Annotated in this window: 51 protein-coding genes (2 of these 51 only partly in view); 19 read left to right on the top strand and 32 right to left on the bottom strand. The window is 65.1% G+C overall.

The genetic code is table 11. The features are described from left to right. On the bottom strand, positions 1-76 hold the 5' end (the start) of the coding sequence (locus H7A76_RS03180) for an alpha/beta hydrolase (RefSeq protein ID WP_185697162.1). It extends 800 nt beyond the left edge of the window; only the first 76 of its 876 coding nucleotides appear in the window; it begins with the start codon at positions 74-76; its stop codon lies off the left edge, out of view. Positions 77-309: 233 nt separating this feature from the next. Between H7A76_RS03180 and H7A76_RS03175 the strand changes: the two genes are divergently transcribed. Next, positions 310-1,197: an acyltransferase gene (locus tag H7A76_RS03175; protein WP_185697161.1), complete on the top strand. Its 888-nt coding sequence runs from the start codon at positions 310-312 to the stop codon at positions 1,195-1,197. A 31-nt stretch (positions 1,198-1,228) separates the two neighbouring features. On the opposite strand, the gene H7A76_RS03170 is transcribed toward H7A76_RS03175, so the two are convergent. The 9 genes from H7A76_RS03170 to H7A76_RS03130 form a co-directional block, all read right to left on the bottom strand. Next, positions 1,229-1,735 carry an AmiS/UreI family transporter gene (locus H7A76_RS03170; RefSeq protein ID WP_185697160.1) on the bottom strand — a complete coding sequence of 169 codons (507 nt, stop codon included), beginning with the start codon at positions 1,733-1,735 and terminating at the stop codon, positions 1,229-1,231. 32 nt (positions 1,736-1,767) lie between these two features. Continuing rightward, positions 1,768-2,358, bottom strand: a complete 591-nt coding sequence (locus H7A76_RS03165) for an ANTAR domain-containing response regulator (protein WP_185697159.1) — start codon at positions 2,356-2,358, stop codon at positions 1,768-1,770. Further along, on the bottom strand, positions 2,355-3,512 hold the full coding sequence (gene amiC, locus H7A76_RS03160; RefSeq protein ID WP_185697158.1) for an aliphatic amidase expression-regulating protein AmiC: 1,158 nt from the start codon (positions 3,510-3,512) through the stop codon (positions 2,355-2,357). The genes H7A76_RS03165 and amiC overlap by 4 nt, the downstream gene beginning before the upstream one ends. A gap of 27 nt (positions 3,513-3,539) precedes the next feature. Beyond that, positions 3,540-4,658: an AAA family ATPase gene (locus H7A76_RS03155; RefSeq protein ID WP_185697157.1), complete on the bottom strand. Its 1,119-nt coding sequence runs from the start codon at positions 4,656-4,658 to the stop codon at positions 3,540-3,542. 82 nt (positions 4,659-4,740) lie between these two features. Then, complete coding sequence (locus H7A76_RS03150) at positions 4,741-5,781, bottom strand: aliphatic amidase (RefSeq protein ID WP_185697156.1); 1,041 nt, start codon at positions 5,779-5,781, stop codon at positions 4,741-4,743. Positions 5,782-6,095: 314 nt separating this feature from the next. Then, positions 6,096-7,253 (bottom strand): glutathionylspermidine synthase family protein, encoded by a 1,158-nt coding sequence (locus tag H7A76_RS03145; protein WP_185697155.1) that lies wholly within the window; start codon positions 7,251-7,253, stop codon positions 6,096-6,098. Beyond that, complete coding sequence (locus tag H7A76_RS03140; RefSeq protein WP_185697154.1) at positions 7,250-8,002, bottom strand: DUF1190 domain-containing protein; 753 nt, start codon at positions 8,000-8,002, stop codon at positions 7,250-7,252. The genes H7A76_RS03145 and H7A76_RS03140 overlap by 4 nt, the downstream gene beginning before the upstream one ends. A gap of 10 nt (positions 8,003-8,012) precedes the next feature. Further along, a complete protein-coding gene (locus tag H7A76_RS03135; protein WP_185697153.1) occupies positions 8,013-8,441 on the bottom strand; it encodes a DUF350 domain-containing protein in 429 nt (142 codons plus the stop codon). 105 nt (positions 8,442-8,546) lie between these two features. Beyond that, positions 8,547-9,113 (bottom strand): DUF2780 domain-containing protein, encoded by a 567-nt coding sequence (locus H7A76_RS03130; protein ID WP_185697152.1) that lies wholly within the window; start codon positions 9,111-9,113, stop codon positions 8,547-8,549. A gap of 212 nt (positions 9,114-9,325) precedes the next feature. Between H7A76_RS03130 and H7A76_RS03125 the strand changes: the two genes are divergently transcribed. The 4 genes from H7A76_RS03125 (at position 9,326) to H7A76_RS03110 (ending at position 12,000) form a co-directional block, all read left to right on the top strand. Next, on the top strand, positions 9,326-9,919 hold the full coding sequence (locus H7A76_RS03125; protein ID WP_185697151.1) for a fasciclin domain-containing protein: 594 nt from the start codon (positions 9,326-9,328) through the stop codon (positions 9,917-9,919). A gap of 55 nt (positions 9,920-9,974) precedes the next feature. Further along, positions 9,975-10,619, top strand: coding sequence for a sigma-70 family RNA polymerase sigma factor (locus H7A76_RS03120; protein WP_409302451.1), 645 nt, complete (start codon positions 9,975-9,977; stop codon positions 10,617-10,619). Next, on the top strand, positions 10,616-11,290 hold the full coding sequence (locus tag H7A76_RS03115; protein ID WP_185697149.1) for an anti-sigma factor domain-containing protein: 675 nt from the start codon (positions 10,616-10,618) through the stop codon (positions 11,288-11,290). The genes H7A76_RS03120 and H7A76_RS03115 overlap by 4 nt, the downstream gene beginning before the upstream one ends. A 140-nt stretch (positions 11,291-11,430) precedes the next feature. Then, entirely contained in the window at positions 11,431-12,000 is a 570-nt protein-coding gene (locus tag H7A76_RS03110; RefSeq protein WP_185697148.1) for a hypothetical protein, read from the top strand. Between the two features lie 248 nt (positions 12,001-12,248). Here the strand turns inward: H7A76_RS03110 and fdhA are convergent, their stop codons facing one another. The 8 genes from fdhA to H7A76_RS03070 form a co-directional block, all read right to left on the bottom strand. Next, positions 12,249-13,448, bottom strand: a complete 1,200-nt coding sequence (gene fdhA / locus H7A76_RS03105) for a formaldehyde dehydrogenase, glutathione-independent (protein WP_185697147.1) — start codon at positions 13,446-13,448, stop codon at positions 12,249-12,251. 119 nt (positions 13,449-13,567) lie between these two features. After that, positions 13,568-14,425 carry a formyltetrahydrofolate deformylase gene (gene purU / locus H7A76_RS03100; protein WP_185697146.1) on the bottom strand — a complete coding sequence of 286 codons (858 nt, stop codon included), beginning with the start codon at positions 14,423-14,425 and terminating at the stop codon, positions 13,568-13,570. 107 nt (positions 14,426-14,532) lie between these two features. Continuing rightward, complete coding sequence (locus H7A76_RS03095) at positions 14,533-15,165, bottom strand: sarcosine oxidase subunit gamma (RefSeq protein ID WP_185697145.1); 633 nt, start codon at positions 15,163-15,165, stop codon at positions 14,533-14,535. Positions 15,166-15,295: 130 nt separating this feature from the next. Further along, positions 15,296-18,313 carry a sarcosine oxidase subunit alpha gene (locus tag H7A76_RS03090; RefSeq protein ID WP_185697144.1) on the bottom strand — a complete coding sequence of 1,006 codons (3,018 nt, stop codon included), beginning with the start codon at positions 18,311-18,313 and terminating at the stop codon, positions 15,296-15,298. Further along, positions 18,310-18,612 (bottom strand): sarcosine oxidase subunit delta, encoded by a 303-nt coding sequence (locus H7A76_RS03085; protein WP_022641500.1) that lies wholly within the window; start codon positions 18,610-18,612, stop codon positions 18,310-18,312. Before H7A76_RS03085 ends, H7A76_RS03090 begins: the two co-directional genes overlap by 4 nt. A 24-nt stretch (positions 18,613-18,636) precedes the next feature. Beyond that, positions 18,637-19,887: a sarcosine oxidase subunit beta gene (locus tag H7A76_RS03080; RefSeq protein WP_185697143.1), complete on the bottom strand. Its 1,251-nt coding sequence runs from the start codon at positions 19,885-19,887 to the stop codon at positions 18,637-18,639. Between the two features lie 23 nt (positions 19,888-19,910). Next, positions 19,911-21,164, bottom strand: coding sequence for a serine hydroxymethyltransferase (locus H7A76_RS03075; protein ID WP_185697142.1), 1,254 nt, complete (start codon positions 21,162-21,164; stop codon positions 19,911-19,913). 733 nt (positions 21,165-21,897) lie between these two features. Then, positions 21,898-22,638 carry a TraX family protein gene (locus H7A76_RS03070; protein ID WP_185697141.1) on the bottom strand — a complete coding sequence of 247 codons (741 nt, stop codon included), beginning with the start codon at positions 22,636-22,638 and terminating at the stop codon, positions 21,898-21,900. A 115-nt stretch (positions 22,639-22,753) separates the two neighbouring features. Between H7A76_RS03070 and H7A76_RS03065 the strand changes: the two genes are divergently transcribed. Further along, positions 22,754-23,794: a low specificity L-threonine aldolase gene (locus H7A76_RS03065; protein WP_185697140.1), complete on the top strand. Its 1,041-nt coding sequence runs from the start codon at positions 22,754-22,756 to the stop codon at positions 23,792-23,794. A 63-nt stretch (positions 23,795-23,857) separates the two neighbouring features. On the opposite strand, the gene gbcB is transcribed toward H7A76_RS03065, so the two are convergent. After that, complete coding sequence (gbcB, locus tag H7A76_RS03060; RefSeq protein ID WP_185697139.1) at positions 23,858-24,958, bottom strand: glycine-betaine demethylase subunit GbcB; 1,101 nt, start codon at positions 24,956-24,958, stop codon at positions 23,858-23,860. A 290-nt stretch (positions 24,959-25,248) separates the two neighbouring features. Here gbcB and gbcA point away from each other — a divergent pair, with 290 nt between their 5' ends. Next, the gene (gene gbcA, locus H7A76_RS03055; RefSeq protein WP_185697138.1) at positions 25,249-26,541 is read left to right on the top strand and encodes a glycine-betaine demethylase subunit GbcA; all 1,293 of its coding nucleotides are present in this window, start codon (positions 25,249-25,251) and stop codon (positions 26,539-26,541) included. Between the two features lie 85 nt (positions 26,542-26,626). Here the strand turns inward: gbcA and H7A76_RS03050 are convergent, their stop codons facing one another. The 8 genes from H7A76_RS03050 to H7A76_RS03015 all read right to left on the bottom strand — a co-directional run bounded on the left by H7A76_RS03050 (position 26,627) and on the right by H7A76_RS03015 (position 40,453). Next, positions 26,627-27,904, bottom strand: coding sequence for a metallophosphoesterase (locus tag H7A76_RS03050; RefSeq protein ID WP_185697137.1), 1,278 nt, complete (start codon positions 27,902-27,904; stop codon positions 26,627-26,629). Between the two features lie 113 nt (positions 27,905-28,017). Continuing rightward, positions 28,018-31,470, bottom strand: a complete 3,453-nt coding sequence (locus H7A76_RS03045) for an alpha/beta fold hydrolase (RefSeq protein ID WP_185697136.1) — start codon at positions 31,468-31,470, stop codon at positions 28,018-28,020. 1,076 nt (positions 31,471-32,546) lie between these two features. Continuing rightward, complete coding sequence (locus H7A76_RS03040; protein ID WP_185697135.1) at positions 32,547-33,317, bottom strand: electron transfer flavoprotein subunit beta; 771 nt, start codon at positions 33,315-33,317, stop codon at positions 32,547-32,549. 10 nt (positions 33,318-33,327) lie between these two features. Then, entirely contained in the window at positions 33,328-34,551 is a 1,224-nt protein-coding gene (locus tag H7A76_RS03035) for an electron transfer flavoprotein subunit alpha/FixB family protein (protein ID WP_185697134.1), read from the bottom strand. Then, the gene (gene dgcB, locus H7A76_RS03030) at positions 34,551-36,497 is read right to left on the bottom strand and encodes a dimethylglycine demethylation protein DgcB (protein WP_185697133.1); all 1,947 of its coding nucleotides are present in this window, start codon (positions 36,495-36,497) and stop codon (positions 34,551-34,553) included. Before dgcB ends, H7A76_RS03035 begins: the two co-directional genes overlap by 1 nt. Before the next feature lie 161 nt (positions 36,498-36,658). After that, positions 36,659-38,719: a dimethylglycine demethylation protein DgcA gene (gene dgcA / locus H7A76_RS03025; protein ID WP_185697132.1), complete on the bottom strand. Its 2,061-nt coding sequence runs from the start codon at positions 38,717-38,719 to the stop codon at positions 36,659-36,661. 15 nt (positions 38,720-38,734) lie between these two features. Continuing rightward, a complete protein-coding gene (locus H7A76_RS03020; RefSeq protein WP_022641515.1) occupies positions 38,735-39,265 on the bottom strand; it encodes a DUF5943 domain-containing protein in 531 nt (176 codons plus the stop codon). Positions 39,266-39,475: 210 nt separating this feature from the next. Next, a complete protein-coding gene (locus tag H7A76_RS03015) occupies positions 39,476-40,453 on the bottom strand; it encodes a dipeptidase (RefSeq protein ID WP_185697131.1) in 978 nt (325 codons plus the stop codon). Positions 40,454-40,796: 343 nt separating this feature from the next. On the opposite strand from H7A76_RS03015, the gene H7A76_RS03010 reads away from it, so the two are divergent. From H7A76_RS03010 to H7A76_RS03000, 3 genes are all read left to right on the top strand, one after another. Beyond that, the gene (locus H7A76_RS03010) at positions 40,797-41,201 is read left to right on the top strand and encodes a lysozyme inhibitor LprI family protein (RefSeq protein ID WP_022641517.1); all 405 of its coding nucleotides are present in this window, start codon (positions 40,797-40,799) and stop codon (positions 41,199-41,201) included. A 140-nt stretch (positions 41,202-41,341) separates the two neighbouring features. Next, on the top strand, positions 41,342-42,259 hold the full coding sequence (locus tag H7A76_RS03005) for a LysR family transcriptional regulator (RefSeq protein WP_185697130.1): 918 nt from the start codon (positions 41,342-41,344) through the stop codon (positions 42,257-42,259). Positions 42,260-42,403: 144 nt separating this feature from the next. Beyond that, positions 42,404-42,820 carry a DUF3010 family protein gene (locus H7A76_RS03000; RefSeq protein WP_022641519.1) on the top strand — a complete coding sequence of 139 codons (417 nt, stop codon included), beginning with the start codon at positions 42,404-42,406 and terminating at the stop codon, positions 42,818-42,820. Positions 42,821-43,078: 258 nt separating this feature from the next. Here H7A76_RS03000 and H7A76_RS02995 read toward each other — a convergent pair whose 3' ends face one another. Further along, positions 43,079-44,026 carry a GlxA family transcriptional regulator gene (locus H7A76_RS02995; protein ID WP_185697129.1) on the bottom strand — a complete coding sequence of 316 codons (948 nt, stop codon included), beginning with the start codon at positions 44,024-44,026 and terminating at the stop codon, positions 43,079-43,081. A 193-nt stretch (positions 44,027-44,219) separates the two neighbouring features. Between H7A76_RS02995 and H7A76_RS02990 the strand changes: the two genes are divergently transcribed. The 4 genes from H7A76_RS02990 to H7A76_RS02975 all read left to right on the top strand — a co-directional run bounded on the left by H7A76_RS02990 (position 44,220) and on the right by H7A76_RS02975 (position 47,809). Next, a complete protein-coding gene (locus H7A76_RS02990; RefSeq protein ID WP_185697128.1) occupies positions 44,220-45,164 on the top strand; it encodes a choline ABC transporter substrate-binding protein in 945 nt (314 codons plus the stop codon). Between the two features lie 88 nt (positions 45,165-45,252). Then, positions 45,253-46,140, top strand: coding sequence for a 3-keto-5-aminohexanoate cleavage protein (locus H7A76_RS02985; RefSeq protein ID WP_185697127.1), 888 nt, complete (start codon positions 45,253-45,255; stop codon positions 46,138-46,140). Positions 46,141-46,280: 140 nt separating this feature from the next. Next, the gene (locus H7A76_RS02980; RefSeq protein WP_185697126.1) at positions 46,281-47,246 is read left to right on the top strand and encodes an L-carnitine dehydrogenase; all 966 of its coding nucleotides are present in this window, start codon (positions 46,281-46,283) and stop codon (positions 47,244-47,246) included. 86 nt (positions 47,247-47,332) lie between these two features. Next, positions 47,333-47,809, top strand: a complete 477-nt coding sequence (locus H7A76_RS02975; protein ID WP_185697125.1) for a thioesterase family protein — start codon at positions 47,333-47,335, stop codon at positions 47,807-47,809. Between the two features lie 86 nt (positions 47,810-47,895). Here H7A76_RS02975 and H7A76_RS02970 read toward each other — a convergent pair whose 3' ends face one another. Both H7A76_RS02970 and H7A76_RS02965 read right to left on the bottom strand, forming a co-directional pair. Then, on the bottom strand, positions 47,896-48,846 hold the full coding sequence (locus H7A76_RS02970; RefSeq protein WP_185697124.1) for a TIGR03899 family protein: 951 nt from the start codon (positions 48,844-48,846) through the stop codon (positions 47,896-47,898). A gap of 229 nt (positions 48,847-49,075) precedes the next feature. Next, complete coding sequence (locus tag H7A76_RS02965) at positions 49,076-49,504, bottom strand: DUF4952 domain-containing protein (RefSeq protein WP_185697123.1); 429 nt, start codon at positions 49,502-49,504, stop codon at positions 49,076-49,078. Between the two features lie 253 nt (positions 49,505-49,757). Here H7A76_RS02965 and H7A76_RS02960 point away from each other — a divergent pair, with 253 nt between their 5' ends. After that, a complete protein-coding gene (locus tag H7A76_RS02960; RefSeq protein WP_015637320.1) occupies positions 49,758-50,021 on the top strand; it encodes a hypothetical protein in 264 nt (87 codons plus the stop codon). Positions 50,022-50,087: 66 nt separating this feature from the next. Then, positions 50,088-50,534: an aminoglycoside 6'-N-acetyltransferase gene (gene aac(6') / locus H7A76_RS02955; RefSeq protein ID WP_185697122.1), complete on the top strand. Its 447-nt coding sequence runs from the start codon at positions 50,088-50,090 to the stop codon at positions 50,532-50,534. Positions 50,535-50,556: 22 nt separating this feature from the next. Here aac(6') and H7A76_RS02950 read toward each other — a convergent pair whose 3' ends face one another. Further along, positions 50,557-51,660, bottom strand: coding sequence for a GlxA family transcriptional regulator (locus H7A76_RS02950; protein ID WP_022641528.1), 1,104 nt, complete (start codon positions 51,658-51,660; stop codon positions 50,557-50,559). A 427-nt stretch (positions 51,661-52,087) separates the two neighbouring features. Further along, positions 52,088-53,464, bottom strand: a complete 1,377-nt coding sequence (locus tag H7A76_RS02945; protein WP_185697121.1) for an L-serine ammonia-lyase — start codon at positions 53,462-53,464, stop codon at positions 52,088-52,090. Between the two features lie 430 nt (positions 53,465-53,894). Between H7A76_RS02945 and H7A76_RS02940 the strand changes: the two genes are divergently transcribed. The 3 genes from H7A76_RS02940 to choV all read left to right on the top strand — a co-directional run. After that, positions 53,895-54,842, top strand: a complete 948-nt coding sequence (locus H7A76_RS02940) for a choline ABC transporter substrate-binding protein (protein WP_185697120.1) — start codon at positions 53,895-53,897, stop codon at positions 54,840-54,842. 66 nt (positions 54,843-54,908) lie between these two features. Beyond that, positions 54,909-55,754: a choline ABC transporter permease subunit gene (choW, locus tag H7A76_RS02935; protein ID WP_185697119.1), complete on the top strand. Its 846-nt coding sequence runs from the start codon at positions 54,909-54,911 to the stop codon at positions 55,752-55,754. After that, on the top strand, positions 55,751-56,772 hold the 5' portion of the coding sequence (gene choV / locus H7A76_RS02930; RefSeq protein WP_185697118.1) for a choline ABC transporter ATP-binding protein. It continues 157 nt past the right edge of the window; only the first 1,022 of its 1,179 coding nucleotides appear in the window; its start codon is at positions 55,751-55,753; its stop codon lies beyond the right edge, outside the window. The genes choW and choV overlap by 4 nt, the downstream gene beginning before the upstream one ends.

The raw sequence follows: 56,772 nt of genomic DNA, 5'->3' as shown, positions 1-56,772 counted from the left end.
CGGCGACGCTGGCGCGGGCGTTGTATTGGCTATCGAAATAGGCGGCCAGGGCGGCTGGGTCCAGGGGGCGGCTCATGGGGCAGGCTCCGATTGAGGGCATCGGCCGATTAGGCGCCTGTGGCAAACCAGGGAAAATCCGCAAAGTCGGCAAAGGTTATCCGCATCCTCGGACAGGACCGGCAGGGCTCCGAGCGGCGTTGTAAAAAGCTTGTCACCGCGCAGATGAAACATTCACCAGCACACTAGAATTTGGCCTGCTCGCCGAAGCTGCTTATCATTGCGCGCCCCGAAAAATCTAAAGAGTGCCCTATGCGCCGACTGCTCACCGGCTGTCTCGTCACCCTGCTGCTTCTGCTCAACACCCTGGTGCTGTTCGGGCCCCTGATGGTGTTCGCCCTGCTCAAGCTGGTCCTGCCCGGCCGCTTGCGGGACTACGCCTCCGGCGCGGTGATGTGGATCGCCGAGACCTGGGCCGAGATCGACAAGCTGATCTTCGCCTCCTGTATCCCCACCCGCTGGGACATCCGCGGTGGCGAAGGCCTGCGGGTCGACACGTCCTACCTGGTGGTCAGCAACCACCAGTCCTGGGTCGACATCCCGGCCCTGATCCAGACCCTCAACCGGCGCACGCCGTTCTTCAAGTTCTTCCTCAAGAAGGAACTGATCTGGGTGCCGTTCCTGGGCCTGGCCTGGTGGGCGCTGGACTACCCCTTCATGAAGCGCTACAGCAAGGCCTTCCTGGCCAAGCACCCGGAACTGCAAGGCAAGGACCTGGAGATCACCAAGGCCGCCTGCGAACTGTTCAAGCGCCAGCCGGTGACCGTGGTCAACTACCTGGAAGGCACCCGCTTCACCGCGGCCAAGCGCGAGCAGCAAGCCTCGCCCTTGCGCCACCTGCTCAAGCCCAAGGCCGGCGGCGTGGCTTTCGTCCTGGCCGCCATGGGCGATCAGCTGGACGCCATGCTGGATGTCACCGTGGTCTACCCCCAGGAGCGCATTCCCGGTTTCTGGGACCTGATCAGCGGCAACGTGCCCAAGGTGATCATCGACATCCGCACCCGCGAGCTGGACCCGGCCCTGTGGCACGGCGACTACGAGAACGACCCGGCGTTCCGCCAGCAGGTCCAGGACTGGGTCAACCAGCTGTGGACCGACAAGGACCAGCGCATCGACGCGCTGCTGGCCGGGTCCGACTGACCCCCATCCCGCTACCCTGGGGGCGCCGCCCCTAGGGCTTGAGCACCTGCCCGAGGATCAACAGCCCGGGAATCCAGCCGGTACCGATCGCGCACACCAGGGTCAACAACGCCACCTGGCGCTGGATCTTGCGCGACAGCCCCAGCAGCAGGAAAAAGGTGAACCACAGCAGGGTCCAGGCCAGCCAGTTGAGCGCGTTCCACACCCCGAAAGCCCCGCCCACATCGCCCAGCGCCTGGATCGCCACCGTGGCCGCGGTGAGGCTGACGAACAGGCAGAACCAGCCCAGCCCCCGACCGTCGTTGCCCAGCCACTGGTTGGCCGCCACCCACAGGTAGGTGAACGCGAACAGCAGGGTCAGCGCCCCGCCCCGTACCTCGCCGGCAAGAAAGATCATGTACAGGGCCACCAGCAGGCTCAGGCTGCCGACCAGGGCATTGATCACCGCGACTTCCCTGCCGCTGATGCGCTCCATCAGCCAGATACCGTTGACGAACAGCACGGCGCCCACGTACAGCAGAATCAATCCAAGCAGCATGACGATACCCTCGCGTTATTGTTGTTCTTGGCTCATTTGTCCGGGTGCTGGCGCAGCAGCTCCTGGGCGACCTTGAGAATCGGCTCCCGGGTCTTCATCGCCTCCTGGCAGAGGAACCCATGGGCCTGGCCCTCCTCCCAGCCGTGCAGTTGCATCAACAGCACCTTGGCCCGGTTGATATCCACCTGGCTGGCCAGGCGCTCCTGCAACTGCGCGTGCTTTTGCTTGAGCTTGAACAGCTCTTCGCTGACCCGGCGCGCGGCGACCAGCGCCGGCAGGATCTTGTGCGCGTCCAGCAGTTGAAGGATCACCCCGTGGCACTCCAGCTCGATGATCTGCGACAGCACCGCCGGGCTCTCGTACTCCACCAGGGCCACCACGGTGGTGCGCGGCGAGCCGCTGCCGACCAGCGCACTGATCTGCTCGTGGTGATGGTTCTGGAAGATGCCGGTGAAGATCACGTCCACCGGCACATCGAAGTGCTTGGGCGGCGGCCAGATCTGGCGCACCGAACAACCGATGCGGATCAGCTGCAACACCAGGGCATCGCTCAAGGCCCCGGGCGGATTCAGCACCATCACCTGCAGCTCGCGCAGGGAACCGAGGATCGAGTTGGCGCTCATCGGTGCGAGCCCTCGCCCATGCTGGCGGACCAGTCGTCCAGGTTGTGCACCACCACGTAGGGGTCTGGCCGGATGGGCTCGGGGGATTGCCAGCGCACCTGGAACGTCCCGCGCGAATCGATCTCGGCGATGCGCGAGGTCAGGTGGCTGTGGTTGTTCTGCTGTTCCACCCAGATCAGTCCCTGGGGTGCGTCCAGGCGCTGGCGGTAAAGCTCGGGCTGCACCTGCTCCACCCGCCAGCCCTGGGCCGCCTGCATGGCGCGGCCGAGCATCAGGGTCTGGCAGTAGGCCGCCTCGGTCCATGCGGTGATGCTGACGTCCTCGGGAAAGAAGGCATTGCAGGCGCGGACGAACTCGCGGCTGGCCGGGGTATCGATGCTGGAGAAATACGGTGCGACCACCACATGCCCCTCGGCCACCTCGCTGCCCATCTTGGCGATCTCCGCCTCGCTGGTGGTCAAGCTGGCGATGGGGGGCCGGGGCGCGTCGCCATAGCGCCGGGCAATGGCCCGGTACAGCTCGGCGGTGCCGGTGCCCACCACGGTGGAGAACACCACGTCGGCCTGGGCCTTGACGATCAGGTCCACGGCTCGCGCCAGGTCTTCGTCCGAGGGATACAGCGGGATGTAGATCTCCTCCAGCACCGTGCCACCGTGCTGGCGGTACAGGTGGCGCATCACATGGTTGCTCTCCCGGGGATAGATGTAGTCCGAGCCGATGAACACCACCCGTTCCCCGTAGTGGCGGATCAGGTAGGCCGCCAGCGGCGCGCTGTTCTGGTTCGGGGCCGGGCCGCCGTAGATGATGTTCGGCGAATACTCGAAGCCCTCGTAGGGCGTCGGGTAGCAGAGCAGCGCGTCGGTGCGCTCCACCACCGGCATCACCGCCTTGCGCGTGTGGGACATGTAGCAGCCCACCAGCAGGCGTATCCCGTGGTTGCGGATGAACTCATCGGCGTACAGCCGATAGCGATCCGGGTCGCCGCCGGGGTCCCGCGCCAGTGCCTGGATCGGCTGGCCGGCCACCCCGCCCTGGCGGTTCAGTTGCTCGATGGCCAGCAAGGCGCCGTAGCGCTGCGAACGCTCGATGTCGGCGGTGACGCCGGTCTCGGAAAACAGCAGCCCGATCTGGGGCTGGTCCGGATGAGAAACCATGAATGACTGCTCCTTGTTCGACGCGGCCTACTGGCGGCTGAACCCGATCCTGCCCTGCGCCACGTGCGCCGCATAGACCACCGGTGGCTCGCCCATGACCGGAGCGTGGTACTCCAGGAGGAATTCGGCCAGGGGCACTTCCAGATGCTGGCGCACGCTGCGGCGCAACGCACGGGCGCCGAACTGCCGGTCGTAACCGGCACGGGCCACATGGGCCAGCACCTGGGGCGTGGCCACCAGGCTGCAACGGTGTTTCTCCAGGCGCCGGTTGAGCCGCTGCACCTCAAGCGCCACCAACTGCTCCACCAGGCCGCGCTCGATCCAGTTGAAGGTAATGATGTTGTCGATACGGTTGACGAACTCCGGGGCGAAGGCCTTGAGCAAGCGAGCCCTGACCAGCTTCTCCACCGCCCGATGCCGTGAAGCCGCGGTGGAGGGCAACAACCAGCCCAGCCAGCCCTTGCGCCGCTGGTCGTAGCCCTGGATCTCCCGGGCCGCGAGGTTGCTGGTCATGAAGATCAGGCTGTTGCGAAAACTGTAGCTGCGCTCGCCCGAGGCCACCGTGAGCAGGCCGTTGTCCAGCACGTTGAGCAGCGCCTGGACCACCTGCGGGCTGGCCTTTTCCAGCTCGTCGAAGAGCACGATGCCGGGGCGCCCGAGGCTGCCGTCGAGCTTGTCCTGGTCGAACAGGGTATTGCCCTCCTTCGCCCCCACGTAGCCGGGCGGCGCCCCGGTGAGCGCGGCGGCATAGTGCTCCTGGGACAGGGTGTTCATGTCGATGCGGCAGAAGGCATCGGCATCGCCATGCAGGGCCCTGGCCAGGGCCCGCACGATCTCGGTCTTGCCCACCCCGGTGGGCCCCAGGAACAACGCGGTGTAGAGCGGGCGGCGTGGATCGGTGAGGTCCGCGCGCACCACCCGGAGCATGTCCTGGACACTGTGCAAGGCCTGGTCCTGGCCGAGGATCTCGGCGCGCAGGCTGGCCATGATGGCCTCGATATCGAAACGGTAACGGCTGTGCAACGCCGCCTGGCTGGCCAGGTGGGCCTGGACCAGCGGCGCATCGGCGCGATTCTCGCTGGCCAGGGCCTGGTCCTGGGCCTGGCGACGCTGCGACTGCTCCAGCATGTCGGTCAGGAAGGGCATGGGAATGACTCCATGTTGCGCTGGGAAGAAAAGGACGCGGGCCGCCTGGCAGCGCAGCCCGCCGCTCAACCTGCCGCGCAGGTCAGGCCTCTTTCTCCAGCCCCTCGTAGGGCAGCCGCCCCACCGGGCACTGCGCAACGCCCGAGGTCGAGCGGGTGATCCTCTCGACGTTTTCCCGGGCCTTCTCGGCGTCGGTCACCCAGGTCTTGTAGAACTCGAAGGGGCACTCGGCCAGGCCACGATCGCCCTCGCCGGAGTTGTTCAAGCCGGTGTAGCCGCGATGGAGGATCTTGTACAGGTGGTTCTGCGACTGGTCGTTGGCCCGGGCATCGCGGATCTGCGAGATCGACAGCTGGGCGTACTGGATGCCCATTTCCTCCTCGCCGCATTCGCCGAGGGTACGACCATCGAAGCCGATGATCGCCGAGTGGCCGAAGTAGGAATAGACGCCATCGAAGCCTGCGGCATTGGCCACCGCCACGTAGGTGTTGTTGGCCCAGGCCATGGCCTTGGCCATCAGCACCTGCTGCTCCTTGGCCGGGTACATGTAGCCCTGGCAACGCACGATCAGCTCGGCGCCCTTCATCGCGCAATCACGCCAGATTTCCGGATAGTTGCCGTCGTCGCAGATGATCATGCTGATCTGCATGCCCTTGGGCCCTGTGCTGACGAAGGTCTGGCCGCCGGGGTACCAGCCCTCGATCGGGCACCAGGGGATGATCTTGCGGTACTTCTGGACCACCTCGCCCTTGTTGTCGATCAGCACCAGGGTGTTGTACGGCGCCTTGTTCGGGTGCTCTTCGTGGCGCTCGCCGGTCAGCGAGAACACGCCCCAGACGTTGGCCTTGCGGCAAGCGCGGGCCAGCAGCTCGGTCTCGTCGCCGGGGATGGCGACCGCTGTCTCCATCATTTCCGCCGGGTCGTACATGATTCCCTGGAGGCTGTACTCGGGGAAAATCACCAGGTCCATGCCCGGCAGCCCCTGCTTCATGCCGACCACCATGTCGGCGATCTTCTGCGCGTTGGCCAGGACCTCGGCGCGGGTATGCAAGCGTGGCATCTTGTAGTTCACCACTGCGACGCCAACGGTATCGTTGCTACTGGAAATATCGCCATGACGCATATCTGATACCTCTGTTTTTATTTTTTGCGGACGAAAAAAAGCCCTCCCGGGGATAACCCCGGGAGAGCTCATTTGCTCTTTGGCATGTACGACCTGGTTGGATCGGCGGCATCGACGCTGATGCGCTTTTCCTGATGGGGTTTATCTAAACGCCGAGCCAGAAACCTTGTCAAGCACCGCGCAACCCCCGGCGCCCCAGCAGGATCGGCCCATGCCCAAAAGAACCCTCTAGCCCGGCACTTGCAGCGCCAGGCTTAACGGGGATTTTTTTGTAAGCGACGACACGTCCCCTGCGAAGCGGTATCGGACAAGATTCAGTCGAGGATCACATGGGGCAGGAAACGGCTGCTGTCCTTGGTGATCGGCGAATGGTCCTCGCGAATGCCGATCCCCGCCGGTCGGTCGCCGATCACCCAGCTACCGATCACGGTGTGGTTGCCGGCGAAGTTCGGCAACGGCTGGAACTGCTGGCGAATGCTCGGGCCCGCGCCGTAGGGCCCGGCCTCGCTCAACCGTTCGCCAGCGTTTGTGCGGATCTGCACATTGGCGCCCTCGCGGGAAAAGAACGGCTTGCGCACCCAGCCCGGTTGCAGGTCGTCGGCCGGCTGCTCGTCGATGAACGCCGGCAGCAGGTTCGGATGCCCCGGATGACGCTCCCAGAGCAGGGCCATGGCGCCCTTGTTGGAGAGGATCGCCTTCCACGGCGGCTCGACGAAGCTGGTGCGGCTAGCGGCGATGGCCCGGCCATAGTCTTCGTTGAACATCTGCTCCCACGGATACAGCTTGAACAGGTTGTCGATGGGCGTGCCCTGCAGGTCGACGAAACGCCCGCCAGCATCGAGGCCGATGTCCTCGATATCGATCATCCGCGTGCGCAGGCCGGCCTGGCGGGCGATATCGCGCAGGTATTCGACGGTGCCCCGGTCTTCCACCGAGCCACGGACCGAGGAGAAGTACAACGGCGAGCCGAAACCGCCCTGCACGAAGGCTTGCAGCAGCTTGTCCTCGATGCTGTTGAACTGGTCGCATCCCGCCGGCAGTTGGCCACGCTGCATCTGCTGTTCGAGCCAGACGTACTGGAAGAAGCTGGCCTCGTACAACGAGGTCGGGGTGTCGTAGTTGGTCTCCAGCAGCTTGGCCGGACCGTGGCCGTCGTAGCACAGGTCCATGCGTCCATAGAGGTGCGGATCGCGGCGCTTCCACGAGCTGCGGACCAGCTCATGGAACGCCTCGGGAATGGCCAGGCGCCGCAGCAGCTCCTCACTTTCCACCACCTCGGCCACCAGCTCCATGCACAACTCATGCAGCGCCTGGGTCGGGTCCTCCAGGTGCTCTTCGATCTGCCGCAGGCTGAACTGGTAGTAGGCCGACTCGTCCCAATAGGGCTCGCCATCGAAGGTGTGGAAGGCGAACCCCAGTCGCTGCGCCGTGGCCTGCCAGTCCGGGCGCGGCGTGCTGTGGACCCGCTTCAAGAACCGAACCCCCAGCTGCTGTGGCCGGAGCTGGAGCCGAAGCCACCGCGACTGACCACCTCATGGGCACCGGAGAAGGAACTGCCCGTGCTGGTGAAGTGCTCGGGGCTGGAGATAGCGAAACGGCCGCTGCTGGCGCCGGGGAAGCGCTTGCCGCCCTCGACCTGCTGGGCGAGGGTACTCAGGCGTTCACCGCCCTGGGCGTCACGCTCCTTGTACAGGCCCTCGGTGAAGTAGCGTGGCTCAGGCGTCGAGTCCAGGCCGATCCAGCGCCAGAAACTCGAACTCGAAGAACTCGAACTGTGGCCACCGCCACCGCTGAACGAGCTACTGCCGCTACTGGAGCCCGTGCTGCTGGAACTGCCGCTGCTGGAACTATCGGCCGCCGCCTGCTGCTCTTCCTCTGGAGGAACCGGCACCGTGCGTTCGGTGGTCAGGGCGAACCCATGGAACATCGGCACATAGGCCCGGCCATCGCTGGAGAGGGTGCAAGCGCCGGGCAGGAAATCCGCCTCGCAACGCTTCAGGTCCCAATAACGCGGGCCGTCCTCCTGGCCATATGCCCAGGCATCGTGACGGGCGTCCAGGCAGATATCCATGGGAACCTGCGCCTGGGCGCACTCCTCGGGGGTGCTGAAATGCTGGACCTGGCGCACGACCCGGGTCGCCTGGGGCTGGCCATCACAGGCCGCCAGGGCGAACGGCACGCTGCCCAGCAGTACCAGGCGCACGCTTCTACTGCGTTTCATCGCTGCGCCCTCAGGTCGATGGGGTCATGCAGGCCGCATTCAGCAGGCCGACACCGACGGAAACCGCAGCCACCAGGATCGCCGCGGCGTTCTCCTGGTCGACGATGCGTTGGGACAAATCCTTGAGCGTCAGGCTCACGGCGAGCAGCGCCAGCAGCTGCACCACCGCGGCAATCGCCGCCCAGAGCAGGAAATCGATGATCGAGATGGAATGGGAAATGGCACTGGCCACCGGGATCGCGAAGCCCAGCAAGGCGCCGGCCAGGGCGATGGCCGCCGCACTGTTGCCCTGGCGGATCAGGGCGAACTCGTTATGGGGCGTGAGGCGGGTGTAGATGAAGGCGTAGAGGGCGAAAACCAGGGCCGCGCCCAGCATGTAGAGGGTAAAACCAAGCACCGCATTGGCGGGCAGAGACATCTTCAGTGCATCCATGAACATCGCGTTCGGGCTTCCTTGGAAAACGGGGCGCGAGATATATCACAGGCCCGATTCGCCGAACACTGGAGGATTGGCCCCGGAACCATGGCACCGAGGCCCATCGCCTTACTTGGCCACGCCCCAGATGCTGCTCAGGCTTTGCAGCAGCGAGCCACCCACCCCTTGCTGGCCCAGGTACTGCAGGATCAGCGGGGCGAATTGCCCGATCATGCCGCTGTCCATGCCCAGGGCGCCGAACGCATTGTTCAGGTCGTTGCTGTCCTTGACGTTGCCCAGGGCGTTGTCCAGCCCGGCGTTCTGGCTCGACGACTGGCCGAGCAAGCCGCTCAGCGCACCCAGGCTACCCAGGGCGTTGCTGCCGGAGAGCAGGTCCAGGCCCGGCACGCTCTTGCTCAGTTGCGAATAGTCAGAGCTGCTCAGTTGGTTCTTCGCCAGGCCAAGCATGGCGCCGGTGCCGCCAATGGCTTGTTGGGGGGTGACATTGAGTTGCGAACCCAGGGCGCCCAGCAGGCCGGCGGTCTGCGAGGTCGGTGCCGCAGCGGCAGCCTTGTCGCCGCCTTGCATGCCGGCAATGGCGTTGGCCGCATCGTTCAGGCTGAAACCGCCAGCCAGGGCCGAACCGGCTACCAGGGTCATCAGGGCAGCCAGGGCGAAACCGCGTGGAATATTCATCGAAACAACCTCATGGGGCGAGAAACCACCCGGAATCGGGTGGCGGGAAAACAGCCGGTTGGACTCATGGCGCAGACGAATGTTCCGAGGGACCGCGAGATCCCCGGTTGCTTGAAATCTAGTCGAAAAAAAATGCATCCAGGTGCCGGTGGTCTGCGTATACCCCATACGGACAGAAATTGTCTGGCCGTACTCTCACAAGGATCACCATCATGAAGCGCCATTCGATCAAAGCCCCATTGATTGCCAGCCTGTTGAGCCTGACCTTGGGCACCGCCATGGGCCTGGCCAGCGTCCAGGCCGCCGAAATGAACCACGACACCGTCATGGTTGGCGGCCAGGCCATGCTGCCGACCAAGGACATCATCGACAATGCGGTCAATTCCGCCGATCACACCACCCTGGTAGCAGCGGTGAAAGCCGCCGGGCTGGTCCAGACCTTGAAGGGCAAAGGTCCGTTCACCGTGTTCGCCCCAGTCAATTCAGCCTTCACCGTACTTCCTGCCGGCACTGTCGACACCCTGCTCAAGCCAGAGAACAAGGCAGCCCTGACCCACGTGCTCACCTACCACGTGGTCGCCGGCAAGCTGGACATGATGGAGCTGTCCAAGCGGATCCAGGCGGGCGGCGGCAAGGCCGAACTGACCACTGTGTCCGGCGGCAAGCTGTGGCTAATGATGAATGGTCCGCACAACATCCAGATCAAGGATGAAAAAGGGGGTGTCGCCGACATCACCACCTATGATGTGAACCAGTCCAACGGCGTGATCCAGGTGATCGACAGGGTGCTCTTGCCCAAAGGTTGAGTCCCGAGTACCGGCCCCGCCCGTCGGGACCGGTACAACCATGAGGTGGACGAAGGTGAATGGAACAACGACCGACCCTGGACTAACCTCAGGCTGCATGCCCTGTCGTCGATCGTCATTTGCCCTCTTCCCGCTTGTCTGGAGAACCGCTATTTCCAGCCTCGATCCTGATTCTCTCAGACACTTGCTGGCCCAGTGTTCACTGGGAGACCGCCACGCTTTCGAGACGCTGTACCACAGCGTTGCTCCACGCCTGCATGGCATTGCGCTGCACTTCATGGGGCGGCGGGACCTGGCCGAGGAGGTTCTTCAGGAAAGCTTCGTACGCATCTGGAACAACGCCACCCACTATCAGCCGCACCTGTCGGCCCCCATGACCTGGATGATCAACATCACTCGCAACCAGGCCATCGACCAGCTGCGTAAACAACGTGAACGCCCCTTGCAGGATCACGAAGAACAACAGTTGCTGGACGAGACGGCCTCGGCCCTCGACCAACTGGACAGTGCCCGACAAGCCAAGGCGCTGAACCGCTGCCTGGAAAGCCTAGAGGGGATGCAGCGCCAGTCCATTACCGTGGCCTATTTCCGGGGCCTGTCCAGCTCGGAGCTGGCCGAGTACCTGGCTGCGCCCCTGGGCTCGGTGAAGTCCTGGATTCGCCGTGGCATGGAACGCCTGCGCCGGTGCCTGGAATCATGAACTACCAAACCCCTGAGCGACGTCGTGCCCTGGCTGGCGACTACGCCATCGGCCTGATGCGGGGCGCTGCCCGGCGGCGTTTCGAGACGCTGTTGCTGGACGATCCGGCACTGCGCCAAGAGTTGGCGCAATGGCAGGAAAGCCTGGGCGCGCTAACAGACGCCATACCGGAGAAGGATGTGCCGGAGCGTGTGTGGCACAACATCCAGGCACGCATCGAACCACAAGTGCTGCACCTGCCGAAAAAGAATCCATTGTGGATGCGCCTGCGCCTGGCTCTTGCCGCCTGTGCCGTGCTGGCAACCTTGTACATCGGCTTTATCCAGCAGCACGACCAGGTACGCTACAGCGCCACGTTGCTCAGTGCCGAGCGGCAACCGGCATTGCGAATCCTGGCCCATGCCCAGTACCTGCAAGTCGAGCCTTTGGTCCTCCCGGCGCTGGGCCTGGATCGTAGCCTGGAACTGTGGGCGATTACCGCCGACGGCAAGCCAATTTCCCTTGGCGTGGTGCCGGTCGGAGGCAAGGGCAGGATCAACCTGAGCCAGGCCCAGCGCACTCTGCTGGGCGCGCCGATTGCCCTGGCCGTGAGCCTTGAGCCCTCCGGTGGCTCGCCGACCGGGCAACCGACCGGACCGGTGCTGTACCAGGGGCAGTTGGTAGCGCTCTGACGTGCCCCTGTACTGGCAGGGTCCCTTGCTGCATCCGGCTTGCCAGCAAAATGGCGCACGGTACACTTCGCGCGCCAAAACCAGGGCCATGGTTCCATGTGCTTGGTTCCAGACTGGCCAACGCCGCACGGAAGCGCCCAATGAAACGCATGCTCTATTGCTGCACCCTGCTAGCCCTCACGGCATGCGTAGCCATCTGGCGCATCGGCACCCCGGTCGATAGCGCCTCCTGCCCGGGCTCGCCCGTGGCCTCCGGTCCCTTGGGCGGCTTCATCGAGCAGTATGTCAACGACAGCCAGGGCGCCGACTGGCGAGACAACGGCGGGCCCCTGGGTATTCTCCAAGATCCGGCGGCCCAGGCGATCGTCCAGCATCCCGAGGCCTACTACTGCGAAGCGCTGGCGCTGCTGGCCAATCCGCAGCGCAGCCAGACGCAAAAGGTGCATGCCACGGCCTTGATGCTCTCGCTGCCCATCGGTCACTACCTGGGCTGGATGGACGCCACCCACGGGCTGTACCAGCGCGGCGCCATCGACCAGGCCGTCATGCAATTGGTGATATTCCCAAGGAGCACGGCGCTCGACTACTGGTGGCTGCCGCAATGGCGTTCGCGTTTCCAGCGCGCTGCGCCGGGCTTGTATGACTCGGCCTTCGTCAGCCAGGTGCTCAACGGACAACACTGGTTCAGCTACCCCGGCCAGGGCTATTGATCTTGTGGGCGGTTGGCGGACCCGGCAATGAACTGGCGATAACCTCGCTTCGTGTAGCCGCTGCCGCAGGCTGCGCACGGCCCGGCACGGGCCGCCAGGCCTGAATCCAGGGTGTGCCTGACGCAACACTGGGGTGGTTGGCGGGCGCTGCGCGCCCGTACGCAGCCTCGCTGAGGCTCGACAGCGGCTACAGGGTTCGGCAACGACAAAGGGCGACCGTGGGTCGCCCTTTTTCGCTATCGCAGGGTTCAGGCGGCGCTGAACAGCTTGTGCGGGTCGATGACGAATTTCTTCGGCACGCCGGCATCGAACTCGCCGTAGCCACGTGGCGCGTCGTCGAGGCTGATGACCTGCACGCCCACCACTTCGGCGATGTTGATCCGGTCCCACATGATGGCTTGCATCAACTGGCGGTTGTACTTCATCACCGGGGTCTGGCCGGTATGGAAGCTATGGGACTTGGCCCAGCCCAGGCCGAAGCGAATGCTCAGGCTGCCCAGCTTGGCGGCGGCATCCACCGCGCCCGGATCTTCGGTGACGTACAGGCCGGGAATGCCGATCTTGCCCGCCACCCGTACCACGCCCATCAGCGAGTTGAGCACGGTGGCCGGGGCCTCGTGCTGGGCGCCGGCATGGCCATGGCCACGGGCTTCGAAGCCCACCGCATCCACCGCGCAATCCACTTCCGGCTCGCCCAGCAAGGCGGCGATCTGCTCGTGCAGCGGGGTGTCCTTGGACAGGTCGGCGATCTCGAAGCCCTGGGCCTTGGCATGGGCCAGGCGCACTGGGTTGACGTCACCGACGATCACCACCGCCGCCCCCAGCAAGCGCGCCGACGCGGCAGCGGCCAGGCCCACTGGGCCGGCACCGGCCACATACACGGTGCTGCCCGGACCGACACCGGCGGTCACCGCGCCGTGGTAGCCGGTAGGCAGGATGTCGGACAGGCAGGTCAGGTCGCGGATCTTCGCCATGGCCTTGTCGCGGTCCGGCAGCTTGAGCAGGTTGAAGTCGGCATAGGGCACCAGTACGTACTCGGCCTGGCCACCGGTCCAGTCGCCCATGTCGACGTAGCCATAGGCACCGCCGGCGCGGGCCGGGTTGACGCTCAGGCAGACCCCGGTGTGCTGCTCCTTGCAGGAACGGCAGCGCCCGCAAGCCACGTTGAACGGCACCGAGACCAGGTCGCCGATCTTCAGGTTCTCGACGTCGCTGCCCTTCTCGATCACCTCGCCGGTGATCTCATGACCCAGCACCAGGCCGACCTGGGCGGTGGTACGGCCACGGACCATGTGCTGGTCCGAACCGCAGATGTTGGTGGACACCACGCGCAGGATGACACCGTGCTCGATCTTCCTGCCGCGTGGGTCCTGCATTTTCGGATAGTCGATCTTCTGTACCTCGACCTTGCCGCTGCCCAGATACACCACACCACGATTACCAGACATGTCATTCACCTCGCTGTTGTTGTTATGAAGAGAGTGGAACCAGCTTCGAACGGCAAGCTACAAGCCGCAAGAAGTATGCGGACCGCTTTTTCTTGCGGCTTGGAGCTTGCAGCTTGCCACTAAAGAACAACCGTGCGGTTGCCGTTGAGGAACACCCGCCGCTCGATGTGATAACCCACCGCCCGGGCCAGGGTCAGGCATTCGATATCGCGGCCCTTGGCGATCAGGTCCTCGGGGTAGTAGCTGTGGTCCACCACCTCCACGCCCTGGGCGATGATCGGGCCCTCGTCCAGGTCGTTGTTGATGTAGTGGGCGGTGGCCCCCACCAGTTTCACGCCCTTGTTGTAGGCCTGGTGGTAGGGCTTGGCGCCCTTGAACCCCGGCAGCAGCGAGTGGTGGATGTTAATCGCCTTGCCATCGAGCTTGCGGCACAGGTCCGGCGACAGCACCTGCATGTAGCGGGCGAGAATCACCAGCTCGGCGCCGGACGCCTCGATCACCTGCCACACCTGGCGCTCCTGGCCCGGCTTGTCGTTGGGGTCGAGGGGGAAATGGTGGTAGGGAATCTGGTGCCAGTCGGCCAGGGGCTTGAGGTCCGGATGGTTGGACACCACCGCCACCACGTCCATGGGCAACTGGCCGATGCGCTGGCGATAGAGCAGGTCGTTGAGGCAGTGATCGGCCTTGGAGACCATGATCACCACCTTCGGCCGGTCATGCGGGGCCGTCAGCTCGAAGTTCATCTCAAAGGCCCTGGCGCGCTCGGCCAGGCCCTCACGAAAGCCCTGCTCGTCGAGGCCATCGGGCTGGCGGAACTCCACGCGAATGAAGAACCGCCCCGAAAGCCGGTCGTCGAAGGAGTGGTGCTCGGTGACGTAGCAGCCCTGCTCGAACAGGAAGCGGGTCACAGCGTCCACCGTGCCGAGCACGCTGGGGCAGTCGGCGGTCAAGATCCATGTGTCGGGGGCGCGGCTCATGCTGGACAACTCCTGTTCTTGATAGGCAACCGCTACGCGGTCGAATCGCGGGCAAGCCTCGCTCCTACAATCCCGGCGCAGGCGCGAGGCATGCTGGCGACAAGGGTTCAGGCCTGAACGCTGAGGCCGTATTCGGCCGCGGCATCCTGCAACCACAGCCACCAGTAGTCGGAGAAGCTGCGGCGCACCAGCAGTTCCCAGGTTTGCTCGCCGGTGCGGCGGATCACCAGTTGCGACTTGGCGAACACCGTGCCCACCGCCTTGCCCACCGGGAAGTTGCTAGGGTGCACGTCGTAGCTGGTGGACTTCATCAGCACCCGGCGCACATCGGGGCCGGACAGCTCGAGGATCTGCTGGCCACCGCTGACGTTGACGATCTGGATATGCAACTCGCCCAGGGCCTCGCGCAGCTTCTGCTCGGCGGCGAACTCCTCGCCACCGGGCACGATCAGCAGCCACTCGTCCGGCCCCAGCCATTGCAGGCTGGTCTCGCCCTTGCTCACCAGGGTCAAGGCGGCCGGCAGCTCCAGGCCCAGGGCCTTGTGCACCCCCGCGGCGAAGGCCGGGTCATGGCCATCGCCACGCAGGGTCAGGTGACCGAGGAATTTCTTCTCGCGCAGGATCACCCCGGCGTTCTTGCGGCCCTTGCCCACCAGGCTCGGCAGGTCGGCGTGGTGCAAGGGCGATTGCGCCTTGGCCTCGCCGCTTGGGCGCTGTTGGTAAACGTTGACTGCGGTCATAGAGCACCTATCTGCAAATTCTTGCATCACACCCGTGGGAGCGGAGCTTGCCGGCGCTGAGCACATCGCGCTCTGGCTGAGGCACCGCGCCTATCTTTTCGCGGGCAAGCCTCGCTCCTACGGGATCTGGTTAAACGTTCTGCCGATCGCCCTTGGGATCGAAGAACACCGAAGAAACGATTTCCGCCTCGATCACCCGGCCATCGGCCAGGGGCGCGAAGACCCGCTCGCCCATGCGCTTGAGGCCACCCTTGACCACCGCCAGGGCAAAGGAATACCCCAGGGAGTTGTGGGCGTAGCTGGAGGTCACGTGACCGACCATGCTCATGGGGATCGCCTGCTTGGGGTTGAACACCAGCTGCGCGCCCTCGGGCAGCCACTGGGTCGGGTCCAGCGGCTTGAGGCCCACCAGTTGCTTGCGCTCCTCGCGCACGCAGTCCTCGCGGTTCATCCCGCGCCAGCCGATCCACGAGAACGGCTTGGTACGGCCCACGCACCAGCCCATGTTCAGGTCGTCCGGGGTCATCGAGCCGTCGGTGTCCTGGCCGACGATGATGAAACCCTTCTCGGCCCGCAGCACGTGCATGGTCTCGGTGCCGTAAGGGGTCAGGTTGTACTTCTTGCCGGCCTCGACGATCTGCTCCAGCACGCCCATGGCGTAGTTGGCCTGGACGTTGACCTCGTAGGACAGCTCGCCGGTGAACGAGATCCGGAACACCCGGGCCGGCACGCCGCCCACCAGGCCTTCCTTCCAGCTCATGAACGGGAAGCCGTCCTTGTCCAGGTCGATGTCGGTCACTTCGCTGAGCAGCTTGCGGCTGTTGGGGCCCGACAGAGTCAGGGTGGCCCAGTGGTCGGTGACCGAGGTGAAGTACACCTTCAGGTCCGGCCATTCGGTCTGCTGGTAGATCTCCAGCCATTGCAGCACCCGGGCCGCACCGCCGGTGGTGGTGGTCATCAGGAAGTGGTTGTCGGCCAGGCAGGCGGTGACGCCGTCGTCGAAGACCATGCCGTCTTCCTTGCACATCAGGCCGTAGCGGGCCTTGCCCACGTCGAGCTTGGTCCAGGCGTTGGTGTAGATGCGGTTGAGGAACTCACGGGCATCCGGCCCCTGGATATCGATCTTGCCCAGGGTCGAGGCGTCCAGCAGGCCGACGCTGTCGCGCACCGCCTGGCATTCGCGCTTGACCGCGGCATGCAGGTCTTCGCCGTTCTTCGGGAAGTACCAGGGCCGCTTCCACTGGCCGACGTCCTCGAACTTGGCGCCGTTCTGCACATGCCAGGCATGCAGCGCGGTAAAGCGCACCGGCTCGAAGATATGCCCGCAATGACGCCCGGCCACGGCGCCGAAGGTGATCGGCGTGTAGTTCGGGCGGAACATGGTGGTGCCCATCTGCGGGATGCTGACGTTCAGCGAGCGGGCGGCGATGGCCAGGCCGTTGACGTTGCCCAGCTTGCCCTGGTCGGTGCCGAAGCCCAGGGCGGTGTAGCGCTTGACGTGCTCCACCGACTCGAAGCCCTCGCGGGTCGCCAGTTCGATGGCGGCGGCGGTGACGTCGTTCTGCAGGTCGACGAACTGCTTGGGCGCCCGTGCGGTGCCTTTTTCATGGGGCACCTGGAACAGCGCCAGGGTGGGTTCTTCATGCCGGGCCAGGGCCTTGGGCAACACCCCCTCGACGACCTGGAACCCAGCCTCGCTGGCCGCGCGCACGCCGCCTTCGAAACCATCGGCCAGGGCATCGCCCAGGCTATAGACGCCATTGATGCCGCCCACGCACACGCGCTTCTGCGGCGCTTCGCCCGGCACGAAACCGAGGATGTCCTCGCGCCATACCGGCTTGCCGCCCAGGTGCGACGCCAGGTGCACCACCGGGCTGTAGCCGCCGGAACTGGCGATCAGGTCGCAGTCGAGCCACTCGCCGGGGCTGGTGACCTTGTGCGCCTTGACGTCGATGGCCGCCACCCGGGCGCCGGTCACGTGCTTGCTGCCGCGCGCCTCGATCACCGCGCTGGACGTCAGGATGCGAATGCCCTTGGCCCGCGCTTCCTCCACCAGGGCGCCACGGGGGTTGTGCCGGGCATCGGCGATGGCCACCACTTGCAGGCTGGCGTCGAGCCAGTCCAGGGCCACGCGATAGGCATGGTCGTTGTTGGTGGACAGCACCAGCTTCTTGCCCGGGGCCACGCCGTAGCGGCGCACGTAGGTGGACACCGCGCCCGCGAGCATGTTGCCCGGCACATCGTTGTTGCCGTACACCAGCGGCCGCTCGTGGGCGCCGGTGGCCAGCACCACACGCTTGGCCCGCACCCGGTGGATGCGCTGGCGCACCTGGCCGATGGGCGCACGGTCCCCCAGGTGGTCAGTGAGGCGCTCGTGGATGGTCAGGAAATTATGGTCGTGGTAGCCGTTGACCGTGGCCCGGGGCAGCAGGATCACTTCCGGCAGGGCCTTGAGCTCGGCCACGGCGCTGGCCACCCACTCGGCGGCGGGCTTGCCATCCAGGCTCTCGCGGCTGTCCAGCAGGCTGCCGCCGAACTCTTCCTGCTCGTCGGCGAGGATCACCCGCGCACCACTGCGAGCGGCGGCCAGGGCGGCGGCCAGGCCCGCAGGCCCGGCACCGACCACCAGCACGTCGCAGTGGTGGTTCATGTTGTCGTAGCTGTCCGGATCGTTCTCGGTGGGCGAGCGGCCCAGGCCCGCGGCCTTGCGAATGTACTTCTCGTAGGTCATCCAGAACGACTGCGGATACATGAAGGTCTTGTAGTAGAAGCCCGGCGGCATCAGCTTGCCGCCGACCTTGCCGAGAATCCCCATCATGTCGTTGTTGACGCTGGGCCAGCCATTGGTGCTGGTGGCCACCAGGCCCTGGTACAGCGCCTGCTGGGTGGCTCGCACGTTGGGGACCTGGGTCGCTTCGGTGGCGCCGATCTGCAGCACCGCGTTGGGCTCCTCGCAACCGGCGGCGAAGATGCCCCGGGGCCGCGAGTACTTGAAGCTGCGGCCGATGATATCGACCCCGTTGGCCAGCAGCGCCGAGGCCAGGGTGTCGCCCTCGAAGCCCTTGTAGCTCTGGCCGTTGAAGGTGAAGGTCAGGACCTTGTTGCGGTCGATGCGTCCGCCGTTGGACAGGCGATTGGTCTGGCTCATACCTTCTCTCCCGCAGCCTTGGCAGTGAATTGCGGCTTGGTACCGATCTTGTAGGTTTCGAGGATTTCGTAGGTCACGGTGTCGCGGGTGGCGTTGAAGTACTGGCGGCACCCGGCGGCATGGATCCACAGCTCGTGGTGCAGGCCACGGGGGTTGTCACGGAAGAACATGTAGTCGCCCCACTGCTCGTCGGTGCAGGCATTGGGGTCCAGCGGCCGAGGAATATGGGCCTGGCCGGACGAATGGAATTCCTCTTCGGAGCGCAGTTCGCCGCAGTGAGGACAGAAGATGTGCAACATGGGATTTTCTCCTCGGACCTCTGATTAGTGGGCGACGGCCGCAGCGCCATGTTCGTCAATGAGGGCGCCGTTGTGGAAACGCTCGATGGAGAACGGCGCGGCCAACGGATGCATCTCGCCCTTGGCCAGGCTGGCGGCAAAGACGTTGCCCGAGCCCGGGGTGGCCTTGAAGCCGCCGGTACCCCAGCCGCAGTTGAAGAACATGTTCGGCACCGGGGTCTTGGAAATGATCGGGCAGGCATCCGGGCTGGTATCGACGATGCCGCCCCACTGGCGGTTCATGCGTACCCGGGAAAGGATCGGGAACATCTCGACGATGGCCTGGATGGTGTGCTCGATCACCGGATAGGAACCGCGCTGGCCATAACCGACCCAGCCGTCGATGCCGGCACCGATCACCAGGTCGCCCTTGTCGGACTGGCTGATGTAGCCATGCACCGCGTTGGACATGATCACGCTGTCGATGATCGGCTTGATCGGCTCCGATACCAGCGCTTGCAGCGGGTGCGACTCGATCGGCAGGCGAAAGCCCGCCAGCTTGGCCATGTGCCCGGAGTTACCGGCGGTGACCACGCCCACGCGCTTGGCCCCGATGAAGCCCTTGGTGGTCTCGACGCCGATGCAGGCGCCATTTTCCTTGCGAAAGCCGATCACTTCGGTCTGCTGGATCAGGTCCACGCCCAGGGCGTCGGCGGCCCGGGCGAAACCCCAGGCCACGGCATCGTGCCGGGCCACGCCGCCACGGCGCTGGACGGTAGCGCCGAGGATCGGATAGCGGGTGTTCTTCGAGCAGTCCAGGTAGGGAATCTCGTCCGCCACCTGTTGGGTGTTGAGCAGCTCGCCATCGATGCCGTTGAGGCGGTTGGCGCTGACCCGACGCTCGGAATCACGAATGTCCTGCAGGGTGTGGCACAGGTTGTAGACCCCGCGCTGGGAGAACATCACGTTGTAGTTCAGGTCCTGGGACAGGCCTTCCCAGAGCTTCATCGCGTGTTCGTAGAGCTGCGCCGACTCGTCCCACAGGTAGTTGGAACGCACGATGGTGGTGTTGCGCGCGGTGTTGCCGCCGCCCAGCCAGCCCTTCTCCACCACCGCGACGTTGGTGATGCCGTGTTCCTTGGCCAGGTAATAGGCCGTGGCCAGGCCATGGCCGCCACCGCCGACGATGACCACGTCGTAGACCTTCTTCGGGGTCGGCGTGCGCCACATGCGCTGCCAGTTTTCATGGTGGCTCAGAGAGTGCTTGAAGAGGCCGAAGCCCGAGTAGCGTTGCATAGTCATTGCTCCAATGGCGGCTCTCAGCGGTAGACCGGGAAATCGGCGCACAGGGTCGCCACCTGGCGGGCGACATTGGCCTCGACATCGGCATCGCCGAGGTGGTCGAGGATGTCGCAGATCCAGCCGGCCAGCTCGGTGCACTGGGCGACCTTGAAGCCACGGGTGGTGACCGCCGGGGTACCGATGCGCAGGCCGGAGGTGACGAACGGCGACTGCGGGTCGTTGGGCACGGCGTTCTTGTTCACGGTGATATGGGCGCGGCCCAGGGCGGCATCGGCATCCTTGCCGGTCAGGCCCTGGCGGATCAGGCTGACCAGGAACAGATGGTTATCGGTGCCGCCGGACACTACATCGTAGCCACGTTTGACGAACACGCCGGCCATGGCCTGGGCGTTGTCGATCACCTGCTTCTGGTAGGCCTTGAAGCCAGGCTCCAGGGCCTCCTTGAAGCACACTGCCTTGGCGGCGATCACATGCATCAGCGGGCCGCCCTGGGCGCCGGGGAACACCGCGGCGTTGAGCTTCTTCTCGATCTCCTCGTTGGCCTTGGCCAGGATCAGCCCGCCACGGGGACCGCGCAGGGTCTTGTGGGTGGTGGTGGTGACCACGTCGGCGAACGGGATCGGGTTGGGGTACAAGCCAGCCGCCACCAGCCCGGCAACGTGGGCCATGTCGACGAACAGCAGCGCCCCGACCTTGTCGGCGATCTGCCGGAAGCGCGGGAAGTCCAGGGTCTTGGAATAGGCCGAGAAGCCGGCGACGATCATCTTCGGCTGGTGTTCCACGGCCAGGCGCTCGACCTCGTCGTAGTCGATCAGCCCGGTGCTGGTGTCGATCCCGTATTGCACCGCGTTGTACAGCTTGCCCGAGGACGACACCTTGGCCCCGTGGGTCAAGTGCCCGCCGTGGGCCAGGCTCATGCCGAGGATGGTGTCGCCAGCCTGCAGCAAGGCCAGGTACACGGCGCTGTTGGCCGACGAACCGGAATGCGGCTGGACGTTGGCGTAGTCGGCGCCGAACAACTGCTTGGCCCGCTCGATGGCCAGGGCCTCGACCTTGTCCACATGCTCGCAACCGCCGTAGTAGCGCTTGCCCGGATAGCCTTCCGCGTACTTGTTGGTCAAGCCGCTGCCCTGGGCCTGCATCACTCGCTTGCTGGTGTAGTTCTCCGACGCAATCAGCTCGATGTGGTCTTCCTGGCGCTGCTCCTCGGCATTGATCGCCGCCAGCAGTGCATCGTCGTAGCCCTGGATCTGGTCTTGCTTGCTGAACATCACGTCTCTCCCAGCGGCGGCGCTGCGCCTTTCGTCTCGGTGAGGCCAGCCCTGAAGCTGCGCCCTTTGGATGCGATGGTATGACCGCCACGCAGAGCCCAGATGCCTATGGACGCCACGCAAGGATGCGTTTACGACATACCCCGGCGCCCACAGGCCAATGCACCGGACAAAGGCTCTAGCCCCAGCCTCCCACCCCACGCCCCACGGCCACTACGCGCCCGTACGCAGCCTTCGGCAGCGGCTACACGAAGCGCACCTGTAGCCGCTGTCGAGCCAAGGCGAGGCTGCGAAAAGGGCCGAAGGACCTTCAGCGGATTCAAGATCCATACACGAAGCGGGTTGCACCACACTCCGCGATGCGCCGCCCGGTAGGGCGCGCCGTACGCTGGTGATCTTGATTCACCCGCCCCCTGGGAAGGCCGAGTGCAGGTGCTTATCAGGGGAATGGCGCGCAGCGCCCCTCGACGCAGTCGAGGACATCGCTGGAAGCGATGCCCCCTGAGAAGTACCGGAACGAGGGAACCCGAGCGCAGCGAGCGGCCGGACGTGGGGGCAAGCGTTTTTGGTTACTTTTTGCTGGGCCGGCACTCCGGCGTTTGAAAAAAGTGACCCGCCGTAAGGGCGGAACCATAAGCAAGCCACCCCACCGCCAACGGATATGTACTCCATCCCCAGGACACCTGGCCGGCTACCAGGCCGCCAAGGTCGCCAAGGCCCCGAAGCGCCCCCATCACCCCAACACCTGCCTCACCCCCAACAACACCAAAAAATGCCCCGGATACAACCAATAGGCCCACCGCCGCATCGCCGGCACCCACCCTCCACCACGCATCCCCCGCAACAGCCACATCCCCAGCCCCGGTGCCAGCAGGCAAGCGACCACCCCCCAATCCGCCAGCGGATTGCCCAGGCGCACCGCCGCAAACAGCACCTCCCACTGATTGCCCGCCAGGCACAACACCCCCGGCAGCACGGCGAAATACCAGGGCCGACGCAGCACTAACAGCAAGGCCAATGGCAGCAGCACCCCGAACGCACCGAACATCAGCCACCGCGAAAACCCCAACGCCACCCCCAGGGCCATCACCCCCAAAACCAGGTCAAGACCGCTACGCCGCTGCCAGCCCCGCGCCACCAGCAATCCCAGGGCCAGGGTCGGCAGCACGTTCAGGGTGTCGGGCTCGGGAACGAACAGCCGGTAGGGAATTTCACTGAGCCCGCAGAAGGCCAGCAGCCACCCCAGGTAGCGCCACTGCCCGGTCCGCTGCGCAGTGCCGACGCGCCGAAGATTGGCCGCCATCGCCAGGCAGAACCAGGGAAACGCCAGGCGTCCGGGCACATACAGCCAGTCCAGTTCCAGGCCCACGTAGCGCAGGTGATCCAGGACCATGCTCAACAGCGCCAGCCACTTCAGCGCATCCAGTGCGCTGTCGCGCGGCAAGGGCACGGGCATCAATGTCGCGTCACGCATAAATCCTCATGTGCCATGCATTATTACTCGCTAACAGAGCGTGTGCGGGGTCGTTATTCTTGGGTAAAGTGCGCACCATGATCGACCACGGAACCCTCTCATACGGAAGCCGGCCATGACCGACAAGAGCCAACAATTCGCCAGCGACAACTACTCCGGTATCTGCCCCGAGGCCTGGGCCGCCATGGAACAGGCCAACCACGGCCACGACCGCGCCTACGGCGACGACCAGTGGACCGCCCGCGCGGCGGATCATTTCCGCCGGCTGTTCGAGACCGACTGCGAAGTGTTCTTCGCCTTCAACGGCACCGCCGCCAACTCCCTGGCCCTGTCGTCGCTGTGCCAGAGCTATCACAGCGTGATCTGCTCGGAAACCGCCCACGTCGAGACCGACGAATGCGGCGCCCCGGAATTTTTCTCCAACGGTTCCAAGCTGCTGATCGCCGGCACCGAGAACGGCAAGATCACCCCGGCTTCGATCCGCGAAGTGGCCCTCAAGCGCCAGGACATCCACTACCCCAAGCCCCGGGTCGTGACCCTGACCCAGGCCACCGAGGTCGGCAGCGTCTACACCCCGCAAGAAGTACGCGCCATCAGCGACACCTGCAAGGAACTGGGCCTGAACCTGCACATGGACGGCGCGCGATTCTCCAACGCCTGCGCCTTCCTCGGCTGCTCGCCGGCGGACCTGACCTGGAAGGCCGGGGTCGACGTGCTGTGCTTCGGCGGCACCAAGAACGGCATGGCGGTGGGTGAGGCGATCCTGTTCTTCAACCACAAGCTGGCCGAAGACTTCGACTACCGCTGCAAGCAGGCTGGCCAGCTGGCCTCGAAGATGCGCTTCCTCTCGGCGCCCTGGGTCGGCCTGCTGGAGAACGATGCCTGGCTCAAGTACGGCCACCACGCCAACCACTGCGCGCAACTGCTGGCCAAGCTGGTGGAAGACATCCCCGGCGTGGAACTGATGTTCCCGGTGCAGGCCAACGGCGTGTTCCTGCAACTCTCGGAACCGGCCCTGGCCGCGCTGGCCGCCCGGGGCTGGCGCTTCTACACCTTCATCGGCAAGGGCGGCGCACGCTTCATGTGCTCCTGGGACACCGAGGAAGAGCGCGTGCGCGAACTGGCGGCGGACATCCGCACCGTGATGAGCGCCTGATCCGTCCGGCGAGGGGCTTGCGCCCGTGCATGCCCCTCGCCACCTCAGCCGCCCTTATGAGGCTCAGAACTCCACGCGCACATCGCCCTTGGGCACGCTGCAGCACGACAGGATGTAGCCTTCGGCTTCGTCTTCCTCGGTGATCCCGCCGTTGTGCTCCATCTCCACCTCGCCCCCCAGCTTGAGCACCTTGCAGGTGCCGCAGATGCCCATGCCGCAGGCCTTGGGAATCATCAGGCCAAGCTTGGCCGCCGCCGCGTGCACGGTCTCCCCCGGGGCCACGCGGATGCTCTTGCCCGACGCGGTGAATTCCACCTGGTGCAGGTCGGCGGCATCCACTTCCGGCGCCTCGGCGGCCTGCTCGGCCTGTTCCACCGCATCGGCCCGGGCATCGGCCGGCGTCGCGCCGAACGACTCCTCGTGGTAGCGGGTCATGTCGAAGCCGGCGGCCTCCAACAGGCGCTTGACCGCATTCATGTAGGGCGTGGGGCCGCAGCAGAACACCTCCCGCTCGAGGAAGTCCGGCGCCATCAGCTCCAGCATCTTGTGGTTGAGGTAGCCGCGGTAACCGGCCCAGGGCTCGCCCAGGCCGTGGCGCTCGCAGATCAGGTGCAGGCTGAAGTTGTCGATCCGCGACGCCATGTGCTCCAGCTCGCGGTGGTAGATGATGTCCTTGGGCGAGCGGGCGCTGTGGATGAACACCATGTCGACATTGCCGTTGGTGTCGTAGAACCAGCGCGCCATGGACATCACCGGGGTGATGCCGACCCCGCCGCTGAGGTAGAGGATCTTCGGATTGGGGAAGTCGATGGCGTTGAACAACCCCACCGGCCCGTGCACCGCCAGTTCCTGGCCCTCGTGCAGGGTGTCGTGCAGGTAGTTGGAGACCTTGCCGCCGGGCACGCGCTTGATGGTCACCGAGAAGCTGTAGGGCACCGACGGCGAGCTGGAGATGGTGTAGGAACGCATCACCGGCTGGCCTTCGATCTCCAGCTCCAGGGTGACGAACTGCCCCGGCTTGAAGAAGAACATGATCGGCTGGTCGGCCATGAAGCAGAAGGTCCGTACGTCCCAGGTTTCCTGGATGACTTTGACGCAACGGACGATGTGCCGACCATTGGCCCAGGTCTGGGTGGTTACCGGGTTGAGGAAGGTATTGGACATGCTGTTCTCCACGGCCGACTGTCGGCGTCTTGCCAGCGATTCTGCGTAAGGCGCCCAGGGCCTGTTTACCTATCCGCGACATTCACATGCTTATCGCGACCAGGCCCCGGCTACAGGGCCTACGGCGTCGGGAACAGATTGGGCCATGTCGCCCATGGATAAGGTTCGTGGCGCCTGCGGACCCACACTCGGCCCCACGACAACCGCTGCTTTTTCGTGACTTGCGTAGCACCGACCGTAGCCACTCCCTAATACGCCGGCCGCACCGAACGGCCATGAGGACCTGAACGATGGACGTCACCACCCTGAGCCTGGGCGATCCACTGGAACCCGCACGCAAGGCCACCGCGCAAATGCTGCAGGAGCGCGAGCGGACCTTCTCCCTGCCGCAACCCTTCTACTGCGACCAAAGGCTGTTCGACATCGACATGCAGGAGATCTTCCACAAGGAATGGCTGATCGCCGGCATGACCTCGGAGATTCCCGCCAAGGGCAACTTCATCACCCTGCAGATCGGCAAGAACCCGATCATCGTCATCCGCGGCGCCGACGGCGTGGTCCACGCCTTCCACAACGTCTGCCGGCACCGCGGCTCGCGCCTGTGCACCAGCGACAAGGGCAAGGTGGCCAAGCTGGTCTGCCCCTACCACCAGTGGACCTACGAAGTGGACGGCCGCCTGCTGTTCGCCGGCACCGAGATGGGCGCCGATTTCGACATGAAGCAGTACAGCCTCAAGCCGGTGCAGGTGAAGACCGCCGGTGGCTACATCTTCATCTCGCTGGCCGAGAACCCGCCGGCCATCGATGACTTCCTGGCGACCCTGGCCCACTACATGGAGCCCTACGACATGGAGAACACCAAGGTGGCGGTGCAGACCACCTTGATGGAAAAGGCCAACTGGAAACTGGTGCTGGAGAACAACCGCGAGTGCTACCACTGCAATGCCTCGCACCCGGAGTTGCTCAAGACCCTGCTGGAATGGGACGACGTCACCGACCCACGGGCCGACCAGGCCTTCAAGGACCACGTCGCCGCCTCCGCCGCCGCCTGGGAAGCCGAGAAGATCCCCTACGCCCACGCCAGCTTCGGCCTGCGCAACCGTATCGTGCGCATGCCGCTGCTCAAGGGCACCGTGTCCATGACCCTGGACGGCAAGCAGGGCTGCAAGAAGCTCATGGGCCGGATCAAGAACCCGGACCTGGGTTCGATGCGCATCCTGCACCTGCCCCATTCGTGGAACCACTGCATGGGCGACCACATCATCGTGTTCACGGTGTGGCCGATCAGCGCCCAGGAAACCATGGTCACCACCAAGTGGCTGGTGCACAAGGACGCCGTGGAAGGCGTGGACTACGACGTGGAGCGCATGCGCCAGGTGTGGGACGCCACCAACGACCAGGACCGGCGCCTGGCCGAGGAGAACCAGCGCGGCATCAACTCCACCGCCTACCAGCCCGGGCCCTACTCCAAGACCTACGAGTTCGGCGTGGTCAACTTCATCGACTGGTACAGCGAGCGCCTGCTCAACAACCTCGGCGCCGAACCGGCGCCCTACCTCAAGGGCGTGCCGGTCACCGGCTGAGCTGCGCGCGACCGCAGATCCTGACGGCCTGGCAAGCTCGGCAGCGGCTACATGATTCGCCTCTGTAGCCGCCACATCCGTGGTATCACACCAGGGGCCAGCGCACCGTGCCTTTCTCGCTGACGAACTGTTCGGTGATCTGCGCCCCCTGCAGCCTCACCCGGGCATAACCGTTGAGCACCCGCAGCGGGTAGTTGGCATCGCCGGCTTTCTGGGTTTCCGACCACAACACCCCGGGCGCGTGATCCAGCTCGCTGGCATCGCCATAGGGGATCGCCCCGTGGCCGACGCAACGCCCGTTCATCACCCCCATGCCCTGGGGATCGGTCTTGGGCGCGTAGAAAATACCGTTGTGCAGGTGTCCCCAGTACCAATAGTCCGGCACGCGATTGCCCAGGGCCTTGCACACCTGGCCGTACAGCGCGGTCGGGGTCTTGCCGGTGATGTCCAGGCCCTGGTGATGGCTGAGCAGGATGATCTTGCGGCCCTGGCCGTGACTGGCCATCAGGTCGCTGAGCCATTGTTCCTGGACGGCATTGAGGTTGCCGTCCATGTACAGCTGCATCTCATCGGAGGCGTAGGCACTGTCCAGGCCAATGATCAGCCAGTGGGTGTTGAACAGGGCGAAATAGCTGGTGCCCTGCTGGTCCGGGAACAGCGTCTGGATCTCGTCGAAGTAGCCATGGGCGCCGCTGTACATCTCATGGTTGGAGTTGAGGCTGAACGAGGCCTTGCTGCCCATGGGCCAGGACGCCAGGTTGTTTCGCTCGTCGCTGTCGGTACCGGCGTAGTACACATCGCCCAGGTGGATGGTCACCTGCGGTTGGTCCGCGGTGATCAGGTCCGCCACCCGCTGCGCCGCCGACTGGGGCTCGAAGTAGCCGGTTCCCCAATCCCCGGCCAGGTCCAGCAGGACCTCATCGGGGATCTGCAGCAACGCCGGGGTGGTGCCGAAGGTGGCGTGGTCGCGCAGGTTCTCGATCCAGGCCACCAGGGCTTCGCTCCATTTCAGGTCCAGCAGCTCCCACTTGCGACAGCCCAGCAGGCTGCCGTCCTTGAGCACCTGGGTCGCCAGCTGGTCCACCGATTGTGGCAGGGGCTGGGCCGCGCCCAGGTGCAGCACCGACAGGCCATGGGCCAGCTCCCAGGGCACCGGCGGCTGGCCCGGCGGCAAGTCGCCGTGGGCGATGGCGTATTGCGCCTGGTCGTGGGCGCGCTGTACCAGGTCGAGGATGGCTTGCAGCTCCTTGGGCTCGAGTTGGTTGCGCAGATTCTTCCAGGCCAGGTCGAACCGGGCGACCAGGCCATCGACCTGGGCTTTCATCCGGCCGAACTCCTCTTCCACACTACTTGCCAGTGACATAGCGGTGTCCCTCCTGATAGCCCTGCGGCGGCACGGGTTGCTCGCCTCCCAGGGTCTTCATGTATTCGATCAACGGCCCTTTCTGCCGCTCGGAAAGCGGCGTGCCAGGAGGCTCAACCCAGGGCGGTCTTCTCCAGGTGCGCGAGGATCAGCGGGTACACATCCACCACCGCGTTCTGGCCGAAGATGCAGTCGATATGCCCATAGCCCGGCACCACATGCCGACTGAACAACTCAGGGCCATGCAACTGGCACAGGCGCTCGTAGGTCTTCTGGGTGCTCAGCGGCAGGTAGCACTGGTTGTCGGCGCCGCTGATGAAGCAGATCGGCAGCTTCAGCCGATCGAAATGCGGCATGTAGACGTCCTGTCCCTTGAAGTCCACCAGGTGGCCCTTGCGGCAGATCAGCGCCAGGTGCTCGAAGGTCTGGATATTGGACTCGCCGAACAGCTCGTGCAGGTTGTCGTGCAGGTTCTGGTTGAGGGTGTCGTGGCGATACAGCGAGGCGTACATGAAGGTGATGCGATGGCACACCGGGTTGGTGCAGTAGCCCTGGGCCTCGATCCGCGCATAACCGTTGAGCGCCTTGTCGTAGAGCTTGTTGAACCAGCTTTCCTTGCTGTCGGCATAGGCCGTCAGCGACTTGATGCCGATGGCGTCGAGCATGCCCGGCAAGTGCAACCCGGCCTTGATCCCGGTGGCGGTAGCCACCACGGTGTCGGCGGCGACCTGCGAGCAGACCACCGAGCGCACATGCTCCAGGCCCGCCAGCAGCGACATGAAGAAGGTGGTGGCGCCATAGCAGTGCACCACGCATTGCACGTCCCGGGCGCCGGTGGCTTCGCGGACCTGGGCGATGGCGGCCTTGAAGTCGTAGGCGGCGATCTGGTCGCCATTGCACTCCTGCTTGCTGGCCGGCAACAGGATGCTGACCCGGAAATCCAGGAGCCAGACGTCATAGCCGTACTTGCACAGGTACTCCAGCAGGTTGGTCTGGATGGTGTCGGTGGAAAAGATGCTGGAGCCCACGCCCAGGCCGTGGACCAGCATCACCGGGCCCTTGCCGCCGGCCCGGTAGCGGGTCAGGCGCAGTTGCACGCGATCTTCGGTCTCGAAGAACTGCACGCTCGGCACCGGCGCGGCCAGCGGCCGCTTGACCCGTGGCGGAGCGTCGGGATTGAAGTAGATATCGCCGGCGAACACCCCGCCGTAGCTTTCCCAGAGGATCCCGGCGAAGAACTGGCCGAAACGTGCCAGGGCCTCGATGCGCTCACGCTCGTTGCGGGCGTTGAGCACCTTCATGGTGGTCATTTGCCGGGCGAAATCCGCAGGCTGGATGTGCATCACGCCCGAGCCCAGCACCGGCCCGTTCTTGTCCTGGCCTCGGTACAGGGTCACGTAGAGCGTGCTGGTGTCGGGCCAGATGTTCAGCACGCCGTGGTCCTCGGGCACGGTCTTGAAGGCGCTGAAGTAATAGTCGCTGCCGTCCTCGGCGCGAAGGCGCATGTCGTAGTTCATGTGCCGCACGCCCACTTGCTGCTGGTATTGCTCGAACAGGTTGAACACCCCATGGCTGGCCACCAAGGGCTGAGGCGACAGCATCGGCGCCTCCAGGGTGCCCACCAGGGTCGCGGCGTGCTCGCGCTCCTTGATCATCCGGTTGAGGTCGGCGGCGGTGATGGTCAGGGTGAATTCGATGGACGAGTTCTGCTCTTCGCCGCGCTTGGCCGCCGCTTGATAGAGCGCCAGGTCGGTGCCCTGGGGCTGGGTGAAGGCCGTGGAGAAGAAACCCTTCATGGTCTCGGTGAACTGCACGCCCAGGGTCGGCGCCACAGCCGGCTTGCCAGGGGCCGAGGGCAGGCGGTAGTCGATCTTCCAGCCGCGGTCCTCGGCCAGCAGTTGCATGGTGCGCTCGCTCACCGCCGAGATGGTCAGCAACGGATTGACCGCCAGGGAGGTGGGAATCACCGCGCCATCGGCCACATAGAGCCCGGGATAGACATCGGTGCCCTGGGTGCCGCTGAACACCTGGCCCTTGTGGTTGACCACGCCCTGGCTCGCGTCCTCGCCCATCACGCAGCCGCCCAGGGGATGGACCGAGACGATGCTGTGCTTGAGCAGCCGGGTCCAGATCGGATTCTCCACCCAGACCCCGCCCAGGGCCCGGGTGCTCTGCAGCAGGCGCTGGTTGCCCAGCACCACGTTGGGCTGCTCGCCCACGCCCGGCCAGTCGATGCGCAACTGGTCCTGGGCGTCCAGCAGCATGCGCCCGCGACCGTTGTCGTGGCTCATGATCAGGTAAGTCTGCATGTTGTGCAGGGCGCCATGGTAGGGCCCGCGCAGGAAGCTTTCGGCCTCGCGTTCCTTGTAGCCCAGCTTGCCGCTCAAGCTGTTGTCGGTGGCCTGGCCCAGGGTGCTGGCGAACAGCGCCATGCTCGGCACCATGGCCTGGCCGAGGGCACCGGGGATCGAGCCTTCCTCGATGACCATGCGGCTGGTGCGATCGCCTTCGGTGCGCATGTCGATCACCGAGGTGATGCACGGGCCCACGGGTTTCAACTCGCTGGCCGGATGAGTGCCGAAGCCGATGCCGTTGATCGGTTGCTCGCAGTTATGGCCGAAACCGAGGATGTCGCCGTTGCCGCTCATGTGCTCGCCCAGCTGGGCCGAGGTGGCCAGGCCCTTGGCCCGCGAGCGCAGGAGGATCTCGGTGGAACCCAGGGTGCCGGCGGACAGCACGACGATATCGGCCTTGACGAACAGGGTCGGCGCCGAGAACTTCTCGCGACCGCTATCCAGGTACTGGAAGTGCACGATCCAGCCATCGCCATCACGCTCCAGGTGGCGCACCTGGGCCTGGCAGAAAATCTCGGCGCCGTGGTTGCAGGCGTCGGGCAGGTAGTTCATCAAGGTGGTGTTCTTGGCCTTGTTGTTACAACCCGAGACGCAGTCGCCGCATTGGTTGCAGGGCAGTTGCTCGACCCCGACATGGTTGAGGTTGTTGGGCAGCTTGTTGAAGGTCACGTTGATCGGCGGCTTGTAGAAATGCGCGCCTTGCTTGAGGTAGTCCGCGGACTTGCGATGGGCCTTGAGCTTGTCCAGGGCCGGCGCCGAATCGGGATAGGGATTGGGCTTGAGCATCTCCCGGGCCAGGGCGAAACCCTGCTTGAGCAAGGTGTCGCGGTGGTCGCGCACCGCCTGGGGCCAGCGTGGGTCATCGAACACCCCGGGCTCGGGCTCCAGGGCGACGTTGGCGTTGATCAACGAGGTGCCGCCCAGGCCGCAACCCACCACCACGTTCTGCTGGGCGTTGACATGCAGGTCGAACAAGCCGGTGCGCGAACCGATATGCCCATCGGGATCGTGCACCTGCAACTCCTCGGTGGCGCTGGCCAGGGTGTTGGGAAACTCCCCGGGGCGAATCTCTCGCCCACGCTCCAGCAGGCACACCCGGCGCCCGGCCCGGGACAACCGCGAAGCGGCGATGCCGCCGCCATAGCCGGAGCCGATGACGACGACGTCGTAGTGTTCCTGGATCTCGCTGATGGGGGTGGCGATCCGAGTCATGGCGGGGTTCCTCTCAGGCAGATGGGGCGACTCTATGGTCGCTTCCTTCAGGTGCAGCCGATCACGCAGGCAGCCGCACGGGCCGGCCGCTGCGCCAGAAACGCAAACCGTGGAAAGCAGTGTCGGGATCGAACAGCCACTGGGGCTATAGGCGTGCGCGCTGGTTGGCGGCACGGCGGCGGGTGCGCCGGGGGAAGGTCCCGCCGTTGGAAGCCCGTGGTAGATGACAGTCCATTGCCTGCACTCCCTGGGCCGGGTGTGGATAAGTAACGAGCCGGTCCTAGTGGCATCAGTCAAGTCAGGCCGCTTGCCACTGTCAAGGCGGTCATTAGAACTGTATGAAATTTGATCTATTGCCGTACACGCTATGAATTACAAGGCCCGTAGCGGTTGGCGAACAACTTATCCACATCTTGGCCCACAGCAATTGTGGGCAAGTGCACCGGGGATGGGGATATTTCCTTGGGGATTCCCAGGAAAATCCATAGGTTAGGCAAAAACAAGCGTTTGACGCGCCTCTGATCAATTTTTGAACAAAAGCCTGAAAGCCTTGCTACACATGGCTTACAGCGCGAGGCGAACACCTTATCCACAGATCGGCCAACAGACTTTGGGGGCAACTGCGGGCGCTACCCGCGATGTCTGTGGAAAAACCCTCCAGGCCAGGAAAATACCGCCTTGCAGGCACCTGGACAGGCCCAGAATCAGGATTTGGGTGTTTTTTGACCAGATCGTGCCAAGCCTTGTCCTGCAAGGGCTACAGCCCTGAGCGAACATCTTATCCACAAAAGCGCCAACAGACTTTGGGGGCAACTGCTGTGCACAACTGTCCCCTGAGGGGTTCGACAGCGCGGAAAAAAGCCAGGAAAAACCATAAGTTAGCCTGGTCAAATTTCATACAGATGGCTGTAGGGCTTGGCTGGCGTGGGTTGGAGCAAGGCGCGAACATCTTATCCACAGAGCCGCGCACAGGGATTGTGAGTAACCGTGGAGACAGGCCTGCAAGCCAGGCTCCCCCAGGAACAGCCGGTCGACGCTCGATTGCTCGCGATAGCGCTAGTGCGGCGGGTGCCGCCCTAGCGGAGCACCCCCTCTTCCAGCAACAACTTGAAGATAGCCTCGGCCCCGGCTTGCGCGCTGAGGTCCTTGAGCACCTGGCCGGTGCCGCCGCTGGCCTTGGCGGTGGCGGCCTTCATGCGGTCGGCGCCGCTCTTGGCCTTGATCACCTTCAAGCGCTTGGGCCGTGGCCTGGCCGGCTGCAGGCTGGCGCCGGTGAACAGCTCGTCCTCCACCACCATGACCTGGTCGGCGCGCAACACCCCGCGCCGCGCCGGGCCATAGGCACTCTGGCGAGGCTTGGGCGCGGCGTTATCCACAGTGGCGAGGAACGGCAGGCGCACCTTGAGCCGGCGCCGCTGGCCACGGGGCAAGGCCTGCAGCACATGGGCCACGCCATCTTCCAGGGATTCCACCTGGGCCAGCCCCACCACCAGCGGCCAGCCCAGGTTCTCGGCCAGCAGGAACGGCAGCATGCCCGAGCCTTCGCCCGTTTCCGCCTGGCTGCCAGTCAACACCACCTGGGCCCCGGCATGGCGCAGGTACTGGGCCAAGGCTGGCAAGGCATCGGCGCCGGCCGGCTGCTCCAGCACATGCAACTGCTCCAGGCCCATGCCCAGGTAGGCGCGCAGGGCCGGCTCGGCGGCGTCGCCGGCGTGCAGCACCTGCAGTTGTCCACCGGCCAGTTGCAGGCCCAGTTCCACGGCCCTGGCGTCTTGTTCGGCACGCCGTGGCCGACCGGAGGTCGGGTGCGCGCCGATGGAGACCAGGCTGATTACATGACTGTTCATGAGTGCTCCCTCAAGCCGCATCGCGCTTGGCGGCGCTGCGGTAGGCTTCGACGGCGGCGATCAGCGCCTCGAGGATCGCGGCGCTGTCGCCGATCACCGCCAGGTCGGCGCGCTTGATCATGTCGCAGCCCGGGTCCATGTTGATCGCCACCACCTTGTCGCAGGCGCCGATGCCCTGCAGGTGCTGGATCGCCCCGGAGATCCCCACCGCCACGTAGACCCGCGCGGTCACCCAGGTACCGGTGGCGCCCACCTGGCGGTCGCGGGGCATGAAGCCGTCGTCCACCGCCACCCGCGAGGCGCCCTCGGTGGCCCCCAGGGCCTGGGCCGCGCGATGGAACAGCGCCCAGTCCTTGACCCCGTTGCCCCCGGACAGGATGAACTCGGCCTCGGCCATGGGAATCGCCGCCGGGTCCACCGCCACCGCGCCCAGGTCCTCGATCCGCGCCAGGCTGCGGGCCACGCTTGTGGATAACTCCACCGGCAAGGCTTCGTGACGGGTTTCGCTGACCGGCTCGGCACATTCGGCCGCCGCCAGGATCAGCCGTGGCAGAGGCCGGGCCAGATCCTCCAGGCCCGCACCGGCACGACCGATGCATTGCCCTTCCTTGACCTGCCAGACCCGGGTCGCCGGGCGTTCGCCCAGGGCCGCGGCAAAACGCCGGCCCAGCTCGCCACCGCCGCTGCGGCTGTCGGGCAGCAGCCAGTGACGTGGGCCGAACTGGTTATCCACAGCCCGCAGGCCCTGGACCCGTTGCTCCGGTGCATAACCTTCGAACTCGCTGCCCGGCAGCACCAGCAGGCGGTCGGCCCCGGCCGTGGCGAAATTCGGCTCCTTGTGCTCGCCGAACACCACCACCAGCACCGCGCCGTCCTGGCCGGCCAGTTGCCGGGCCAGGCCCAGCAAGTCGCGGTCGTGGCTGCTCAGGCGACCGCCGACCATGTCCGGCACCACGTTGATGTAGAACGCCGGCTGTGCCAGCTGGTGCAGCGGCAGTTGCACCTCGACCGCCGCCGTGCGCTTGGGGCTGCTGCCGCCCTGCTGGGCGCCGCTGCGATCGATACGCTTGAGCCCGTTGGGACCGACGAAGCCCATGCCATGGGGATTCTTGCGCACCAGGCCATTGGGGCCCATCCAGCTGTGCTGCGCCGGCTGCATGGCCGCATGCAGCGGGTGCAAGCGGTTGCGGGCGATCCACTCGGCACGGGGATCGCGACGGATAATCTCACTCATCAGTGCACCTCCGCAGGTTCGGCTTTCGCCACTGGCGCCTTGCTCGGGGCTGCGCTTTCCAGCAGGGCCTCGGCCACCAGTTCGGCGATGTCCTTGATCATCGGCCGGGGCTCCACCACCCCTTCGAGCATTGCCGTGCATTGCGGACAACCCACCGCCACCAGCTCGGCGCCGGTCTCGCGGATGTCCTCCATGCGCATGTCGGGAATCCGCTGCTTGCCGGGAATGTCGGTGATCGGCGCGCCACCGCCACCGCCACAGCAGCGGGAGCGGAAACCTGCGCGCTGCATTTCCTTGACTTCGATCCCCAGGGCACGCAGCACCTGGCGCGGGGCTTCGTACTCACCGTTGTAGCGGCCCAGGTAGCAGGGGTCGTGGTAGGTCACGCTGCCACCCTTGTGTCGACCAAGATCGAGTTGGCCGGCGGCGATCAGCTCGGCGATGTAGGTGCTGTGGTGCTGCACCTGGTAGTCACCGCCCAGGGCGCCGTATTCGTTTTTCAGCACATGGAAGCTGTGGGGATCGCAGGTGACGATGCGCTGGAACTGGTACTTGGCCAGGGTCTGGATATTGCGCCGGGCCAGTTGCTGGAAGGTCGCCTCGTCGCCCAGGCGCCGGGCCACGTCGCCACTGTCGCGTTCTTCCAGGCCGAGCACGGCGAAATCCACGCCCGAGGCCTTCAGCACCTTGACGAAGGCCCGCAGGGTGCGCTGGTTGCGCATGTCGAAGGCGCCGTCGCCGACCCAGAACAACACCTCGGTGCTCTTCACCTCGGGCAGCAGCGTGAGGTTGAGGTCGGCTGCCCAGTTCATCCGCCCGCCGGGGTTGAAGCCACCCGGGTTGTCGGTGGCGATCAGGTTCTCCAGCACCTCGGCGCCCTTGTTCGGCGTAGCGCCTTTTTCCAGGGTCAGGTGGCGGCGCATGTCGACGATGGCATCGACGTGCTCGATCATCATCGGGCACTCCTCGACGCAGGCCCGGCAGGTGGTGCACGACCACAGGGTCTCGGCATCGACCAGGCCGTTGACGATCGGCTGGTGCGGGTTGCCGCGGTGTTCGCCGATCGGCTTGCCAGGGTACGGGCTGCCGGCGAAGTTCGCGTCACTGCCACCGGCCAGGCCGACGACCATGTCCTGGATCAGCTTCTTGGGGTTCAGCGGCTGGCCGGCGGCAAAGGCCGGGCAAGCCGCCTCGCACTTGCCGCACTGCACGCAGGCATCGAAGCCCAGCAGCTGGTTCCAGGTGAAGTCCACGGGTTTTTCCACGCCCAGGGGCGCGCTGGGGTCTTCCAGGTCCAGCGGCTTGAGGCCGGTGGAGCGGCCGCCGCCGAAGCGTTCGGCGCGGCGGTGCCAGGCCAGGTGCAGGGCACCGGCGAAGGCGTGTTTCATCGGCCCGCCCCAGGTCATGCCGAGGAACAGCTCCGACACGCCCCAGAGCACGCCCAGCGCGAGGATCGCCGCCAGCAGCCAGCCACCGAACTGCTCCGGGAGAATCCCGGCCACCGGCAGGGTCACCAGGAAGAAGCTCGCGGAAAACGCCAGCAGGCTCTTGGGCAGGCGCATCCACGGGCCCTTGGACAGGCGCGACGGCGGGTTGCGCCGGCGCCGGTAGACGAAGATCGCCCCCACGAACATCAGCGCCGACATCAGCAGCAAGGCATAGGCCAGCACGCGGTTGTGCAGGCCGAAACCGTGCACCAGCAGCGCCAGGACGATGGAAGCCACCGCGCCACCGGCGGTGGCCACGTGGGTGTTGGCGATGTACTTGTCGCGGGCCACCACATGGTGCAGGTCCACCATGTAGCGCCGGGGCATGGCCAGCAGGCCGCCGACCAGGTCGACCTTGGAGACTCGCCCCCGGCGCCACATGGCCGCGCGCCGCAACGCGCCGAGGACCGCCAGGCCCAGGGCAGCGAACAGCAGGATGGGAAGAAGGGTATTCAACATGGTGAAGCTCCCAGAGACCTCGGGCTTAACTGCCGGATGACTTGCTCGCCCCCTGTAGGAGCGAGGCTTGTCCGCGAGACGTTGTGGCATTCGACACGAGTGTCGGCAGATCCATCGCTTTCGCGGGCAAGCCTCGCTCCTACGGGGTTATCCACAAGCGCTTAGAAATCCTTGCACAGGCGCAGGGCGTCGTAGATCGCGGCATGGGTGTTGCGCTGGGACACGCAATCGCCGATGCGGAACAGCAGGTAGCCATCGCCCGCTTCGCCCAGGCAAGGCTGCGGCTTGATCGCGAACAGCGCCTCGACGTCGATCTGGCCCTTGTTGCGCGAGCCGTCCTTGAGCCCGTAGTACAGCGCCTCGTCGGGACGCACGCCGTTCTCCACCACCACCTGGTCCACCACCCGCTCCTCGCGGGCGCCGGTGTATTCGTTCTCCAGTACCGCCACCAGCTTGTCGCCCTCGCGGTAGACCTTCTCCAGGGTCAGGTCCCCGGTCATGATCACTTCCTTGGGGTACAGGCTGCGGTAGTAGGTGGGGAACGAGGTGCCGCCGATGGCGATGCCGGGCTTGATGTCATCGGTGACGATCTCCACCTGCGAGCCTTTGTCGGCCAGGTAGTCGGCGACCGACATCCCGGTGAATTCGCAGATGGTGTCGTACACCAGCACGTTCTTGCCCGGGGCGACCCGGCCATCGAGGATGTCCCAGCTGCTGACCACCAGCCCTTCGGCGGCGCCCCAGTGTTCGTTCTGCTCGATGAACGGATGGCCACCCACCGCCAGCACCACCACGTCGGGGCGCAGGTCGAGGATGGTCGCCGCGTCCGCCGCGGTGCCCAGGCGCAGGTCGACCTTCAGCCGCGCCAGCTCCAGTTGGTACCAGCGGGTGATGCCGGCGATCTGGTCGCGCTGCGGGGCCTTGGAGGCGGTGGTGATCTGTCCGCCGATCGCCTCTTTCTTCTCGAACAGGGTCACGTCGTGGCCGCGCTCGGCCGCCACCCGGGCAGCCTCCATGCCCGCAGGACCGGCGCCGACCACCACCACCTTGCGCTTGGCGCCGGTGGTCTTCTCGATGATGTGCGGCACCCCCATGTATTCACGGGAAGTGGCGGCGTTCTGGATGCACAACACGTCCAGGCCCTGGTACTGGCGGTCGATGCAGTAGTTGGCGCCCACGCACTGCTTGATCTGGTCGATCTGGCCCATCTTGATCTTGGCGATCAGGTGCGGGTCGGCCATGTGCGCGCGGGTCATGCCGACCATGTCGACGTAGCCGCCCTCGAGGATGCGCGTGGCCTGGTTCGGGTCCTTGATGTTCTGCGCGTGCAACACCGGGACCTTGACCACTTCCTTGATGCCCGCCGCCAGGTGCAGGAACGGCTCCGGCGGGAAGCTCATGTTGGGGATGACGTTGGCCAGGGTGTTGTGGGTGTCGCAACCGGAACCGACCACGCCGATGAAGTCGAGCATGCCGGTGTCGTCGTAGTACTTGGCGATCTGCTTCATGTCCTCGTGGGACAGGCCGTCGGGATGGAATTCGTCGCCGCAGATGCGCATGCCGACGCAGAAGTCGTCGCCGACTTCGGCGCGCACCGCCTTGAGCACCTCCAGGCCGAAGCGCATGCGCTTCTCGAAGGTGCCGCCCCATTCGTCGGTCCGCTTGTTGACCCGCGGGCTCCAGAACTGGTCGATCATGTGCTGGTGCACCGCCGACAGCTCCACGCCGTCCAGGCCACCTTCCTTGGCGCGACGGGCGGCTTGGGCGTAGTTGCCGATCACCCGCCAGATTTCTTCCGGCTCGATGGTCTTGCAGGTGGCGCGGTGCACCGGCTCGCGGACCCCGGACGGCGACATCAGGGTCGGCCAGTTGAAGCCGTCCCAGCGCGAGCGCCGGCCCATGTGGGTAATCTGGATCATGATCTTGGCGCCGTGCTTGTGCATGGCGTCGGCAAGATTCTGGAAGTGCGGGATGATGCGGTCGGTGGACAGGTTCACCGAACTCCACCATTCCTGGGGACTGTCGATGGCCACCACCGAGGAGCCGCCGCAAATCGCCAGGCCGATTCCGCCCTTGGCCTTTTCCTCGTAGTACTTCACGTAGCGCTCGGTGGTCATGCCGCCGTCGGTGGCGTAGACCTCGGCGTGGGCGGTACTGAGCACGCGGTTGCGGATGGTCAGTTTGCCGATCTGGATCGGCTGGAACATCGCTTCGAAAGCCATTGTCTTGAACTCCGCTTACAACGCTTTGACGACGAACAGGCCGTCGTCGTGACCTTCTTCGGAACCGCCGTAGACCTGCTCGGCCACGGTGCGGATCTTGCTGCCACGGGCCGCCAGGATCTGGTCCATGGCGCCGGCGAACCAGCCGGTGAACATGTAGTCCACCTTGCGCCCGCACTTGCCGTAGACGTAGACGAAGGCCGAGTGCTCGAGCTTGACGCTGGCGGTGCCCTGGTCGAGGTCGATGTCCTGGATCTTGAACAGGCCCCAGCCGCGCTGCGACAGGCGCTTCATGTAGTGCTCGAACACCGCGACGCCTTCCAGGCCATGGCATTGGGCTTCTTTCTCGCACCAGTGCCAGGCGGACTTGTAGCCGGCCTTGTAGAGGATCTCGGCATAGGCGTCGGCGCCCAGCACTTCCTCGATGCCCATGTGGTTGTTGACGAAGAAATGCCGCGGTACGTACAGCATCGGCAGGGCATCGGACGTCCAGACGCCGGTCTCGCTGTCGACTTCGATGGGCAGTTGCGGGGCGATCTTGGCCATGGAAACTTGACTCCAGAAATTCATTCTTGGCTTGGCAAAGCCTTGGCTTTGCATGGAAAAAATTCGCGTGAATACCGCTGGAGCCGTCGCGAGCACACCGAGAGCAAGGAGACCCGCAGCGACAGGCGAGGGCAGTACGCATGTACGGCGAGCCTGTCGCGAGGACGCGACGCAGCTATCGGTGGGCGCAGCAGGCTCCGGGGGTGTTCATCACTCGCCCCAGACGTCCTTGAGGACGTTGACCCAGTTCTCGCCCATGATCTTGCGTACCACGCGCTCGGAATGGCCGCGCCCCAGCAGGGTCTCGGTGAGGTTGGGGAATTCGCCCACGGTGCGGATGCCCAGCGGGTTGATGATCTTGCCGAAGTTGGTCAGGCGCCGGGCGTAGCCCTTGTCGTGGGTCAGGTACTCGAAGAAGTCCTGGCCATGGCCCTGGGTGAAGTCGGTGCCGATGCCGATGGCGTCTTCACCGACGATGTTCATGGTGTACTCGATGGCCTCGGCGTAGTCGTCGATGGTCGAGTCGATGCCCTTGGCCAGGAACGGCGCGAACATGGTCACGCCGACAAAGCCGCCGTGATCGGCGATGAACTTCAGTTCGGCATCGGACTTGTTGCGCGGGTGTTCTTTCAGGCCCGAAGGCAGGCAGTGGGAGTAGCAGACCGGTTTCTTCGATTCGAGGATGACTTCCTCGCTGGTCTTGGAGCCGACGTGGGACAGGTCGCACATGATGCCGACGCGGTTCATCTCGGCGACGATCTCGCGACCGAAGCCCGACAGCCCGCCGTCGCGCTCGTAGCAGCCGGTGCCCACCAGGTTCTGGGTGTTGTAGCACATCTGCACGATGCCCACGCCCAGCTGCTTGAACACGTCCACGTAGGCGATCTGGTCCTCGAAGGCGTGGGCGTTCTGGAAGCCGAAGAGGATGCCGGTCTTGCCCAGTTCCTTGGCCCGGCGGATGTCGGCGGTGGTGCGCACCGGCATCACCAGGTCGCTGTTGTCGCGGATCAGCTTCTGGCTGGCGGCGATCTGGTCGACGGTGGCCTTGAAACCCTCCCAGACCGACACCGTGCAGTTGGCTGCGGTCAGGCCGCCCTTGCGCATGTCCTCGAACAGTTCGCGGTTCCATTTGGCGATGATCAATCCGTCGATAACGATGCTGTCGGCGTGCAGTTCGGCTGGGCTCATCAGGCTGTCCCCTTTTATCTGGCGATTCCTGCGCCGAATCGTCTGCCGGCGCTTTGGGGCCAGCATATGCCTGAGGGCCAGGGCGCCCCGGTGCAAAAACGACAGGGGAATTGCCGAAAGCGTCAAGCGCCGACGAAGCGCCATGCCTGGCTCCGCGAAAACCACGCCAGGGCAGACAGGAACAGGCGTGAAAGCACAGCCCAGGGGGCCTGGATGGGCATTGCCTGCCGGGCCTGGGCGATAGTTTTCACGCGGCCCGGGGCAGGCTCTGTTCTTTGCCCGAACCTTGGGCCAGAATTCGCCGCTTCAACCAAGGCTTCACCGGATGGGAGACAGCGCTGCAATGAAGAAACCGATCTTCCTGGCCCTGATACTGCTGGCGAGCGGCGCCCAGGCTGCCGAAGAGGCCGACGGCTCGCCCTGCGACGGCGTGGAAAACGACGTGCAGACCCTGGAATGCGCGACCTACAACAGGACCACCGCCGAGCAACTGCTCAATGACAACGTGCAGAGCCTGCTGGAGCGCCTGGGCACCTTGTATGGCAACGACAAGGCCCAGCTGGGCGACATCACCGCCAAGGTCAAGAACGCCCAGCAGCTGTGGCAGAAGCAGCGTGACGCCGACTGCGCCGTGGAGTCCTTCCCGGCCAAGCCCGGCAGCAAGGCCTACAACATCGCCAGCAACGATTGCCTGGCGCGCATGAGCGACGAGCGTTCGGAGTTCATCGAGTCCATCGCCCAGGAGTGATCCCCTGGTGCCGATCCGGGGACGCACCAGCGTCCTTGTCCCTTCGCAAGCCGCAGGCTGTGCTTGAATACCCTGCAAGGCCTGGACTGCCAGCCTGTTCAAGGCAGGGCCGGGCTCTTGCCCAGGGAGTGGGGGACACCATGGATTTTTCACTGGACCAGCTGCGGATGTTCGCCCAGGCCGCCCGCACCGGCTCGTTCTCGGCCGCCGCGCGCCAGCTGGGCAAGACCCAGTCCACCGTCAGCCTGGCCATCGCCAACCTGGAAGACGACCTGAAGGTGGAGCTGTTCGACCGCAGCACCCGCAGCCCGGCATTGACCGCCACTGGTCGGAAAATCCTGCTGCAGGCCGAGGCGGTGCTGGAGCGCTGCCAGGACTTGCAAGCCAGCGCCGACCGCTTGTCCCAGGTGCCGGAAGCGCAGTTGACGCTGGCGCTCCAGGCCCCTTGCGGCCCACTGCTGCCGCTGTTGCGCGATTTCGAGCAGGCTTTCCCCCAGGTCGACCTGCTGCTGCGCCAGCCTCGCTCCACCAGCGCCAGCGAACTGGTGGCCCGGGGTGAGGCAGCACTCGGCCTGGCCCCCTCAGCGCCTGGTTATCCCCAGGCGCTGGAGTTCCAGCACGTGGGCCGCTTGCACCTGGTGCATGCCTGCCGCCCGGATCATCCCCTGGCGCAGCGCAACCCCCTGAGCGCCGACGACTTGCAGCAGCACCGGCGCCTATGCGCCTCCAGCCTGCCCAGCCAGCAGCCCCCCAGCAGCGAGTACCTGCGTTGCCTGCGGCTGTGGCAGGTACAGGAACTACACGTATTGCTGGAGATGCTGCGTGCCGGGCTCGGCTGGGCCGCCCTGCCCCGGCAACTGGTCCAGCGCGAGCTGGCCAGGGGCGAACTGGTGGAACTGCACCTGGCCGACCCGTTCCACGGCGACTGGCAGGTCGGCATCGACCTGCTCTGGGCACGCCCAAACACCTTGGGCCAGGCCGGTACCTGGCTCAAGGAACGCCTGCTGCACAGCCGGGTGTACGAAATGGACCGCCGCGGACCGCCGCCCGTCCGCTAGAGAGAGGGGCAACAAAGGGACAAGCTTCTGTCGTGGAGGAAATACAAGTCTCGGCCGCGCCGCGGCATTCGGCATTCGGCATTCGCGCCGACCAGCTGGAGCTGTAAGCTGCGCACCAGCCAACGACTTTCACAAGGATTCCCCATGAGCATTTGCGGTATCGAGATCAAGGGCAGCGAGGCCATCTTCGCCCTCGCCTCCCTGCAAGGCGGCACGCTTGAACACCAGGCCATCGCGGTGAAGAAGATCGCCCTGGAAGACGACGATGAAGCGGCCAACGTGCGCACCTTCGCCGCCCAGGTGCGGGATTTTGTCCGCGAGCAGGGCATCACCCGGATCGCCATCAAGAAGCGCAGCAAGAAAGGCGAGTTCGCCGGTGGCCCTACCACCTTCAAGATCGAGGGCGTGTTCCAGTTGCTGGAAAATTGCGAGGTGACCCTGCTGTCGCCCCAGACCCTCACCGCCCAGCACAAGAAGCACGGCTACGAGCTGCCGGCGAGCCTCAACAAGTACCAGCACGAGGCGTACAAGGCGGCCTGCGCGGCGCTGCTGAAAAAGTAGTCCGCGTATCTCTAGGAGCGAGCGGGCGGCGATCCGACTGGCCCACGCTGGCGTACGGCCTGACCCAACGGATTGCCTGCCTCGCGAGCCCGTTTCGCTCCCACCGACAGGGCAGCTCAGAGCCTGCTCAAGGTCTAGCGAGCGACGTTCAGGCCAGGCAAAAATGCCTGAGAAAGCGCAATTCAGGGTCCTGATTGAGCATTTCAAAGCCTTTTTTAACGCCCCATGGGCTAAGCGCAGCAGAGCGTGGACAGGCTCTCAGGCCTTCGGGTTGTGTTGCCGGTCCTCTCGGGGGCAGCGGGAGAACCGCGCGCGGTAGCTGCGGGTGAAGTAGGACGGCGATTCGAAACCGCAGGCGATGCTCACCTCCAGCACGCTCAGGTCGCTCTGGCGCAATAACTGGCGGGCCTTGTCCAGGCGCAGCCCGAGGTAGAAATTGCTCGGCGTGTCGTTGAGGTGCAGGCGGAACAGGCGCTCCAACTGGCGCCGGGTGATGTTGACCGACTCGGCCAGGGCCAGGGTGCTCAGGGGCGGCTCGCTGTGCTGCTCCATCTCGCCGATCACCTGCACCAGTTTCTTGTTGTTGATGCCGTAGCGGCTGGCGACCTCCATGCGCTGGTGGTCCTTGCGCGGGCGGATGCGCCCCAGCACGAACTGCTCGCTGACCTGGATCGCCAGCTGCGGGCCGTGGGCCTGGCCGATCAGGTCGAGCATCATGTCGATGGACGCCGTGCCGCCGGCCGAGCTGATGCGCCGGCGGTCGATCTCGAACAGTTCCTGGGTGACGCTCAACTGTGGATAGGACTCCTTGAAGGCGTCGATCGCTTCCCAGTGCAGGGCCACTCGGTGCCCTTCCAGCAGCCCGGCCTCGGCCAGCACCACGCTACCGGTGTCGATCCCGCCCAGGGTCACCCCTTCCCCATCCAGGCGCCGCAGCCAGTGCTCCAGGGCCGCGCCGAAGGACCGCAGCGGCTCGAACCCGGCCACCACCAGCAAGGTGGCGCCCTTCTTCAAGGGCTCCAGCGCGGCATCGGCGTTGACCGACATGCCGTTGCTGGCCTGCACCGCCCCGCCATCCACACTCAATACATGCCAGCGATACAGGCCGCCGCGAAAGCGATTGGCCACCCGCAGAGGCTCGATGGCCGAGATGAAACCGATGGCCGAGAACCCCGGCAGCAGCAAGAAATAGAAATCCTGGGACATGGGACGCACTCGGAGGACGGGCGGCGTGGCCATTGTGATACGCCGTTTCCCGGGCGGCTTCAAGACGCAAGGTCGCCGCAGTGCAAGAGCCGGTCGCCGCTGTGCGTTTTCGCAACCCGCCAGCTGCGTAACGTGGCATCACCGGCGCACGAAGACGCCGCCCCCACAATAACGACCTGCCGAGGAAACCCTCATGAAACGACTGATCAGCCGTTGTGTACTGGCGCTTAGCGGTACTGTCCTGTTCAGCTCCGGGGCCATGGCCGCCGACGCCGCCAGTTGCCAGAACGTGCGCCTGGGCGTGGTCAACTGGACCGACGTGATCGCCACCAGCGCCATGGCCCAGGTCCTGCTGGACGGCCTCGGCTACAAGACCAAGCAGACCAGCGCCTCGCAGCAGATCATCTTCGCCGGCATCCGCGACCAGCGCCTGGACCTGTTCCTGGGCTACTGGAACCCCCTGATGACCCAGACCATCACCCCGTTCGTCGAGGCCGGCCAGGTCAAGGTCCTCGACCAACCCAGCCTGAAAGACGCCCGCGCCACCCTCGCCGTGCCCACTTACCTGGCGGAAAAAGGCCTGAAGAGCTTCGCCGACATCGCCCGCTTCGAGAAGGAACTGGGCGGCAAGATCTACGGCATCGAGCCCGGTTCCGGCGCCAATGCCCAGATCAAGGCGATGATCGCCAAGAACCAGTTCGGCCTCGGCAAGTTCCAGCTGGTGGAGTCCAGCGAGGCCGGCATGCTCGCCGCGGTGGACCGCGCGGTACGGCGCAAGGAAGCGGTGGTGTTCTTCGGCTGGGCGCCGCATCCGATGAACGTCAACGTGCAGATGACCTACCTCTCCGGCAGCGACAACGCCCTGGGGCCCGATGAAGGCCGGGCCACGGTCTGGACGGTCACGGCCCCCAGCTACGCCCGGCAGTGCCCCAATGTCAGCCGGCTGCTGGCCAACCTGACCTTCAGCGCCGAGGACGAGAGCCGCATGATGCAGCCGCTGCTGAACCACAAGGACGCCCTGGAGTCCGCCCGGCAGTGGCTCAAGGATCATCCGCAAGACCAGCAGCGCTGGCTCGACGGGGTGACCACCTTCGACGGCAAGCCGGCCATCGAGCACCTGCAACTGACCCGCCAATGACCTGAAGACCCGTGCCGTCGCGCCGCCCGCCAGGGCCGCGCACGGCAGCGCCACGCCCCCAGCAAACACGCCTGTAAGGAATTGCACCATGAACCACGACGTCATCATCACTTGCGCACTCACCGGGGCCGGCGATACCACCGCCAAGAGTCCCCATGTGCCCATCACCCCCAAGCAGATCGCCGCCGCCGCGGTAGAAGCCGCCAAGGCCGGGGCCACCGTGGTCCACTGCCACGTCCGCGATCCCCGGACCGGCAAGTTCAGCCGCGACGTGGCGCTGTACCGCGAAGTCATGGAGCGCATCCGCGAAGCCGACGTCGACATCATCGTCAACCTCACCGCCGGCATGGGCGGCGACCTGGAGATCGGCCCGGGGGAACGCCCCACCGAGTTCGGCCCCCATACCGACCTGGTCGGCCCGCTGGCGCGCCTGGCCCACGTCGAGGCGCTGCTGCCGGAGATCTGCACCCTGGACTGCGGCACCCTGAATTTCGGCGACGGCGACACCATCTACGTCTCGACCCCGGCCCAACTGCGGGCCGGGGCTCGGCGCATCCAGGAACTGGGGGTGAAGGCCGAGCTGGAGATCTTCGATACCGGCCACCTGTGGTTCGCCAAGCAGATGATCAAGGAAGGCCTGCTGGACGACCCGCTGTTCCAGCTGTGCCTGGGCATTCCCTGGGGCGCTCCGGCCGATACCACCACCATGAAGGCCATGGTCGACAACCTGCCGCCGGACGTGGTCTGGGCCGGCTTCGGCATCGGCCGCATGCAGATGCCAATGGCCGCCCAGGCCGTGCTGCTGGGCGGCAACGTGCGGGTCGGCCTGGAAGACAACCTGTGGCTGGACAAGGGCGTGCTGGCGACCAACGGCCAGTTGGTGGAGCGCGCCAGCGAGATCCTCAACCGCCTGGGAGCACGCGTCCTGAGCCCGGCCGAGGGGCGCCAGAAGATGGGCCTGAACAAGCGCGGCTGATCCCGATACCTCCCTCTTCCGTAGGAGCGAGGCTTGCCCGCGAAAAATGGGGACATCCAATGCATTTTCTGCGTCTGGAGGATCCCATCGCGGGCAAGCTCCGCTCCTACAGAGGGCCACAACTCTTTCAGGAAACGACCATGAGCTTTATCACCAACATCAAGACCTTCGCTGCCCTGGGCAGTGGCGTGATCGGCAGCGGCTGGGTAGCCCGCGCCCTGGCCCATGGCCTGGACGTGGTGGCCTGGGACCCGGCCCCCGGCGCCGAGGCGGCCCTGCGCCAGCGGGTGGCCAATGCCTGGGGCGCCCTGGAGAAGCAGGGCCTGGCGCCCGGCGCCTCCCAGGATCGCCTGCGTTTCGTGGCGACCATCGAGGAATGCGTGCGTGACGCGGACTTCATCCAGGAAAGCGCCCCGGAACGCCTGGAACTCAAGCTGGAGCTGCACAGCAAGATCAGTGCGGCGGCCAAGCCCGACGCGCTGATCGGCTCCAGCACCTCGGGGCTGCTGCCCAGCGAATTCTACGAAGGCGCGACCCACCCGGAACGCTGCGTGGTGGGCCACCCGTTCAACCCGGTGTACCTGCTGCCGCTGGTGGAGGTGGTGGGCGGCACGCGCACCGCGCCAGAGGCCGTGCAAGCGGCGATCCAGGTCTACCAATCCCTGAGCATGCGCCCGCTGCACGTGCGCAAGGAGGTCCCGGGGTTCATCGCCGACCGCCTGCTCGAGGCCCTGTGGCGCGAAGCCCTGCACCTGGTCAACGACGGGGTGGCGAGCACCGGCGAGATCGACGATGCGATCCGCTTCGGCGCCGGCCTGCGCTGGTCGTTCATGGGCACCTTTCTCACCTACACCCTGGCGGGCGGGGATGCCGGCATGCGCCACTTCATGGCCCAGTTCGGCCCGGCGCTGCAACTGCCCTGGACCTACCTGCCGGCCCCGGAGCTGACCGACACGCTGATCGATGCGGTGGTCGAAGGCACTGCCGAGCAACTGGGCGAGCGCAGCATCGCCGCCCTGGAGCGCTATCGCGACGACTGCCTGCTGGCGGTGCTGGAGGCGGTGAAGAACACCAAGGCCAGGCACGGCATGAACTTTCGCGAGTAACGCCCCCGGGTAGCCACTGCCGGACGCCTTGGGGCCTTCGGCGGCGGCCCCGGGATTCCAGCCTGTCCCTTGCCCGAGTCCCTGCCATGCCTGCACTGACCACCTACAACACCCGCATCCGCGCCGACTGGGTCGACTACAACGGCCACTTGCGCGACGCCTTCTACCTGCTGATCTTCAGCTACGCCACCGATGCCCTGATGGACCGCCTGGGGCTGGACAGCGACAACCGCGAGGCCAGCGGCCACTCGTTGTTCACCCTGGAGCTGCACCTGAATTACCTGCACGAGGTGAAGCTCGACACCGAGGTGCAAGTACGCACCCAGATCATCGGCCACGACCACAAGCGCCTGCACCTGTACCACAGCCTGCACCAGGCCGGTGATCCCCGGGAGCTGGCCGGCAACGAACAGATGCTGCTCCACGTCGATCTTGCCGGGCCGCATTCGGCGCCGTTCACCGCCGCCGTGCGGCAACGGCTTGCGGCGCTGCAAGCCGCACAGGCCGACCTGCCACCTCCAGCCTGGATCGGCCGGGTGATCGGCTTGCCCACGCAGAGCTGATCGCCAGCCCGAAAAGACACCGTCCCGGGGCCACCAGGTGCAGGCGCCAATGGCCATGACGGGGCGGGACCCGGCACGGCCAACGCTCAGGCACGGTCGATCAGTTCGACCTTGGCGATCTTCTGCAATTTGTCCTGGAGCAGCTCGACGTAATCCGGGTTCACCTCTTCGTCCAGCAGTTGGTAGAGCTCGGCGCCCACGCCGGTGAAGTTGATGAAGGCCAGGGTCGACTTGTCCTTCAACACCTCGACCCTCAGGGACTTCGAGTAGAAGTCGAAATCCAGCACGGTGGCCGCTGGCAGATCGGAAATGCACAGCTCCTTGGCATGGATCAGGCCCAGGGCCTGGAGCGCGAGTTGGTCTGTAAGGGGAATGCCGCAGCGGTGCAATTCCAGGTCTTGAAAATCGATGTCTGCCAGGGCATTGAACCAGCGCAGCTTGCGTCGGCCATTGACCAGGACCACCGGGGCACTGCCCTTGCCCAGCTTGCTGGCGACCGCGCACAACTTGCGAAAGGCGTTCGCTTCGGCGGCGGTCATGCTCTTGAGGACATCCATCGCACGCACGGAAAAACTGCCCGGACTGCCTACCTCCAGGGACAGGATCCTGGCCCAGAGCGCCTGCATCTGCTGCGAGGAGATCTTCTGCGCGCGCTCGACGAAGTCGGTCAGCCAATCCTGGTCGACACTGTGCTCGTCCGCCGACTCGGGAGGGTTTTCCAGGGCCTGGGCAAAGATCCGCTCGAGGTTTTCCTGCTTCAGCAGTTCCTGGTGCAACCTGCGCTTGGCGCTGCGCCGGGCCAGTTCCTCTTCATGCTCGAGCATCACCGAGCGGCGCTGCTGGTCCGCCTCCAGCAGGGCTTGTTCACGCTGGATCTCCGACGCAGTCGTGGCCTGGGCCAGCTTCAGCACGCTATAGGCCTGGGCATCGGCATCACGACGCAAGCCGATGGGCCGGTACAGGTGGCCGCAGCCGTTGGAAATCGTCTCGATCAGCTTGTTCAGTACCTTGTCCGACACTGGCGCTTCCTCATCCATGGGCAATCTCGCGAAAGTTGAACCAGGCGCACTATCGCATAACCGCCAAGCGCATAAAAAAGCCCCGATCAAGCCGTGACAGGATCGGGGCAGGACTACTGCTGAGGAGCCGCGGTGAGAAGGTGACCAAACCGTTCTGCCGTTAGCTGGCTCCAGTCTGCCCACTCTGGCCGGGCGCCGATTAGCCGAATGCGACCTGCCCATAGGTAAAAGGGCCATTGCGAGCGCATCAGGGCTCCTCGGTGTACAGCACGACCCTCACATGGAAATAGCCGATCTTGTCCCAGTCCTCCCGGCGGTTATAGGGCGTTTCTTCCGAGCCCATGCCGAGCTGGTACTGGCGGCCGCTGGCCGGGTCCCGATAGGCGCTGGAGCCCTGGGTTTCCCAGCCACAGCAGGCGAACTTCAAGTCGCTCATGTCCCCTGTGAGTCGCTGCAGGTAACGCTCCACTGCCTGGGCATGCCGACCTTCGACCCGGTAGGTGGCGGTCAGCGGCGCACCCTGTTCCTGGGGTGCGGACTCACAACCGACAAACTCCAGGACCTGCGGCGGTTCGGCGCCGGCCCGCAGAAAGTCGGCACACGCGGGGCCGGCCCAGGCGCCATTGGAAAACACCCATGCCAGGACAGCCAGGGCCGCTGCTAGCAGCACTTTCATCGATTCCAACTCCATGGTTTGCGGATCAGCGGCCAACCATCGGCCGCTGGCGCAGGATACCTGTGGTCGACGCTTGCGGTGACGGTTTCTCCGACCTTGCGACGGGGCATTCAGGCAAGTCCGCCGGGCTGACTTAGCCGAAAACGACCTGTTCATAGGTAAACGGGCCATCGCGACAATCTGCCCTTGCCGCCATCGGGACGGCCTACCAGAATCGGCTGGCGACCCCACTCCCTGAACAAGGACAAGCGCCATGATGCACGCGGATTTGATTGACCAGGACGACCTGCTGGGGCAACTCCGGGCCCTGGGATTCGAGATGCCCGCAGGCGCCAGTGCCGAGCAGGCCTGCGAATGCGCGGTCAGGGGCCTGAGCGATGCCCGGGCCAAGGCGCTCAAGGGCATGGTCGAGCAGATGCTCACCGGCAACGCGACCATTCTTCCTGCCGTGCGCCAGGCCATCGATCGTCAATTGCTGCCGGCCCTGGCCGAGTACCAACAGCAAAAACGCGCCTGAATCGCCCCGGGGCCCTGGGCCGGTTGCTAGAGTACGCACCTCTTTGTACCGCACAGGCGACCGCCCATGATCCGTATCCTGCCCGGCCAAGCCGCCGACCCCGGCCATTGGCTGCAATTGCGCCTGGGCCTGTGGCCCCACTGCCCGGCCGAGGAACACCGGGAAGAAATCCGCCAGATGCTCGCCGAGCCCGCACGCTACGGCTGCTGGCTGGCCCAGGCTGCCGACGGTGAAACGCTGGGCCTGGCCGAGGCGTCGTTGCGCCACGACTACGTCAATGGCACCGACAGCTCGCCGGTGGTGTTTCTCGAAGGTATCTACGTCGCTCCCCAGCACCGGCGCCAGGGCCTGGCCCAGCGCCTGATCGAACAAGTCAGCCAGTGGGGACGGCAGCAGGGCTGCGTGGAGATCGCCTCGGACGCCAGCCTGGACAACCTGGTCAGCCACGCCCTGCACCGCGCGCTTGGCTTCGAGGAAACCGAGCGCGTGGTGTATTTCAAGAAGGCGCTGTGACCGGAGCTGCCAGCGACCGCGCCTAGAGGCGCACGCTGGCGAAGGTCGACTCGTTGCGCGCCTGGCTCAGGGCCGACAGCGGCCCGGACAATGGCGCCAGGACCATGGCCTGGGGCAGCGGCATCATCGCCACCTGCTGGGTGGTGTTGGAACCGATGCGCTCGTCACGTGGCGGAATGCCGAAATATTCGCGGTAGCACTTGGAGAAGTGCGGGGTGGAGACGAAACCGCAGACCGAGGCCACTTCGATGATCGACATCGGCGTCTGCTTGAGCAGTTGCCGGGCGCGGATCAAGCGCAGCTTGAGGTAGTAGCGCGATGGCGAGCAGTGCAGGTACTTCTGGAACAGGCGCTCCAGTTGCCGGCGCGATACCGCGACGTACACCGCCAGTTCGTCGAGATCGATCGGCTCCTCCAGGTTGGCTTCCATCAGCGCGACGATTTCCTGCAGCTTGGGCTGGTTGGTGCCGAGCATGTGCTTGAGCGGCACGCGCTGGTGATCCTGCTCGTTGCGGATCCGCTCGTAGACGAACATCTCCGAGATCGCCGCCGACAGCTCGCGGCCGTGATCGCGGCTGATCAGGTGCAGCATCATGTCCAGCGGCGCGGTGCCGCCGGAGCTGGTGAAGCGGTTGCGATCGAGGGTGAACAGCCGGGTGCTCATGGCCACCCGGGGGAAGGCTTCCTGCATTGCCGCCAGGCATTCCCAGTGCACGCTGCAATCGAAGCCGTCCAGCAGGCCGGCGCAGGCCAGGGCCCAGCTGCCGGTGCACACCGCGCCGAGGCGCCGGGACTGGCGGGCCTGGCTCTGCAACCAGGACACATGCTCGCGGGTGACGGTGCGCTGGATGCCGATACCGCCACAGACGATCACGGTATCCAGGCTGGGGGCTTTGTGCATGGACGCGTCGGGGGTGATTTGCAGGCCATCGCTGGCCCAGACCTGGCCGCCATCGACGCTGAGGGTGGTCCAGCGATACAGCTCGCGACCGGACAGTTGGTTGGCCATGCGCAGGGGTTCGACTGCGGAGGCCAGGGAAATCAGCGTGAAATTATCCAGCAGCAAGAAACCGATGGATTGAGGCGCACGGTTCTGGGGTTGGGCCCCGGAGTTGAACGACGTCATCGCGATATCTCCTCACACAAAGCGGGTGATGGCCTCAGGCGGAGGCTCTTTTTATTGGTGCCCGTTTCTCGATGGAAACCGGCTTGGTCATCACAGAGCAATTGCCATGCCTAAAGTTGAATGGGCATTCAATAACTCCTGAAAACGACGTCGCGAAGCGTCTATATAGCCCTTGCCCAAGTACGGATTGGCAGTGCGCGGGGGAAGGCCGGCGGATCGCGGCCGAGGACGGTGAGCAGTTAGGTAGCACTTGTAGAGCCGTTGCGTGAGGCGGACAACGCCGAGTGTCACTCAAAGCGCAACCGGACCGGTGTCCACCGGGCAAGCGCCGGCCCGGTTCGGCCACTTGCCTATGCGCGACGCGCCAAAAGGTGGCATCGGCCCGGGGGCCGGGCCATTTGAGCGCGCGTTCGCACGCCCGAACCGATTAGCACTCCACCGCGCTGACCGCCAGGCCACCGCGAGAAGTCTCTTTATATTTGTCGTGCATGTCGGCGCCGGTATCGCGCATGGTGCGGATCACCCGGTCCAGGGAAATGAAATGCTGGCCGTCGCCGCGCAGGGCCATCTGGGTGGCGTTGATCGCCTTCACCGCGGCGATCGCGTTGCGTTCGATGCAGGGCACCTGCACCAGCCCGCCCACCGGATCGCAGGTCAGGCCGAGGTTGTGTTCCAGGCCGATCTCCGCGGCGTTGCACAATTGTTCCGGGGTAGCGCCGAGAATCTCCGCCAGGCCCGCCGCCGCCATGGCACAGGCCGAACCGACCTCGCCCTGGCAACCGACCTCGGCACCGGAAATGGAGGCGTTCTTCTTGCACAGGATGCCGATGGCCGCCGCGCCGAGGAAAAAGTCCACCACGTTGGCGTCGGTCACGTCCTCGCTGAACTTCATGAAGTAGTGCAGCACCGCCGGGATGATGCCCGCCGCACCATTGGTGGGCGCGGTGACCATGCGTCCGCCGGCGGCGTTCTCTTCGTTGACCGCCAGGGCATAGAGGTTGACCCACTCCATGGCGCTCAGGGTCGAGCCGATCACATTGGGCTTGTTCAACTCCAGCAAGCTGCGGTGCAGCTTGGCCGCCCGGCGCCGCACGTTGAGCCCGCCAGGCAGCGTGCCTTCGTGCTTGAGGCCTTGTTCGACGCAGTCCTGCATGGCCCGCCAGAGCGCCATCAGCCCGCTGCGGATTTCCTCCTCGGAACGCCAGGTCTTCTCGTTGGCCAGCATCAGCTCGGCCACCCGCAGGTTGTGCCTGCGGCACAGTTCGAGCAGCTCTACCGCGCTGGAGAAATCGTAAGGCAGCTCGCTGCGATCCAGGTCCGCCACACCGCTGTCGGCCTGGGCCTGGTCGACGACGAAACCGCCGCCCACCGAATAATAAGTGTCGCGATGCAGTTCGCCGCCCTCGCCTTCGGCCACCAGGGTCATGGCATTGGGATGGAACGGCAGGTTCTGCTCCAGCAGGAGCATGTCCCGGGACCAGACGAACGGCAGCGGCAGGCGCCCGTCCAGCAGCAAGGTGGACGTTTCCCGCAGCACGTCGATGCGGGTGCCGATCAGCGACGGGTCGATCGCGTCCGGCCATTCGCCCATCAGGCCCATGATCACCGCGTTGTCGCTGCCATGGCCGATGCCGGTGGCCGACAACGATCCGTACAGTCGCACCTCGATCCGCCGCACCTGCTCCAGTTGCTGCCGTTGGCCCAGGGCCTGGACGAACAGCGCCGCGGCGCGCATGGGACCGACGGTATGGGAACTGGACGGGCCGATGCCGATTTTGAACAGGTCGAAAACACTGATAGCCATGCCTGGATAACTCCTCGATGAGCACAGTCCGGGCGCCGAAAACGCCCACTGACGGAGCTGCTACGCTCAAGCTGCAATCCGCCGAGAAGGGCGCATCATCGGGCTTTTGCCGCGCTTGCCGACGTCTGACACCGACTCGCTCATGCCCACCAACGCCGCTTGGCGCCAGGGTCGAATTTCGGGCGTTTTTGTAGCCCGGACGCAGGAAAAATCGCGCAAAAACGCTGGATGCGACCTCACCGACACTGGATGCGACCCTCCCTGTACTGGATACGACGCACCCGGTAGGCGACAGATTTTCACTGGTACATGATCAGTCTCGACTCGATTGCAAGGCACGGTGGTAGAGCTGTTCCCGACACACCAACCGCCATACTCAATAAGCGCGGTCCGAACGCCGCCAAGAAGAACATCCAGGAGTCCCCCCTCTATGAAAGGTTCCCCCTCGTTGTTGCTGGCCGCCATGCTGAGTCTGCCGTACCTGGCACAGGCCGCAGAACCGGCGCAATGCAGTACCGTGAACTTCTCCGATGTCGGCTGGACCGATATCACCGTGACCACCGCCACCACCAGCGTCGTGCTCAACGCCCTGGGCTACAAGACCAAGACCACGATGATCTCCGTGCCGGTGACCTACAAGTCTCTGGCCGACGGCAAGAACATGGACGTGTTCCTCGGCAACTGGATGCCGACCATGGAAAACGACATCAAGCAGTATCGCGATGCCGGCACCGTGGAGACCGTGCGCGCCAACCTGGAGAACGCCAAGTACACCCTGGCGGTGCCCCAGGCGCTGTATGACAAGGGCCTCAAGGACTTCGCCGATATCGCCAAGTTCAAGACCGAGCTGGACGGCAAGATCTACGGCATCGAGCCGGGCAACGACGGCAACCGCACCATCCAGAGCATGATCGACAAGAACGCCTTCGGCCTGAAGGACGCCGGCTTCAAGGTGGTCGAATCCAGCGAGGCGGGCATGTTGAGCCAGGTCGAACGCGCCCAGCGCCGCGACACCGCGGTGGTGTTCCTGGGCTGGGAACCGCACCCGATGAACACCCGCTTCAAGATGAAGTACCTGACCGGTGGCGACGAGTTCTTCGGTCCCAACTTCGGCCAGGCGACCATCTACACCAACACCCGCAAGGGCTACGTCCAGGAGTGCAGCAACGTCGGGCAACTGCTGAAGAACCTGTCGTTCACCCTGAACATGGAAAGCACCCTGATGGGCAACGTGCTGGACGACAAGATGAAGCCTGACGCGGCCGCCAAGGCCTGGCTCAAGAAAAACCCCGAAGTACTCGACACCTGGCTCGCCGGCGTGACCACCATCGATGGCAAACCAGGACTGGAGGCCGTCAAAGCCAAGCTTGCCCAGTAAGTCGCTGACGCCGGGCGGGTTCGCCCGCCCGGGCTGTTTTTCCATTGCATGCGGACGTTCATTACCATGCTCACTGATCAGAAAATCCCCTTGGGCCAGTACATCGCGGCCTTCGTCGAATGGCTGACGAAACACGGCGCCAGCATCTTCGATGCGATCGCCACTACCCTTGAGGCCATGATTCACGGCGTGACCTTCGCGCTGACCTGGTTCAACCCCCTGGCCCTGATCGGCCTGATCGCCCTGCTGGCGCACATGATCCAGCGCAAATGGGGCCTGACCGTATTCGTCGTGCTGTCCTTCCTGCTGATCCTCAACCTGGGGTACTGGCAGGAAACCATGGAGACCCTGGCCCAGGTGACCTTCGCCACCCTGGTCTGCGTGGTCATCGGCGTGCCGCTGGGCATCCTCGCCGCACACAAGCCGATGTTCTACACCGCCATGCGCCCGGTACTCGACCTGATGCAGACCGTGCCGACCTTCGTCTACCTGATCCCGACCCTGACCCTGTTCGGCCTGGGCGTGGTCCCGGGACTGATTTCCACCGTGGTGTTCGCCATCGCCGCACCGATCCGCCTGACCTACCTGGGCATCTGCGACGTGCCGCAGGAACTGATGGACGCCGGCAAGGCCTTTGGCTGCTCGCGGCGCCAGTTGCTGACCCGTATCGAACTGCCCCACGCGATGCCGAGCATCGCCGCCGGCGTGACCCAGTGCATCATGCTGTCGTTGTCGATGGTGGTGATCGCGGCCCTGGTGGGCGCCGACGGCCTGGGCAAACCCGTGGTCAATGCACTGAACACCGCCGATATTTCCCTGGGCTTCGAAGCGGGCCTGGCGATCGTGTTGCTGGCAATCATGCTCGACCGTATCTGCAAGCAGCCGGAACTGCCGGCAAGGGGTGAGGCATGAGCATCATTCGTTTCGAAGACGTCGACGTCATCTTCTCCAACAAGCCGCGCGAGGCCCTGGCACTGCTGGACAAGGGCCAGACCCGCGAGCAGATCCTCAAGCAGACCGGCCTGGTGGTCGGCGTGGAAAAGGCCAACCTGGATATCAACAAGGGCGAGATCTGCGTGCTGATGGGCCTGTCCGGCTCGGGCAAGTCGAGCCTGCTGCGCTGCATCAACGGCCTCAATACCGTGAGCCGCGGCAAGCTGTTCGTCGAGCACGAAGGCAAGCACATCGATATCGCCCACTGCACCCCGGCGGAGCTGAAGATGATGCGCACCAAGCGCATCGCCATGGTGTTCCAGAAGTTTGCCCTGATGCCCTGGCTGACGGTGCGCGAGAACATCAGCTTCGGCCTGGAGATGCAGGGCCGTCCCGAGAAGGAGCGGCGCAAGCTGGTGGACGAGAAGCTGGAGCTGGTGGGCCTGACCCAGTGGCGCAACAAGAAGCCCGACGAGCTGTCCGGTGGCATGCAGCAACGCGTGGGCCTGGCCCGCGCCCTGGCCATGGACGCCGACATCCTGCTGATGGACGAGCCCTTCTCGGCCCTCGACCCGCTGATCCGCCAGGGCCTGCAGGACGAGCTGCTGGAGCTGCAGCGCAAGCTGAGCAAGACCATCGTGTTCGTCAGCCACGACCTGGACGAAGCCCTGAAACTGGGCAGCCGCATCGCCATCATGAAGGACGGGCGGATCATCCAGTACAGCAAGCCCGAAGAGATCGTGCTCAACCCGGCGGACGACTACGTGCGCACCTTCGTCGCCCATACCAACCCGTTGAACGTGCTGTGCGGGCGCAGCCTGATGCGCACCCTGGACAACTGCAAGCGGGTCAACGGCTCGGTGTGCCTGGACCCCGGCGGCGACTCCTGGCTGGACCTGGCCGAGGGCAACACCATCAAGGGCGCCCGGCGCAACGGCTCGCAGCTGGACCTGCAGAACTGGGTGCCGGGGCAGTCGGTGGAAGAGCTGGGCCGGCG

It is taken from the genome of Pseudomonas sp. MSSRFD41 (assembly GCF_014230245.1).
GTDB lineage: Bacteria > Pseudomonadota > Gammaproteobacteria > Pseudomonadales > Pseudomonadaceae > Aquipseudomonas > Aquipseudomonas piscis.
Note: the sequence above shows the minus strand (reverse complement) of the source record. Positions and strands in the feature narration are given on the sequence as shown.

Excerpts from the sequence above, each read along its gene's own strand:
- H7A76_RS03175 (WP_185697161.1), top strand. The coding sequence starts at position 310 with ATGCGCCGACTGCTCACCGGCTGTCTCGTCACCCTGCTGCTTCTGCTC.
- H7A76_RS03170 (WP_185697160.1), bottom strand. The coding sequence starts at position 1,735 with ATGCTGCTTGGATTGATTCTGCTGTACGTGGGCGCCGTGCTGTTCGTC.
- H7A76_RS03165 (WP_185697159.1), bottom strand. The coding sequence starts at position 2,358 with ATGAGCGCCAACTCGATCCTCGGTTCCCTGCGCGAGCTGCAGGTGATG.
- amiC (WP_185697158.1), bottom strand. The coding sequence starts at position 3,512 with ATGGTTTCTCATCCGGACCAGCCCCAGATCGGGCTGCTGTTTTCCGAG.
- H7A76_RS03155 (WP_185697157.1), bottom strand. The coding sequence starts at position 4,658 with ATGCCCTTCCTGACCGACATGCTGGAGCAGTCGCAGCGTCGCCAGGCC.
- H7A76_RS03150 (WP_185697156.1), bottom strand. The coding sequence starts at position 5,781 with ATGCGTCATGGCGATATTTCCAGTAGCAACGATACCGTTGGCGTCGCA.
- H7A76_RS03140 (WP_185697154.1), bottom strand. The coding sequence starts at position 8,002 with ATGAAACGCAGTAGAAGCGTGCGCCTGGTACTGCTGGGCAGCGTGCCG.
- H7A76_RS03135 (WP_185697153.1), bottom strand. The coding sequence starts at position 8,441 with ATGTTCATGGATGCACTGAAGATGTCTCTGCCCGCCAATGCGGTGCTT.
- H7A76_RS03130 (WP_185697152.1), bottom strand. The coding sequence starts at position 9,113 with ATGAATATTCCACGCGGTTTCGCCCTGGCTGCCCTGATGACCCTGGTA.
- H7A76_RS03125 (WP_185697151.1), top strand. The coding sequence starts at position 9,326 with ATGAAGCGCCATTCGATCAAAGCCCCATTGATTGCCAGCCTGTTGAGC.
- H7A76_RS03115 (WP_185697149.1), top strand. The coding sequence starts at position 10,616 with ATGAACTACCAAACCCCTGAGCGACGTCGTGCCCTGGCTGGCGACTAC.
- H7A76_RS03110 (WP_185697148.1), top strand. The coding sequence starts at position 11,431 with ATGAAACGCATGCTCTATTGCTGCACCCTGCTAGCCCTCACGGCATGC.
- fdhA (WP_185697147.1), bottom strand. The coding sequence starts at position 13,448 with ATGTCTGGTAATCGTGGTGTGGTGTATCTGGGCAGCGGCAAGGTCGAG.
- purU (WP_185697146.1), bottom strand. The coding sequence starts at position 14,425 with ATGAGCCGCGCCCCCGACACATGGATCTTGACCGCCGACTGCCCCAGC.
- H7A76_RS03095 (WP_185697145.1), bottom strand. The coding sequence starts at position 15,165 with ATGACCGCAGTCAACGTTTACCAACAGCGCCCAAGCGGCGAGGCCAAG.
- H7A76_RS03090 (WP_185697144.1), bottom strand. The coding sequence starts at position 18,313 with ATGAGCCAGACCAATCGCCTGTCCAACGGCGGACGCATCGACCGCAAC.
- H7A76_RS03085 (WP_022641500.1), bottom strand. The coding sequence starts at position 18,612 with ATGTTGCACATCTTCTGTCCTCACTGCGGCGAACTGCGCTCCGAAGAG.
- H7A76_RS03080 (WP_185697143.1), bottom strand. The coding sequence starts at position 19,887 with ATGCAACGCTACTCGGGCTTCGGCCTCTTCAAGCACTCTCTGAGCCAC.
- H7A76_RS03075 (WP_185697142.1), bottom strand. The coding sequence starts at position 21,164 with ATGTTCAGCAAGCAAGACCAGATCCAGGGCTACGACGATGCACTGCTG.
- H7A76_RS03070 (WP_185697141.1), bottom strand. The coding sequence starts at position 22,638 with ATGCGTGACGCGACATTGATGCCCGTGCCCTTGCCGCGCGACAGCGCA.
- H7A76_RS03065 (WP_185697140.1), top strand. The coding sequence starts at position 22,754 with ATGACCGACAAGAGCCAACAATTCGCCAGCGACAACTACTCCGGTATC.
- gbcB (WP_185697139.1), bottom strand. The coding sequence starts at position 24,958 with ATGTCCAATACCTTCCTCAACCCGGTAACCACCCAGACCTGGGCCAAT.
- gbcA (WP_185697138.1), top strand. The coding sequence starts at position 25,249 with ATGGACGTCACCACCCTGAGCCTGGGCGATCCACTGGAACCCGCACGC.
- H7A76_RS03050 (WP_185697137.1), bottom strand. The coding sequence starts at position 27,904 with ATGTCACTGGCAAGTAGTGTGGAAGAGGAGTTCGGCCGGATGAAAGCC.
- H7A76_RS03045 (WP_185697136.1), bottom strand. The coding sequence starts at position 31,470 with ATGACTCGGATCGCCACCCCCATCAGCGAGATCCAGGAACACTACGAC.
- H7A76_RS03040 (WP_185697135.1), bottom strand. The coding sequence starts at position 33,317 with ATGAACAGTCATGTAATCAGCCTGGTCTCCATCGGCGCGCACCCGACC.
- H7A76_RS03035 (WP_185697134.1), bottom strand. The coding sequence starts at position 34,551 with ATGAGTGAGATTATCCGTCGCGATCCCCGTGCCGAGTGGATCGCCCGC.
- dgcB (WP_185697133.1), bottom strand. The coding sequence starts at position 36,497 with ATGTTGAATACCCTTCTTCCCATCCTGCTGTTCGCTGCCCTGGGCCTG.
- dgcA (WP_185697132.1), bottom strand. The coding sequence starts at position 38,719 with ATGGCTTTCGAAGCGATGTTCCAGCCGATCCAGATCGGCAAACTGACC.
- H7A76_RS03020 (WP_022641515.1), bottom strand. The coding sequence starts at position 39,265 with ATGGCCAAGATCGCCCCGCAACTGCCCATCGAAGTCGACAGCGAGACC.
- H7A76_RS03015 (WP_185697131.1), bottom strand. The coding sequence starts at position 40,453 with ATGAGCCCAGCCGAACTGCACGCCGACAGCATCGTTATCGACGGATTG.
- H7A76_RS03010 (WP_022641517.1), top strand. The coding sequence starts at position 40,797 with ATGAAGAAACCGATCTTCCTGGCCCTGATACTGCTGGCGAGCGGCGCC.
- H7A76_RS03005 (WP_185697130.1), top strand. The coding sequence starts at position 41,342 with ATGGATTTTTCACTGGACCAGCTGCGGATGTTCGCCCAGGCCGCCCGC.
- H7A76_RS03000 (WP_022641519.1), top strand. The coding sequence starts at position 42,404 with ATGAGCATTTGCGGTATCGAGATCAAGGGCAGCGAGGCCATCTTCGCC.
- H7A76_RS02995 (WP_185697129.1), bottom strand. The coding sequence starts at position 44,026 with ATGTCCCAGGATTTCTATTTCTTGCTGCTGCCGGGGTTCTCGGCCATC.
- H7A76_RS02990 (WP_185697128.1), top strand. The coding sequence starts at position 44,220 with ATGAAACGACTGATCAGCCGTTGTGTACTGGCGCTTAGCGGTACTGTC.
- H7A76_RS02985 (WP_185697127.1), top strand. The coding sequence starts at position 45,253 with ATGAACCACGACGTCATCATCACTTGCGCACTCACCGGGGCCGGCGAT.
- H7A76_RS02980 (WP_185697126.1), top strand. The coding sequence starts at position 46,281 with ATGAGCTTTATCACCAACATCAAGACCTTCGCTGCCCTGGGCAGTGGC.
- H7A76_RS02975 (WP_185697125.1), top strand. The coding sequence starts at position 47,333 with ATGCCTGCACTGACCACCTACAACACCCGCATCCGCGCCGACTGGGTC.
- H7A76_RS02970 (WP_185697124.1), bottom strand. The coding sequence starts at position 48,846 with ATGGATGAGGAAGCGCCAGTGTCGGACAAGGTACTGAACAAGCTGATC.
- H7A76_RS02965 (WP_185697123.1), bottom strand. The coding sequence starts at position 49,504 with ATGAAAGTGCTGCTAGCAGCGGCCCTGGCTGTCCTGGCATGGGTGTTT.
- H7A76_RS02960 (WP_015637320.1), top strand. The coding sequence starts at position 49,758 with ATGATGCACGCGGATTTGATTGACCAGGACGACCTGCTGGGGCAACTC.
- H7A76_RS02950 (WP_022641528.1), bottom strand. The coding sequence starts at position 51,660 with ATGACGTCGTTCAACTCCGGGGCCCAACCCCAGAACCGTGCGCCTCAA.
- H7A76_RS02945 (WP_185697121.1), bottom strand. The coding sequence starts at position 53,464 with ATGGCTATCAGTGTTTTCGACCTGTTCAAAATCGGCATCGGCCCGTCC.
- H7A76_RS02940 (WP_185697120.1), top strand. The coding sequence starts at position 53,895 with ATGAAAGGTTCCCCCTCGTTGTTGCTGGCCGCCATGCTGAGTCTGCCG.
- choW (WP_185697119.1), top strand. The coding sequence starts at position 54,909 with ATGCTCACTGATCAGAAAATCCCCTTGGGCCAGTACATCGCGGCCTTC.